Here is a 56,718-nt window from a genome sequence, read left to right on the forward strand (position 1 = left end):
AGGTGGAATCGTTACATAACCCGGCGGCACCATTCTCAGTGAGGCAATCATGCTGCGCGACGACATCAACAATGCGGTCAAGGACGCCATGAGGGCGAAGGACGAGCGCAAGCTCTCCACGCTGCGCATGGTCAATTCGACCATCAAGAACGCCGACATCGACGCGCGCGGGCAGGGCAAGCCACCGCTGTCGGATGCCGACGTGCTCGGCGTGCTGCAGAAGATGATCAAGCAGCGCCAGGAATCGGTCGAGCTCTACGACAAGGGTGGCCGCGCCGAGCTGGCCGCGCAGGAGCGCGAGGAGATCGCGGTGATCTCCGCCTATCTGCCGAAGCAGATGTCGGACGACGAGGTGAAGGCCGCGATCTCAGCTGCCATCGCCGAGACCGGCGCCGCCGGCATGAAGGACATGGGCAAGGTGATCGGCGTGCTGCGTGCGAAATTCGCCGGCCAGATGGATTTCGGCAAGGCCAGCGGTTTGGTGAAGGCGGCGCTGACTGGATAAATTTTTTTACGCTCGGGAACCTTCGCGCTGATGAAACATCGTTTGAGTCAAACTCGGAGTGATGACGTAGCGCAGCGAGAGCGGAGAAAGGCATGGCTGATCAGCAAGCGCCACCCGCCGGTCCCGATCTATCAAAGGGCATAGCCCCGTCGGAATTCGCAGGGGAGATGTTGCTCGGCCATGTCGGCGACGATGAAGTGCTGCTGGTGCGTTCGGGACCGGAGATCTTTGCGGTCGGCGCGCATTGCACCCATTATCACGGGCCGCTCGCGGAGGGCCTCGTCACAGGCGAGGGCATCCGTTGCCCCTGGCATCATGCCTGTTTTGACTTGCGCACCGGCGAAGCGATCCGGGCGCCGGCGCTCAGTCCGGTCGCGGTCTGGAAAGTCGAGCAGCAAGACGGTCGCATCTTCGTTCGGGAAAAGCGCGAACAGCCCAAGCCGCAGGTGAAGGGCGTCACCGACGCGCCCGGCCGGATCGTGATCATAGGCGGTGGCGCGGCGGGTTTTGCCGCCGCCGAGATGCTGCGGCGGCAGGATTATCGCGGCAGCATCGTGATGCTGAGCCATGAGGCCGCGGCGCCGGTAGATCGGCCGAACCTGTCAAAAGACTATCTCGCCGGCAGCGCGCCGGAGGACTGGGTGCCGCTGCGGCCGGATGATTTCTACGCCGAGGCGAAGATCGACCTGCGGCTCAACACCGAGGTCACATCAATCGATCCCAACGCGCGCCATGTCGTCACATCAGGCGGCGAGACCATCCCCTATGACCGCTTGCTGCTGGCGACCGGCGCGGAGCCGGTGCGCCTGTCGATCCCAGGTGCGGACCAGCCGCACGTCCACGTGCTGCGCTCGCTGGCCGATTCCCGCGCCATCATCGCGTCGGCCGGCGGCGCGCGACGCGCGGTCGTGATCGGCGCCAGCTTCATCGGGCTCGAAGTCGCGGCGTCGCTGCGCGCCAGAAATATCGAGGTTCATGTCGTAGGCCTCGAGCAGCGGCCGATGGAGCGCGTGCTGGGGTCTGAGATGGGCGACTTCGTTCGTGCCCTGCATGAAGAGCACGGCGTCATCTTCCATCTCGGCGACACCGTAACAGCGATCGACGGCAAACGCGCGACGCTGAAAAGCGGCGGCGCGATCGACGCCGATATCGTGGTGGTCGGCGTCGGCGTGCGTCCGCGCCTTGAATTGGCCGAGCAGGCCGGGCTGGCGGTCGATCGTGGCGTGACGGTCAATGCCTATCTGGAAACCAGCATCCCCGGGATCTATGCCGCGGGCGATATTGCGCGCTGGCCCGATCCGCATTCCCTTGAGACCATTCGTGTCGAACATTGGGTGGTAGCCGAGCGTCAGGGCCAGACCGCCGCGCGAAACATGCTCGGGCAGCGCGAGCCGTTCCATGCGGTGCCGTTTTTCTGGAGCCAGCACTACGATGTGCCGATCAATTATGTCGGTTACGCCGAGAAGTGGGACGAAATCACCGTCGACGGCGATGTCCCCGGCAAGGATTGCCTGCTGCAGTACAAGCGCAACGGCCGCGTGCTCGCCGTCGCCTCGATCTATCGGGACCTCGCAAGCCTTGAGGCAGAGCTTGCGATGGAGAAGGCGCGGGCGCCTTAAGTCAGGCCACAAAAGGTAGCCCCACGTCATGCCCGGGCTTGTCCCGGGCATCCACGTCTTTAAACTCGCGGCAAGCAAGAACGTGGATGGCCGGGACTTTTGATGCGAAGACGCGCTTCGCGCTTCTTGCCATGACGAGAGGAAACGACCAAGACCATGCTCACCGAAGCCTCCACCTACGACGAGCTCTACCGCAACTTCCGCTGGGACATTCCCGCTCGCTTCAACATGGCGACCGCGTGCTGTGACCGGCATGCGGATGGTTCAGGCCGGCTGGCGCTGATCTATGTCGACGAGGGCGGCGCCACGACGCGCACGTCCTTCGACGAGGTCGCGGAGCAGTCGCGCCGTTTTGCCAACGTGCTGAAAGCAGACGGCCTGTCGCGCGGCGACCGCGTCGCGGTGTTCCTGTCGCAATCGCTTGAACTGCCGATCGCGCATTTCGCCGCGTTTCGCTCCGGCATGATCTCGATCCCGCTGTTCGCGCTGTTCGGCGAGGACGCGCTGGAGTTTCGCCTGTCGAACTCCGAGGCCAAGGCTGTCGTTACCGACGAGGCCGGTTGGGAGAAGCTTGCGAAAATACGCGATCGTCTTCCTGAGCTAAAGAACGTTTATGTCATCGGCGACCGGGTGCCTGCCGGCACAAAGCCGTTCTGGTCGTCGCTGAAGGCCGCGTCGCCGGAGTTCGCCACCGTCGACACCGCAGCCGACGATCCCGCCTTGATCATCTACACCTCCGGCACCACAGGCAATCCGAAGGGCGCGCTGCATGCGCATCGCGTGGTGCTCGGCCATCTGCCGAATGTCGAGATGTGCCACAACTTCTTGCCGCGACCCGGCGACCTGATGTGGACACCGGCCGACTGGGCCTGGATCGGCGGATTGATCAACGGCCTGCTGGCGTTCTGGTATCACGGCATTCCCCTGGTCGGCCACCGCGCGCGCAAATTCGAGCCGCAGGCAGCGATGGCGATGATGGCGGACTTAAGCATCCGCAACACGTTCCTGCCGCCGACCGCGCTGAAACTGATGCGGCAGGCCGGCGTGAAAAATTCCGGCGTAAAACTGCGCAGCATTTTTACCGGCGGTGAATCGCTCGGCGGCGAATTGCTCGGTTGGGTGCGCGAAACCTTCGGCATCGACGCGCATGAAGTGTTCGGCCAGACCGAATGCAACCTCGTGATCGGCAGCAATTCGAACCTGTTTCCGATCCGCCCCGGCTCGATGGGCAAGGCGACACCCGGCTTCGACGTCCGCATCGTCAACGATCGCGGCGAGGAATTGCCGAGGGGGAGCGCGGCATCATCGGCGTGCGCCAACCCTGTCCCTGCACCATGATCGAATACTGGAAGAATCCGGAAGCTACCGCGAAGAAATATGCCGGCGAATTTTTGCTGACCGGCGATCTCGGCGTGCAGGATGAGGACGGCTATTTCTGGTACGTCAGCCGCGAGGACGACGTGATTACCACCGCCGGCTATCGCGTCGGCCCGTCGGAGATCGAACATACGCTGATGAAGCATCCGGCGGTGGCGATGTCGGCGGTGGTCGGCATTCCCGATCCGATCCGCACCGAATCCATCAAGGCCTGGATCGTACTGCGCCCGGGCTTTGCCGCGAGCGATGCGCTGGCGCGCGAAATCCGGGAGTTCGTGAAAGTGCAGCTCGCCGCCCACGAATACCCGCGCTTCGTGCAGTTCGCCGACACGCTGCCGATGACCGCAACGGGAAAGGTGCTGCGGCGCGAGTTAAGGGCGTTGGGGTAGTTTCGTCGTCCCTGCGAACGCAGGGACCCATAACCCAGCGGAAGCTGTTTTGTACGCCGGTCTCTGTCCTTTCCAGCAACAAAGGCCGCGGAGTATGGGTCCCTGCGTTCGCAGGGACGACGGTGAGGTCAACGCGCCCTCAGGACCGAACGCAGCATCGATGCCAGATCGTGCCGACGGTAGGGCTTGTTCAGAATCCTTACGTCGCGGCCGGCCCCATCGATCGCCTCGACGGGATGTTCGCTATGGCCGGAAGTCAGGAGGATCTTCAACTGAGGCCGCAGGCGGGCGGCTTGCTTCGCAAGCTCGGTTCCGAACATGCCGCCGGGCATCACGACATCCGTGAACAGGAGATGGATGTTGTCCGGGCCGCGCAATAGTTCGAGCGCCGTGGGCGCGTTGGGCGTGACGATGACGCGGTAGCCGAGCGCCTTCAATTCGCCTTCAACATAGCGGCGCACCATGTCGTCGTCCTCGACGACGAGAATGGTCTCGCTGCCGGTGGGCGCGGCCGGCTGACCGGCGGACGGCGCGGTGGTCGTCTGAATTGCCCCAATGCGGGGGAAGAACAGCTTGACGGCGGTGCCGTGCCCCGGTGCGGAGCGTATCTGCATCGACCCGCCGGATTGCTGCGCGAATCCGTAAACCATGCTCAGGCCGAGACCCGTGCCTTTGCCCACCTCCTTGGTGGTGAAGAACGGCTCGAAGGCGCGGCTGGCGACTTCGGGCGTCATGCCGGTGCCGGTATCCGTAACGGCGATCATCACATAATCGCCGTGACGCGCCTCACCGTTGACGTCCACGTCGGATTCACCGAGTGACGTATTTTGCACCTCGACCGTCAGCTTGCCGCCTGATGGCATGGCGTCGCGCGCATTCAGCACCAGATTGAGCAGTGCCGACGCCAGTTGGCCGGGATCGACACTGACCTGCCACAGGTCTTGATCAAGCCGGAATTCACATTCGATATGCTCTCCGAGCGTCCGGCGCAGCAACTGCTCCATGCCGACGATCTTCCGGCCGATGTCGATGTGCTTCGGCATCAAGGGCTGCTTGCGCGCGAACGCGAGCAGGCTGCGCGTCAGGTCCGAGCCGCGTTCGGCAGCGGTCGCGATGCTCTCGGCGATCCTTTGCAATTCCTTGTGTGTCGCAAGCTTCTCGGCAAGGTGCTCCGCATTGCCGAGAATGACGGTCAACAGGTTGTTGAAATCATGCGCCACGCCGCCGGTGAGCTGACCCATCGCCTCCATTTTCTGGGATTGGGTGAGTTTCTGGTTGAGCTCGTCGATGGCGGCGCGCTGATGCTGGAGCGATTCAGCGGTGCCGTTGAGCAATGTCATCAGCCCGCCGAGTTCGCCGCGCGGATGGGGTGGAGCAATCCGCGCGCTCAGATCGCCAACTCCAAGCTTCGTCGCCATCGCAGCCAGGCGTCCGACCTGACGACCGATGCTCATCGTCGCCAGAACCCATACGCCTGCAAGCAACAGCAGCGACGCCACCGCAAGCATCGCCAGGTCCTCGTAGAGGCGGCGATTGGCTGCGGCCACCAAACCGTCCTTGGCTCGCCCGACCATAAGGTAGAGTCCGGCATCGCGCACCGAGGGGAGCGCGCGGCGGTCCAGACATGGGTTCGGCCGTCCCGCCCGGTTACTTCGCGAAACGACTCATGATTCGGCGAGGCCGCAAACCGGAACAGCTCGGAAGTTGCGATTGATGTGCCGGGCGGTTCGGTCCAGTCCTTGCCCTCGGGCGCGACAAGGATCGTGCCTTTCCTGTCGACGAGCAGAATCTGGTTGTCGTTCGACAGCCGCTTGTCGTGGTCATCGGCGAACTTCTTCAGATTGAACGAGGCGAGCAGGATGAATTTCAGCTCTGCCGTTTCCGAGCGAACGGGATAGGCGATCTGCAACACGGAGGTCCCCGTCAACCGGCCGAACACAGGCTGGAGCGTGACGGTGCCGTGTGCAACCAGCGCCTGCTTGAAATATTCGCGATCCCTGAGATCGAGCGTCCGGTCGGTTCGCAACGAGTCGCAGAACAGGCTGCCGTCCGGATTGATGGTCAAGATGCCGGTGTAGCGCGGATATTCTTCGCGCACGGCGGACAGGAAGGCGGAGCAAGCCGCCTTGTCACGCGTATCGAGATCGCGGGCGCGGGCGAGACCGTAGTGAAGCTGGGCCGTGCCCTGAATTTTTTCGTCGAGGTCGCTTGAGATGTCGTTGGCGGTTGCCGACAGGCTGGCACGCGCGGCGTCGATGTCGCCTGCGCGATTCTGGACGAAGCGCAGTCCCACAAGGATGGCCGGCACCAGCATCGCGGCGATAACCAGTATCAATAGCCGTGTGCGCAGGCTCATCGGTGCGTCGTTCCGCGCTCAAATCAGCGTGTTGCGATAGAATAACGTCAAATCTGAATGCCGTCTTAGAACTCGTGCTGGAATATCCCTTAGGCGGGCGTGAGTCCACTCGCGGAGAACTGTATCCCCGTCACCGTCGTCCCTGCGAACGCAGGGACCCATAACCACTGGTGGCAATAACTTGCACGCTAGTAGTTCCAACTTTTCCAACAACAACGGCCGCGGAGTATGGGTCTCTGCGTTCGCAGGGACGACGATAAGCTAACGACGAGCCTACGGTGTCCCGATCCCCAGCTCCTTCAGCGCGGCCAGCATCCGCTCCGGCGGCTGCATCTTGATTGTCAGCGCGTTGCCGGTCTCCAGCAGGCTCTTCAGGCTCGACAGGATTGCAGGCCAGCCTGTACGTCCGCCGGACAGGATGTCGTCGCTGATCTCCCGGTCATGCGATTGCAGCATCGTCAGTTTGACTACATCGTCGGCCTGCTCGATCTCGTAGGTGACGAGCGTCGGCCCGAGCTTTTCGAGCAGCGCCGGCCAGTTGACGTTGAAGGTGACGGTGAGCTTCCTCAGCGGTTCGCACTCGATCACCTCGCCCGAGATGTGCAGGGCGCCGTCCGGCGTGCGCATGATGAAGGCGCCGCCGACCCTGAGATCGACCTCGACCGCATGGCCGGAGAAATACTGCCTGGAAAACTCCGCTTGCGTCAGCGCCTCCCATACCTTCTCCGGCGTCGAGGCGATGTAGATCGTGTAGACGATGGCCGGCTTGAAGTTCCTGACGTCAATTTCGTTACGCTTGCTCATCACGCTTCTCCAACCGTCGTTTCAACCCAGAGAGCGCGGCGAGTTTCCCGCGCTCGAACTTCTTGATCCACCGATCGCCGATCTGATGGATCGGAACCGGATTGAGGTAGTGCAGCTTCTCGCGGCCATGCCTCAGTGTCGTGACGAGGTTGGCCGCCTCGAGAATTCCAAGGTGTTTGGTCACGGCCTGCCGCGTCATGTCGAGGCCGTCGCAGAGTTCGTTCAGCGTCTGTCCGTTTTTGGCGTGAAGCCGGTCCAACAAAGAGCGCCGTGACGCGTCGGCAAGCGCTTTGAAGACCTCATCCATGACGGAGATAATAGGCAACCAAAAGGTTGCATGTCAAGGCCGTGTTTTGGGCGCAGCTCAAGGCTGTGTTACTGTTCCGTCAGCCAACGCAGATTGGTTTTGAACAGTCGGGGTGGAACATGAGCGATCGCCTCAAACTCGCAGTCTTCTTCGCGATCTGTTTCCTCGCATCGTCAGGCATCGCTTTCGCGCAGCAACAAGTGATTGGGGCGCCGCCTGAAGCGCTCAACATGAAGCTGGTTGGAACCAGCGACCTGCAGGCGCGCAGCGCCTACCAGCCCACCATCCATCATCAGAGCGACCGCTGGATTGCCTATATCGGCCATCACGGCGGCAGCGACGAGACTCCAACGCCGGTCAATCCACAGACCGGCAAGACTGAGCCGAACGGCACGTCGATCGTCGACGTCACCGATCCCTCACAGCCGAAGTATCTGCGCCACCTGCCGGGTCAGGAGGGCAAGTATGAAGGCGGCGGCGCGCAGATGGTGCGAATTTGCGACGGCAAGGCGCTGCCGAAGGGCGATCGCAACGCGGTCTACATGCTGCGCACCTTCGGCGGCGAGGCGCATGAAATCTGGAACGTTGCCGATCCCACTAGTCCCGTATTGATCACGCGGATTGCGGGATTGAAGGACACGCACAAGAGCTGGTGGGAATGCGACACCGGCATTGCCTTCCTGGTCTCGGGCGCGCCGGACTGGCGAACGCGCCGCATGACGCAGGTCTATGATCTCTCCGATCCCGCGCACCCGCAGAAGATCCGCGATTTTGGTCTGCCCGGTCAGGAGCCGGGCTCGACCGGTGCGGTGCCGACCGAATTGCACGGTCCGATCTCGACGGGACCTTCCGGCAACCGGGTCTATTTCGGTTACGGTACCAACAAGGGCGGGATTCTGCAGATCGTCGATCGCGAGAAATTGCTGGGCGGGCCCAAAGAGCCAACCCCGGACAATCTGCGCTCGCCGGAAATTGCGCGGCTGACGATGTCGCCGTTCAACGGCGCGCATACGACGTTTCCGATGCCGGGCATGCCGATTGCGGAATTCGCGCGCGACAAGGACGGCAAGACCCGCGACATCGTGATGATCGTCGATGAGGCGATTTTGAACGAATGCAACGAGCCGCGGCAAATGGTGTGGTTCGCCGATGTCACGGTCGAGAACCGGCCGATGATGATTTCGAGCTACACCGTGCCGGAGGCGAGCGGAACGTTCTGCGAGCGGGGCGGGCGGTTCGGCGCGCATTCTTCCAACGAGAGCATGGCGCAGGTCTTCTACAAGAAGATGGCCTTCATCGCCTTCTTCAATGCCGGCGTTCGCGCGCTCGACATTCGCGATCCCTATCATCCCAAGGAGGTCGGCTATTTCATCCCGTCGATCACGGCGGCGACCGACAAACGCTGCGTCAAGATCGACGGCAAGGATCGCTGCAAGGTCGCGATCCAGACCAACAATGTCGAAACCGACGAACGCGGCTACATCTACATCGTCGATCGTGCCAATACCGGTCTGCACATCCTGGAACTGACCGGCCCGGCGCGCGTCGTCGCCGGCCTGCCGTGATGAGGCGGTGATGCGTCGATGGCCGGTCATCGTTATTGCGGCCGCCGCGCTCGGTGCGTTGTCGGGCGCCGCGGCCTACCAGCACATCGTGCCGCGCCAAGGCGAGCAGAAAGGCTCGTGGCAGGAGATCGCCTGGTCGTTCCCGCGTGATGGCTGGCCCGCGGGACGCGCCTTTCGTTGCCGCGGCGCGTCGTGTGGCGATGGCATCGAGGTATACGTTCGGCCGAAAATCGGCTTCTGCAACTGCGACCGCGGCGTCGCGGACGACGACGAAGTCGACCGCGTCGCGGATGTTGATTTGATCAGCCAGTACTTCGTGCCGCTCGCGCCGGGCGAGGTCGTGCAGGTCGCCGACATGGCCGGGCGGACCAGAGCCTATGATCTCAAACCATCCGATGGTTCGCGGCGCGCCGCCATCGGCATCGCCGTCTCGCGCCGCTGCGACCTCCTCGTTGCCGTCGCGCACGGTAACGGTGACGCGTGGGAAACGCGGCGCGCGGCGCTGGCGTTGCTGGCGACCCGCGAAATGACGCGCTGGATGATGGCCGCGATGGAGGGGAGATGACGGTAAAGACGGGGAGAGGAAGCAGAAGCACGGCTTCCATCTGCCGCCCCCGCGTGCATAATGACGTAACCGCTCTCCTACCGAGTTCCCCCATGTCCCTTCAGGTCTATCTCGCCTTTGTCGCCGCTTGCATTGCGCTCGCGCTGCTGCCGGGTCCCGTCGTCACGCTGCTGATCGCGAACGGCCTGCGGCACGGCACGCGCGCGGCGCTGATCAATTGTGCCGGTGCGCAAACCGGCCTTGCCATCGTGATCGGCATCGTTGCGGTCGGCCTGACGTCGCTGATGGCGACGATGGGCTACTGGTTCGACTGGGTGCGCTTTGCCGGCGCCGCCTATCTGATATGGCTCGGCATCAAGCTGATCTGGCAGCCTGCGGAAGGCGTCAACGCCGACGAGCCGCCACCGCCGCCGCGCGGCGGATTTTTCCTGCAGGGCCTGCTGGTGCTGCTGTCCAATCCGAAGGTGCTGGTGTTCTTCGGCGCGTTCATTCCGCAGTTCATGGACATGGAGAAGGACCACTTCCCGCAGGTGGCAGTGCTCGGCGTCACCTTCATGGTGATCGCGGCATCGACCGACGCGGTCTATGCGCTGCTGGCCGGACGCGCGCGAATGTTCTTCTCCAAGCAGCGGACACGGCTAGTGTCGCGCGTCTCCGGCGGCTTCATGATCGGCGGCGGCATCTGGCTGGCACTGACGCGGGCGCGGTGAGCTCGCGATCTGTGTGACGTAGCTAGTCCCGATCGGCCGCGAGTTGCAAGGGAACGCGATCTTCGCCTTGGCGAGACGCGATCAATTGCTGCTTGCGCAACATCTCCTCGATCTCCCCAAGTATCCGTGCCAGCCGCTCCGCCCAGGCCTTCTCGCCGGCGGGATCGAGATCAAATCCTGACGGATTTCGATCCCCGTATTCATCAGCCCGCGCGCCTCGCCATGCACGGGGATCGTGTAGTCGGTGTCGTCGCTGACCGCATAGGGCTCGTTGTCGCCGACCACAAGATCGCCCTCGGCGCGCAACGCTTGCAGCAAGCGCGGCGGCAGATGCTTGTCGCGGTGGTAGAGCGTGCCGATGTGCCAGGGCCGTGCAATCCCGGCATAGACCGGCGTGAAACTGTGCAGCGACACCAGCACCGTCGGCATGGCAGCGTTGCCGCGCTGGTCGATAATCTCGTCGATGCGCCGGTGGTAGGGATCGAAGATCTGCGCCCGCCGTATCGCGGCTGCCTCGCGCGAAATGCCTTCATTGCCGGGAATCGTGGTCGCCTCGCTGATGCGCGGGATCGAGCTTGCGACGTGCGGCGGGCGGTTGCAGTCGATGACGAGCCGTGAGTAGCGCTGCACGATCAGATGGGCATCGAGATGTTTTGAAAGCGCTTCCGCGACGCCGGCAATGCCGATGTCCCAGGCGATATGGCGTGTCAGTTCGCTCTCGGGCAGGCCAAGGTCGCCGAGCACGCGCGGAATGAGCCTTCCATAGTGATCGCACGTGAGCAGAAACGGCGAGCGGCCTGCGGTGTTGTATTCGTGGACTGGAGGAACATCCTCGGCGCTGAGAAGCAGGGCGGTGCCGGCGGCGTCGTTCAACGTATCTTCCTTGAGCGTTGCTGGTCGAGGAGACGTATCCGAATCGATAATGGCTTAACGATGCCGCTCCGGGTGCTTCCCCACAAGACGGTTTTGGCGATAGACCGCCGGGCGGATTGCATCGCTTCGCGCGCAATGACATAGAAATTCCATGATTTCAGATCGACTGTTCGTCTACGGCACGCTGATGCGCGGCTTCGACCATCCGATGGCGCAGCTATTGTCGCGCAGTGCGGATTTTTGGGCACGGTCACCTGCCGCGGCCGACTCTATCTCATCAAGCATTATCCGGGGCTGGTGCTGTCGGATGACGCCAACGACGTCGTGTTCGGTGAACTCTATCGTTTGCGCGATCGCGACGCCTTGCTGGCCGAGTTCGACATGTATGAGGCCTGCGGCGCCGGGTTTCCGGAACCGACCGAATACATCCGCCGCATGCTGCCGCTGTCGCTGCAAGACGGCACCACCGGCGAGGCGTGGACCTATGTCTACAACTGGCCGGTCACCGGCCTGCCGCGCATCGCCTCGGGCAGGTTTCTGGAGAACTAACCCGCATCCAACCGCTCACGCTCGACGCGGATATCCACCTCGCGCTCGACATATTTCCATTCCTCGGTCGCGCGCAGCATGCGGACCAACTCCTCGAACGCGTCGGCATCCCCGGGCGCGTATTCGAACCAGGTCAGGAAGTCGAAGGGCTCGCCGAGGTCGCGGCTGTGATAGAGCTGGCGGGCGATCGCCGGCAGGTATTTCAGGCTGTCGGCGATGTGATGGGATCTATCCTCAAAGATCTGCCGCCGCTCCTCCTGCGTCAGCTCCCACCACGCCGCCGATTTCTTGATCGGGATCAGCGCCGCAAAAGTCGCCTCAGGTCGGCCGATCTCGGCCCGCACGGCGTCAAGCTGCGTCTTCTCGGCGCGCTCGGTATAGCGCAGATGGCTGGCGAAGCCGGCGAGCCGCCACGAGGTCGGCGAGGGCAGGATCGGCAGCGTGATTGACAGCGAATGCACGACCGACAGCGAAGGCGTCGGCGAAAGCGACGCGCCCTTGACCGGCGCAAACCGCGTCACCCGCCACGCCCCGCTCCTGCCACCCCGGAACACCGTGAACATGCGGACATGGAAGCGCGGAACTGGCGGCGATTCAAGCTTCCGCTGTCATTCCGGGGCGCGAAGCGAACTCTGGTGCGCAATTGCGCACCAGAGAATCTCGAGATTCTGCGTTCGATGCTTCGAATCCCCCGGAATGACAGAAGGGGCTGTGAATAGCGGCGAGAAACCGGCCAGCCCTCGCCTTTTAACGGCCCGTCCCTGTATCCCTAATCGGTTGGCACGGCCCCACGACTCTGGCAGCTACCTGATCCATGCGCTTCACGCCCCAATTTCTCGACGAACTGCGCGCCCGGCTTCCGGTTTCGGAAGTCGTGGGCCGGCGCGTGAAGCTGAAGAGGGCGGGGCGGGAGTTTAAGGGGCTGTCGCCGTTCCAGCAGGAGAAGACACCCTCTTTCACGGTCAACGACCAGAAGCAGTTTTATCACTGCTTCTCGACCGGAAAGCACGGCAACATTTTCGACTTCGTCATGGAGACGGAAGGCGTCTCGTTTCCGGAGGCTGTCGAGCGCCTCGCCGCCATGGCCGGCCTGCCGCTGCCGGCGGCAACGCCAGACGCCGCGCGCCACGAGCAGCGCCGCAAGACGCTGCATGACGTGATGGAACTCGCGGTAAAATTCTTTGCCGACACGCTGGCCTCGCGCCACGGCGCCAAGGCCCGCGGCTATCTCGCCGACCGCGGCATTTCGCCGGCGACGCAATTGCAGTTTCGCCTCGGCTATGCCCCGGCCGAGCGCTTTGCCCTGAAGGAGCATCTGGGCGCGCAGGGCATTTCCACCGAGGACATGGTGGAAGCGGGGTTGCTCGTCGGCGGCGACGATATTCCCGTTCCTTACGACCGTTTCCGCGACCGCGTGATGTTTCCGATCGCCGACGCCAGAGGCCGCGTCATCGCCTTCGGCGGTCGCGCGCTGGAAAAGGACGTTCCGGCAAAGTATTTGAACTCGCCGGAAACCCCGCTGTTTCACAAGGGCGACAATCTCTACAACCTTGGTCCCGCGCGACAGGCGGCGCATGACGGCTCGCCGCTGATCGTGGTCGAAGGCTATGTCGACGTCATCGCCATGGTCACCGCGGGCTTTGCTGGTGCGGTGGCGCCGCTTGGTACGGCCTTGACCGAAAACCAGCTCGCGCTGCTCTGGAAGATGGCGGACGAGCCGATCCTCTGCTTCGACGGCGACCGCGCCGGGCAAAAAGCAGCGTACCGCGCCGCCGACCTTGCGCTGCCCAATCTCGCGCCCGGCAAAAGCCTGCGCTTCGCGCTGCTGCCGGAGGGGCAGGACCCCGACGATCTCGCCCGCACCGGGGGCCGGGTCGCGATCGAGGAGGTGATCGGCGCCGCGCGTGGGCTCGCCGATATGATCTGGTCGCGCGAGATCGAGGGCGGCACGTTTGCCACTCCCGAACGGCGCGCCGCGCTGGAAGCGCGTATCAACGAACTCTCTAACGGCATCCGCGACGAGGTCGTGCGCCGCTACTACCGCCAGGATCTCGCCGAGCGCCTGCAGCGCACCTTTGCGCCCGATGCCGGCCGCGGCGGTTACGGCCGGGGTAATTTCCGGACCGGCCGCCCCGAATCACCCCGCACGTTTGCGCCGCGCGGAGCGGGCCCGGCCGGCCGGTTCGCCCCCCGCGGCGGCCGCCCGCCGGGGATAGCTTCAGGAATCGCCCCCGGCCCCTACCAGGCGGCGAGCCCCCAGCTTGCGACCAGCCCGATCATGCGCGGCCAGCGCAGCGCGATGTCCCGCCGCGAGGCCTTGATCCTGCAATCCCTGATTAACCACCCTTGGCTGTTGCACGACCATCTGGAGGAGGTCGCGATGCTGGAACTGGCGCATCCCGAGGCCACCAAGCTCCGCGCCGGTATTATTACGGCCTTCGCCAACGACCATCACCATTCTCCCGACGTAGAGGAGCAGGCCGAAAAAATGCGCGCCGATCTCGAGGCCCGCGGATTAGGCGAGGTTCTTCAACGGGTTGAGCGGGCGATCACGACGGTGGCGGTGTGGGCCGCGAGGCCCGGCGCGGCGCGCGAGGACGTTTTGGCCACTTGGCAGCAACTCGTTGTCTTGCATCAGAAAACGCACGCCCTACTTAGGGAGAAGAAAGATGCCGAACTGGCATTGGCCGAGGAGACCAGCGAGGCCAATCTGGCGTGGCTGAAGGATGTCGGCGCCCGGCTGGACTCCTCGACGGCACCGAGGCCCTGATTGAGGGTTTTGGCGAGCTTTCGGGCCGGTTCCGCAAAAGCGTTTGACGATTAAAAAATGATGCGGACGGCCTTGGCCGAGCCCGCGAAAAGACTCGCCAAATCCATGATTTGGCGGCAAAAACAGGGTTAAGCAAAGCTTAAGGGCCTTCGGGCTACGAAAGACAGAACCGGTGATGCGGAAGGCAGGGGTGGCGACGGTCTGCGCCGCCCTTTGCGCGTCGTAACCATGGTGCGGAAAAGCGGGTGCCGCTTTCGACCGATCATGCGAAGGCGAATGAACAGAGCGAGGTGACGATCGAACGACGTCATCTCGAACGAATTGAGTTGAAGAGCGCGGGCGGCGACGCACGCCCGCATGAAGCGCGTTTCGGGAGCTTGATGAATGGCCACCAAGGCAAAGACGCTGCAGGTTAAGGACAAGGAAAAAGACGACAAGGCAGCGGACGCCCCTGAGAAGGATAGCCCCGACGCGCCGTCGCCGTTGCTCGACCTGACGGATGCCGCGGTCAAGAAGATGATCAAGCAGGCCAAGAAGCGCGGCTTCGTGACCTTCGATCAGCTCAACGAAGTCTTGCCCTCCGACACCACCTCGCCCGAACAGATCGAGGACATCATGTCGATGCTCTCGGACATGGGCATCAACGTCTCCGAGGCCGAGGAGGCCGACGAGGAAGCCGAGAAGGAAGAGGCCGACGACGACACCGACAACGAGCTTGTCGAGGTCACGGCCAAGGCTGTCACCGAGGTCAAGAAGTCCGAGCCCGGCGAGCGCACCGACGATCCCGTCCGCATGTATCTGCGCGAGATGGGCACGGTGGAATTGCTGTCGCGCGAAGGCGAAATCGCGATTGCCAAGCGCATCGAGGCCGGCCGCGAGGCGATGATTGCGGGTCTCTGCGAGAGCCCCTTGACCTTCCAGGCCATCATCATCTGGCGCGACGAGCTCAACGAAGGAAAGATCTTCCTTCGCGACATCATCGATCTCGAAGCCACCTATGCTGGCCCCGACGCCAAGAACAACATGAACCCGGCGATGATCGCCGCCCCCGCAGGCGACGGCCAGGCCGCCAACGGCGAGGCCGCGCCCGCGCATGTCGCGCCGCCGGCAGCGCCCCCCGCGCCGACCCCTGTTCCGTACAGCCCCGGCGGGCGATGTGGAGACCGAGGAGAAGGATCCCGCGGAAGCCGCCGCCGAAGGCGACATGGATGACGACGAGTTCGAAAACCAGATGTCGCTGGCCGCGATCGAGGCCGAGCTGAAGCCGAAGGTGGTCGAGACCTTCGACAAGATCGCCTCCGAATACAAGAAGCTGCGCCGCCTGCAGGAGCAGGACATCGCCAACCAGCTTCAGAGCGAGTCGCTCTCGCCCTCGCAGGAGCGCAAGTACAAGAAGCTGAAGGACGAGATCATCGTCGAGGTGAAGTCGCTGCGGCTGAACCAGGCCCGCATCGACAGCCTCGTCGAGCAGCTCTACGACATCAACAAGAAGCTGGTTTCGTTCGAGGGGCGCCTGCTGCGCCTCGGGGACAGCCACGGCGTCGCGCGCGAAGACTTTTGCGCAACTACCAGGGCTCGGAGCTCGATCCGCGCTGGCTCAACCGCGTCTCGAAATTATCGGCCAAGGGCTGGAAGAATTTCGTCCATCACGAGAAGGACCGTATCAAGGAGCTGCGCCACGAGATTCAGTCGCTGGCGGCGCTGACGGGTCTTGAGATCGGCGAATTCCGCAAGATCGTGCACGGCGTGCAGAAGGGCGAGCGCGAGGCGCGCCAGGCCAAGAAGGAAATGGTCGAGGCCAACCTGCGTCTCGTGATCTCGATCGCCAAGAAGTACACCAACCGCGGCCTGCAGTTCCTCGACCTGATCCAGGAAGGCAACATCGGGTTGATGAAGGCGGTCGATAAGTTCGAGTACCGCCGCGGCTATAAGTTCTCGACCTACGCCACGTGGTGGATCCGGCAGGCGATCACGCGCTCGATCGCCGACCAGGCCCGCACCATCCGCATCCCCGTGCACATGATCGAGACCATCAACAAGATCGTGCGCACCAGCCGCCAGATGCTCAACGAGATCGGCCGCGAGCCGACGCCGGAAGAGCTCGCCGAAAAGCTCGGCATGCCCCTGGAGAAGGTCCGCAAGGTCCTGAAGATCGCGAAAGAGCCGCTCTCGCTCGAAACACCGGTCGGTGATGAAGAGGATTCACACCTCGGCGATTTCATCGAGGACAAGAACGCGATCCTGCCCATCGATGCGGCGATCCAGTCCAACCTGCGCGAAACCACCACGCGGGTCCTGGCCTCGCTGACCCCGCGCGAAGAACGCGTGCTCCGGATGCGCTTCGGCATCGGCATGAACACCGACCACACGCTGGAAGAAGTCGGCCAGCAGTTCTCGGTGACGCGAGAGCGCATCCGCCAGATCGAGGCGAAGGCGCTGCGCAAGCTGAAGCATCCGTCAAGAAGCCGGAAGCTGCGGAGCTTTTTGGATAACTAATCTCTCCGCCTCGTGTCCCGGACGCGGTGCGGCACGCAGTGACGCTCCGCAGAGCCGGGACCCACAGGTTCCAGCAAGTGGACCCCGGCTCAGCAGCGCACCGCTTCGCGCTGCGCTGCGTCCGGGAGAATGCAAACGGCCAGAGCATTCTACCCTGAGAAGCGAAAAAGGCCCCGTCTCGAAGGGCAAGGCGGCCGCACAGCAATCCATCGAGACAAAAGCGGCGGGCGAAAGCCCGCCGTTTTCGTTTACCGGAGAAAGACCCTCGGTGAACAAAGCGATCCGCCCCGACGCGGCGGCCTGTTCGTGTGGAATAAGTGGAGGGGACACTGGTAATGAGCGGTTCGGGACGCTGCTGCTGGTCGCAGATTTCGCGGCTCGTCACGGCTGTTTAACGGTCCGCCGAAAACATCGTTTACCATCAAAGGTTGCAACATTCTAGGTAATCAAAGTTTAGCCTGATCCCGCTATGTTCCGCCTGCATTTCCTGGCGCGGCCTCACAGCCGCTGGCCCGTCGGAACGACTGTAATGAAAAGCCGAACTCTGGCGATCATCCTTACGATCCTGATCGCATTTTCCTTCATCACCAGCGCGGCACCAGGCCTCCTCATCTACCTTGTGCTGTTCACGTTCGGCGCCGGTTTGCTGCTGCTGTATGCGAACACGGCCCTGATTTATCTCCTGGCGGCGACGCCAGCGCTGATTCTCCTGAAATGGACTCCGCGCAACTGGCGTCTGATTGCGCTCGCTGCCATTCCGCTTCCGGCCGTCGCGATCGGAGTGCCGCTATTGACCGAGACGCTCACCGCGCGCCACGTGCAGCACTATATATCCGGTGATGTCAGCGGGAGTTTTGCGGAGACGCCGAGGTCGGTCGAACTGGTCAGCGCCGCTCAATATTACGCGGGCCTATCGGATCCTCCGACGAGTGCGGGATGCGATACGCTGTGCCAGCGGCTGTTGTTGAGCAGGCGCGTGGACATCGTGCGCGTGACGCGAAAATCCACTGAGTGGTCCGGCGAGATTGATCATGTGATCGAACAGCGCAACACCTGTCCTGAAGCTTTCGGATCGAATGAGCCGATGTTGCCCGAGACCAAGGACGCGCTGGTATCCGGTAGCTGCTTCATCTCGCGTGTCGCGAGCGCTGAGCCGATGATGGCGCGGATCGAGATCGAGAACAGCAAGTTTCCAGCACCGCAAAATCTTGGCCAGGACTTCGCGCGGGCTGTCAATGACGTGAAACGTCTTCAAGTTTTGAAGATATCGGCGGCGTCCCCGGGCGGCTGGTCGCTTAAATTGCAGAAAACCCAGGTGACATTCTCGCACTGGATGATGCCGCTCAATCTGTCCTATTCGCCTTGCCATGGCGTCTTCTGCATCGGCCCGCCGGTCTTTATGCGCTCGGAACGCACCCTCAATGGCTTCGATCTCGTTGCCGTCGCGTTGCAGACGTTGGGGATCGATAACCAGAAGCCGAATGAGCTTTTCAGTCCTGCAGGCCGCGTCGCAACGATGCTCGATCGTGCCGGCGAGCGCTTGACGGATAATCAGAAGCAACTCGTGACGGACTGGGTGGTATCGCTGCAGTGCCGGAACGGGAAATGTCCGCCTGTCGCGGGCAAGGATGCGGAGGTTCTACTGCGGCTCGTTCAGGACCAGCGCTTCCAGGATTTTCGTCTCATGGACGGCCTGATCGGGCGTAGCTGGGATGTCGTGGCTGATCATCTGGACCTATTCCTGGATCAGATGGAAGCGCGCAATGATGGCAATTTTTCCGGCATGGTCGGATCGGTCATAGCGAGGCTGGACGGCAAGTATCTGCATCCGCGGGGAGACCGGATCCTCGCGCTCATCATGAACAGCGACTGGCGGTGGGTGGGAGGCATCGCTGCTGCATCCGGACGCCTCGGAATTGACACCGCCCAATTGATTTCGGAACGGCTCGGATGGCTCGAGGCATCCAAGACCGCAGCCCTGGCGGCTTGTACGGCGGACGTCGCCATCGGCGAGCGGCTTGTGCCGGCGATGCTGGATTATTTGCGCGCGCGGCCGATTTCGAACGATGCCCTGGATCAGGCCGCTCGCTACGTGACCAAAGGGTTGGCCCGCTTCGGGCATTCCGAAGAGGCGAAGCAAATTCTTCTCGATCGCTATCCAAAGCTGCAAGGCAGCGATTTGCCGCCGCGATCGCCGCCGGCGTTGTGCCCGACATCAGCGTTTGCGGCTTCTAATCAGACCGCGAGACATCCGCCTGGTGCTTCCGCTCACGCGCTTCGCCTATGACCGGATCGCCGATTTGTTATTCGCCTGGAACAAAGAGCGGCGGGCGCTGATGAGGGCGATTACGCCTGCATACGCCGAAAACCTACTTCTTCTTCGCCCCAACCCGGCTGATGCTCTTGATCTTGAGCGGCGCGCGGCCGGATTTCTCGGCGATTTCGCGGTCCTGCTCCATGATGTATCCGCGCGCCGGCTCGTCGCCGTCGAGCCCGCCGAGCAGCTCGGACGGCACGCGCCGGTTGGAGCGCTGGGAGTCGTCTTCATAGACGACATTGAAAAAGGCGAATTCGCCTTTGGGATTGGTCCCGGGTTTCTTGGCCATGCGGGCTTGTCCTCGATAGAGGCGGCGCTGTCAAAGCAAATCACCTCGCTGCGCGCCGATCTGCCCTGCGGCCACGCCGGTGAGGCGATTTGTCTATAACCGCCTTGCCGGCATACTGTTCGCCTGGAACAAGCGGAAGGGGCATTGGTGATGCCGGCAGCCTCCAACACCAAGAGCGACCTCGGACCGGTGCTGATAGCCTGCTGCCTTGCCATGCTGGCGGTGGGCGACAACAGCACGGCGATCATGGCCGGGCTGCCCGAAATGAGAGCCAGCCTGCAACTTGGTCCGGCGGAGGTCGAATGGGTGGTCAACGCCTATCTCCTGACCGCCGCGATATTCATCATCGTCGGCGGCGGCGCGGCGGATCGGCTCGGGGCACGAAGGTCCTCGGTTGCCGGCATTGTCTTGTTCGCTCTCGCCTCGCTGATCATTGCGCTTGCACCAGCCGGATTCGTGGTGGTCGGCGCACGTGCGCTGCAAGGGCTGGGAGCTGCGTTCGCCGTGGCCGGCACACTTGCCGCGGTGACCGAAGCCGCGCCTGACTCGCGGCGGGCGGAGGCGATCGGCGCCTGGACCGGCTTCCTGATGCTCGGCTTCAGCATCGGTCCGCTCGTCGGCGGGGCCGTGACGCATTACGCGGGCTGGCGCTTTATCTTCTGGTTGAACGTCGCCGCCATGGTGCCCGCGGCGCTGATGTTGCTGCGGCATCCCGGCGCGCAAGGCGGTCGCACGATTTCGATGGACTGGATGGGGCTTGGCATTCTCGCCGTCTTCATGGTGACGCTGATATCGGGGTTGCAGGCGTTGGCGCATGTCCGCGTCAACCCGCAAGCCGCAATGGTCCCGTTCGCGCTGGCGGTGATTGCGTTCGGTGGACTGATCTGGACGGAGACGCGGCGCCGTCAGCCGCTGGTCGACTTCGGCCTGTTCTCGAACCGCAGTTTTGCGATCGCCGCCGGCCTTCTGTTTCTCGTGATGTTCGACATCATGACGCTGCTGCTCTACTACAATCTCATTGCGCAATCTGCTGATGGGCTCGGCATGTCAGCCGTTGCGGCCGGCCTTTCTCTGCTGCCGCTCTCGGTTGCGCTGTTTGCCTTCGCGCGAGCGGCTCCCTCTATTGGAATGCGGATCGGCGTGCGGCGCATGCTGACGGGTGGATCGCTCCTGCTTGCGCTCGGCTGCGCGATCATCTGGTCGTCGTTTCAGATCGAAGCAAGATTCGCTCTTCTGATGCCCGGTCTCTTTGTCGCCGGCGCTGGAATCGCGCTCATTTACGCCTCGGCGCCGCGGCTCGGACTTGCAACGCTGCCCCAATCGCAGGCGGGGAAAGGCTCTGGGTTACTCAATTCCTGCAGCTTTCTCGGCGGCACGGTCGGGGTGACCTTCGGAGGTATCGTCTTCGCGCTGACCGGATTTCCCGGCGTGCTCGTGCTGCTGGGAATTTCGGCGCTGGCCAGCGCCGTGCTCTGCATTCGGCTGCACGCGGATTGAAAGTCTATTTGTACGGCCGGCATCCGCAAGAAATTCAAGCGCATGCCGGATTTTTGGCATCTCCGACGTTAAGAAAAGCAATCGTGGCCGGCGCGATCTCGATCAAACCCGGCGGCGATGTCACCGCGGCGAGCCGCGGAAGATCGTCATTTGGGCCGAGCTCCAAAACCGTTCCATTCAGCTTCACGCTGGCGCTTTGCAGATGATCCGCCGACAGCGTGTAACGCTCGCTGGCCGCGGGCAATCGCAGCTTTGCGGCGCTCGTCCTGTCCGTATTGATGGCGAGCAGCGTGACGGCGCCACGCACGCCTCGCCGGCAATGCGCGTAGAGGTGCACGCCAGCGTGCACGCCGGCGTCGAGAACCGTCGTGCCCATCAGCCTGCGCCAAAGCAGCGCCGCCCAGTAGTTTGGCCGCGGCCGCAACGTCGTCTCGTCAAGCAGGCCGTAATCGCTGGCAGCCAGCGTGTTGTGCGCCACCATCTGGACGCCCGCCCTGGCAAGCCGGCCGAGCTGATCGAGATATCGGAACGTATCGAGGAATGTGGATGCCCAGGGATTGCCGCCGCAGGCGGCCTCGGCGGTTTCGGTCAGCCACATCGGCTTGTCGGGCGCAAACTCGTCCCTCAGCGATCGGTAGAACGCGAGCGTTCGGTCGGTGCTCGCCAGCCAGCTTTCCGAAAGCGCGGCCTCTGGTGTGGTTTGACCCGGAGCGCATCGCTGCGAGAGAGCGCCGTAGTGATGATAGGAAAAGGCGTCGATGCCGGGGCCGGATGCGGCAAGCAGATCCCGCGTACGGAGAAAATCGGAGCTGGATTGCGGGGGTGATTGCGACGCTGTTGTCTCGCCGATCGAACCGGGGCCCAGAACAATCACATCCGGTTGGTTGTTCCTGATGAACGCAACAAATGCCTTGAAGTCCCGTCCATAAGCTGCCGCGTCGTATCCTTTCGGTGCGCCGCCCATCGCCGCCAGCGTCGGCTCGTTCATGAACTCGGCGGCAGCAATTCTGCCGCCGATGGATTTGGTGTAGACAAACAAGCGACGCGCCTGATCGCTCTGCCATCGGCCTGCTGCGTCGCGGACGCCGGGGCTTATCGCCATCGACGTCACGATCTCTGCGCCGGCCGCGCGGGCAAAGTCGATGACGCGCTTCCAGCGCTCGCGGCTTAGCACCGCACGGAAGCCGTTGGGCGGCGTCGAGGGCTCATCGCTTTCTGCAAAGTAAGTGCTATTGGCCCAGGTGCCGCTAACGCGCAGATAGGCTGGGGCCAGCGCCGCAGCCAATATACGCAGCCTGCGGGTCGACAGGTCGATCGGCGCCCGATACGCGTAGAGGTCGGGGTTCGCACTCGCCGGCATATTTCCGGCGTTATCGGCGCCGTGCGCCGATGGCGCTGAGGCACTCGACCTGTAGGGTTTCCAGAAGCGTCCGCCCGTGACCTTGACCATCTCCACATTGTACGATTGAAAGCGCTCGTCGATGGTGCCGAGACGGGGCAATCGTGAAGGGTCGACGGAAAGCGTTGGCTCCTGGGCGGCCGTCTTCGGGATTGCCGCGAGCGCGGCGATCGTAATGCCCATTCCGACTTTGAAACCACTGGACCTGGTCATGGCATTGTCCCTGGAGGAGCGCCCGCCGAGCAACCCGTAAGGCACGCGCCGGTGGGCGATGCCGACCCCGCAGCATTCTTTTCCGCGGAGCGAAGGGGAACAATTGCAGTTGGCTCATTGCCAAAGAAACTGGAAGCCACTTGCGAAATGATCGAATAATAGCCATGTATAGTCAATCGAGTTTCGGCCGAACGACTTGGCCTTGCCGCTCATAGCGCGCCTGACTGACGACCCTCCCCAGATCTCGAAATTAGCCTGCTGCGTTCTCGAGCGCGGTTCCAAACATACATCTATCTTGAAGGACGATCTCCCATGAATACGGGAACTGTGAAGTGGTTTAACAGCCAAAAGGGTTTCGGCTTCATTCAGCCGGACCAGGGAGGCCCGGATGTTTTCGTTCATATCAGCGCTGTCGAACGCGCCGGCATGAGTGCCCTCAACGAGGGACAGAAGGTTTCCTTTGACGTCGTTGCAGATCGCCGGACCGGCAAATCTGCCGCGGAAAATCTGCGCGCCGCGTAAGCTGCCGCAATCGACGCCATGCTGCTTTGACCACGGATGTACTGGCAGAGCCTTTGGCTTTCGCGACTCCGCGCCGGGTTCACCGGCCGCGGAGTTCTTTTGAGTATCGCGGGCAATGCCGCCAAGGCTCGGCCTTCAAGACTCGGCCTTCAAGGCTCGGCCTTCAAGACTTGGCCTTGAGCAGTCTGTTGGCGGTGGCCTGCCCGTTGAAACAACTGAGGTTGGGAACGTGCCTACCAATATCAATCCAGATCAGGAACATGATGACATCATGTACCCGCAGGTCCTCCCGTTTCTTTTGGTCCACGCAGGGTGTGTCGCGGCGTTCTGGTCGGGCATCACATGGCAAGCGACTGCAATTTGCGTCGTTTTATATTGGCTGCGTATGTTTGCGATCGGTGCCGGGTATCATCGGTATTTCTCACACCGAGCTTACTCGACAAGCCGGGTGTTTCAATTCGTCCTTGCATTCCTTGCCCAAAGCAGCGCTCAGAAAAGCGTCCTTTGGTGGGCTGCGAAACACCGACATCACCATCTTCATTCAGATTCCGAGCTAGATGTGCATTCACCCCGGCACAAGGGCTTCGTGCACAGTCATGTCGGGTGGATCTTCTATCGACAGCACGATGCAACCGATCTGGTAAAGGTTTCGGATTTTGCATCGTATCCTGAGTTGATGTGGCTGCATAAATTCGAGGTATTGCCAGCGGTCATGATCGCTGGTCTCTGCTTCCTCATTGCCGGATGGCCGGGCCTCGTGGTCGGCTTCCTCTGGAGCACCGTCGTTCTGTATCATGCGACGTTTTGCATCAATTCCCTGGCACATGTTCACGGACGCAAGCGGTATGTTACGGGCGATGATTCCCGCAACAATTGGCTGCTGGCTCTCGTTACGATGGGTGAGGGCTGGCACAACAATCATCACGCCTACCAGAGCAGCGCTCGGCAGGGCTTCCGTTGGTGGGAGATTGATGTGACCTACTATGTTCTGGTGGGCTTGTCCTGGCTCGGGATTGTCTGGGATCTAAAGAGACCGCCGGAGCCGGTTCTGCGCAATGAGCAGCGATTGGGATCACGAATTCTGAGCCGAACGGCTGAGCAGCTCGCTAGACGCTTCAACCCCGAACACATCGCGCAGGCCATCAAGTCATCAGTCCACGAGACCGAATTGTCGTCGGTACGGGACGCGCTGCTTCTATTGCAGCAGCGGGCCGATTTGCGTTGGAATCTGCATCCGCCTCACATGCCAACTCGTGACCAGCTACTCGCTGCAGCCCAGGAGATGTTCGCGAAGACTAGATCTTTGGACGACATCGTCGAGCGTGCATATGGGGTCCTGATCAAATCTGTCGGATCTCTATTGATCAGTCCATCTCGGTTGGCAGTGGCAAATCCGAAATCGCAAACGAGCATGGATAGTCAAGCTTACCATGACTAAACAGCCTATGCGGACCGGAGCAGGCACCGTTACGCCGCTATCATGATCGATCTTGATTCATAACTGGCCTCGTGGGTAAAAACCGACATGTGGCCGCACGCGCCATACCGGGATTTATGAGTAGACGCCCTAGACCGCCGCCAACCTTCCGTTAAGCTGGCCGCGCGAGCGAAGGTCGGTAAAGCCGAGGAACTCCGGATGTCCAAGAGCAAGAGACTTACGACGGCCACTTTCCTGACCTTGGCTATCTTCGCATCTGCAGGACCCTACGCTCACGCCGCCCAATGCGGCACCTCCGCCGCCGGCTATGAGTCCTGGAAGCAACAATTCGCCGGCGAGGCCCGTGCCAAGGGCATCAGCGCCTCGACCATCCAGGCCCTGATGGCGACGAACTATGCGCAGGCGACAATCAATGCCGACCGTGGCCAGCGCAGTTTCAAACTCTCGCTCGATCAGTTTCTCGCCAAGCGCGGCGCCACAACCATCGTCGCCAGGGGGCGTCAGCTCAAGCAATCGCAGGCCGCGCTGTTTGCATCCATTCAGAGCCGCTATGGCGTGCCGCCGGGGCCGCTGCTCGCGATCTGGGGCATGGAGACCGGGTTCGGCAGCCAACGCGGCAATCAGAACATGCTCGCCTCGATCGCGACGCTCGCCTATGACTGCCGGCGCTCGGAATATTTTACGGAGCACCTCTACGCGGCGCTGCAATTGATCGATCGCGGCGCGCTCTCTGCCAGCCAGCGCGGCTCGATGCATGGCGAAGTCGGCCAGACGCAGTTCATGCCAAAAGCCATTTTGGCCTACGGTACCGGCAATCTCGAAAACTCGGCCAACGCGCTGATGTCGACCGCGAACTTTTTGAAGGCGCATGGCTGGCGCGCCGGCGCGGGCTATCAGCCGGGCGAGCCGAATTTCGCCGCCATCCAGGCCTGGAATGCCGCCGGCGTCTATCAGAAGGCAATCGCGCTGATGGGCCGCCAGATTGATGGTGGGGAGTAGGGGCTTCCACGAAGCCATTCGTCGTCGTCTCTGCGAACGCAGGGACCCATAACCACAGGAATCAATTGTTGAAGCGAGATCATCAACCGGTCCGCTTTAACAAGATCGGCCGCGGCGTATGGGTCCCTGCGTTCGCAGGGACGACGAAGTTCGAGCCAAAAACAAGAAGCACCTGCCGCGCGGCATCTTCCCATGGCATAACGGACGCGGAAATGAACAAGGGATTCGCATGCGCATATTTCGTTGGGCCATTTTTGTCGGCGCCGTCATCTTCTCCACCCCCACTTACGCCGCCCGCTGTGGCGGCGATTTCAACACCTTCGTTTCGGCGATGGCGGTGGAGGCGCAGGCGGCCGGCGTGTCGCAAGCGGTGATCGGCCAGGCCTTTGCCGGCATCACGCAGGATCCGGCGGTGCTCGCGTTCGACCGCCGCCAGCGCGGCACCTTCAACAAGACGTTCGAGCAATATGTCTCGACCCGCGTCGGCCCCGGACGCATCAACATCGGGCGGCAGATGCTGCTGAGGCACGCGTCACTGCTGGCGCGCATCGAGCAGAAGTTCGGTGTGCCGCCGCAAATCATCGTCGCGATCTGGGGGCTGGAGAGCGATTACGGCAAGGGCGACATCGGCAAGATGCCGGTGATCCGCACGCTGATGACCATGGCCCATGATTGCCGCCGCACCGAATTGTTTCAGGGCGAACTCTTGGCCGCGCTGAAGATCGTGCAGCGCGGCGATCTCCCGCTGCGCGACCTGATCGGCGCCTTCGCCGGCGAGCTCGGCCAGACGCAATTTTTGCCCTCGTCCTACATCAAATACGGCGTCGATTTCGACGGCAACGGCCATGTCGACCTGCGCCACAGCGTGCCCGACGTGCTCGCCTCCACCGCGAACCTGCTGCACGTATCAGGCTTCAAGGCCGGCGCGCCATACGGCGAAGGCACTGCGAATTTCGAAGCCATGCGGGAGTGGAACAGGGCGACGATCTACCGCAAGACGATTGGGTATTTTGCGGACCGGCTGGTGGCGCGCTAGCTCCCGTCATTCCGGGCTCGATGCGACAAATCCACTTGTCGGGCAAATCACTTCGTCGTCCCTGCGAACGCAGGGACCCATACGCCGCGGCGGCTATGAGAGAGGCAGTATGTGTTGCATTCCCGCTCCAGCAACAGCACCGGTGGTTATGGGTCCCTGCGTTCGCAGGGACGACGGCTGTTGTGCCATCACTCACTTCGCCTGCGCGCCCATCTTCTCGATCCGCTTCGCCAACACCGCCCAATAGGTCGCCGGGCGAAACCGCTGCAAGAGGTCCATGAACTTTGCGTCGTTGCCGATCAGAATGCGCGGCTGGTTTTTCTCGATGCCGAGAATGATGCGTTGCGCCGCGGCCGGCGGCGTGATCCTGGCGATCGCGTCGAAACGCTCGATCGATTCGGCGCGGCGCGCATTGTCGGCGATGCCGTTTCCGGTGCGGGAGTTGCGCACGATGTTGGTCAGGACCCCGCCGGGATGCACCACCGAGAGCTTCACCGGGCTGTTCGCCATCGCGAGCTCATGCCGCAGGCTTTCCGAAAATCCGCGCACCGCGAACTTGGCGGCGCAATAGGCGGTCTGGCCGGGCGGGGCGACGATGCCGAAGATCGAGGAGAGGTTGACGATATGCGCCTCCGGCTTCGTCGACAGATGCGGCAGGAAGGCGCGCGTGCCGTGCACCACGCCCCAGAAGTTGATGTTGATCAGCCATTCCATCTGCGCCTGGTCGACCTCGTTGAAGGCGCCGAGCAGGGCGACGCCGGCATTGTTGATGACGATGTTCAGCTCCGGATGCGCGGCGATTGCCGCGTTGGCAAACTCCTGGATCTGGGCGGGCTCGCCGACGTCGACGCCGTGTATCGTTACCTTGCGCTTGTTCGCTTTTCCGATCTCGGCGGCCACCTGCTGCAGCCCGGCCTCGTCGCGGTCGGCGAGCGCGAGATCGCAGCCGCGCGCGGCCAGTTCCAGCGCCAGCGCGCGGCCGATGCCGCTGGCGGCGCCGGTCACGGCGGCCGCGCTTCCAGATATCGCAGTCATGTCGGATCGAACTCCTTGCAGGTCGAAAACAGGTGGGTTCCCGCAAACTTTCGCAAATTGGAACTGAACCATAAAGCGGTTTCCGCGCTTAGTGTCGAATACCCGACAGAGGCGGCGACGCGATTCTGAGAGGAGGCTCATATGGGACAATCCAAACCTCATCGCGCAACGGCCCTCATTGTCGAGGACGACCCGATGCAGCGGAACATGATCTGCCTGCTGCTGGAGGAGAGTGAGGTCGATGTCATCGAATGCGAGAGCGCCGAGGCCGCTGAGCTGGTGCTGGAGCGCGCTGCCGGCAGTCTGGTCTTGATGATGACCGACGTGCAGCTTGCCGGCAACATGGATGGCGTCGAACTCGCGCACATCGCAAGGAAGTACAATCCCGAGATGGGCGTGATCGTCACCTCGGGCAAGCCGCTGCATCAGGAATTGCCTGACGGTGTGCAGTTCTGGGCCAAGCCTTGGGCGCCGCTCGACGTGATCCGCGAGGCGGAGCGCATGGTCTATGCACGAGAGCACGGCGGCGAACCGCGCCCGTGAGCGCCGCCGCCCTGCTGCTTTCGCGCCAAATGTCGTCGTGTTATTAGCAGGGCATGACCCTGTCGTTCCTGTTGGCCTCGCTGATCGTGGTCGCTTCCCCCGGCACCGGCGTGCTGTACACGCTGGCGGTGGCGCTGACACTGGGCGCACGGCCCGGTATCGCGGCAGCCTTCGGCTGCACCCTCGGCATTGTGCCGCATATGCTGGCCGCCATGCTCGGGCTCGCCGCCGTGCTGCACACCAGTGCTCTGGCTTTTGCCGCGCTGAAATGGTGCGGCGTGGCGTATCTGCTTTACATGGCCTGGCAGGCGTTGCGCGAGACGGGCGCGCTTGCCATCGACACGCGCCCGGCCGCGAAGGCGCGCTCCAGCCGGCGCGTCATCGTGACCGGCGTCCTGGTCAACATCCTCAATCCAAAGCTCTCGATCTTCTTCCTGGCCTTCCTGCCGCAATTCGTCGCGGTCGACGAGCCGCATCCGGTGGCGCGGATGCTGGAATTGAGCGCAGCCTTCATGGCGATGACGTTTGCGGTGTTCGCACTCTACGGCCTCTTCGCGGCCGCGATGCGCGACCGCGTCATCACGCGGCCGAAGGTGATGGCCTGGCTGCGCCGCAGCTTTGCGGCGGGATTTGCCGCGCTCGGGGCCAAGCTGGCGCTTGCGGAGCGGTGATTGCTTCGCAATGTGCGGTGAAAATGTTGAGCGTCGTCCTTTCCACGCGTCGTCCCTGCGCACGCAGGGACCCATACGCCGCGGCTCCTCTCTGGGCACTGAGGCGGACGTCTTTTGCTATCACAGCGGACGGTGGTTATGGCTCCCTGCGTTCGCAGGGACGACGGGAGGATAGATACAGAATCAAAAAGGCGGACCCGCGGCCCGCCATTCTCCAAAATTCACCCGGAGTTGGGAGCCCGGGCGGAGCTGAGCACTCCACCCGGGCCAAAATTCACTTCTTCTTCGACTTCTTGGCCTTCTTGGCCTTCGCCTTTTTCGCCTTCTTCGCTTTCTTAGCCATAGTATCCTCTCAAGGTTTTCATGGATTGAAACGCGACACCGAGGCATGCTTGGCGGAGGGCCAGCCTCGCAACATCCTCACATACGATCCCAGCAGATTCGCAGGCCGCTGCCGCGTGCCGTCATGGCGGTGTCATCACGTTATCCACAGTTGTTATGCATTTTGATGCGATTTTTCGCCGAAACGAGCATCGCCGCTGCCGCTCGCATGCGCGCGCATCATGCTTAACGATGTCCGAACGCACGTGATCTTCATCAATTCAAAACCACGGTTTGGATTGGCCGGCGGCCATCAGGGTCCGTTAAGCGGCGCAGATGCATTTTGTCCCGTAAGACGACGGGGATTGTCGTGGGAGAAGGTTCTGGGCGCGGAAGTCCCAGGCGGTCGTTAGACAACAGGGGAGACGGGACGCGTGCGTGTCCTGAGTTCGCGATGCTGAGCGTTCCGACGCTGTGGACGGTGTTCGTCATCAATTTTCTCGCGCTGGGCCTGATCTGGGCCTACGTCATGCGATGCTATCCGTCGTTCGAGGCCGCGCGGTTCTGGACCGGCTCGGCATTCACAGCGGCGGCCGGTGCTGCGATGGCGATGCTGCGCGTGGTGATGCCGGATACGCTGGTGCCGCTGTTGTTTGCCGGCACCGCGCTGATCCTGGCGATCTGCCTTGCCGCGATGGGGATTCAAAAAATTCTTCGACCGCCCGGTTTCGTGGCGCGACACGGTGCTCACCACTGGGCTCGGCTTTGCCGGCCTGTCCTTCTTTATCTTCGTCTACGACAGCGTGCCGGCGCGCATGACCATCTTCACGATCGCCCAGGCGCTGCCGATGGTGCGGAGCCTGAAGTTGTTGCTGTCGCCGCATGAGGGCCGCGTCAATCCGGGCGCCCGGCTGGCCGGTATCGTCACCATCGTTATCCTCGCCATTTTCACAGCCAGGTGGATTGGCGCGCTGACCAGCACGGGCGGCGGCTTCTCCTACATGCATTTCAGCCCGGCGCAGTCGGTAGTCATCCTGGTGCTGGTGTTCCTGTCGATGTCGCTGAATTTCGGCTTCCTGCTGATGGCGATGGACCGGTTGCGCAACGAGGTCGCGGATCTGGCGCTGCTCGACGACCTTACCGGCGTCGGCAATCGCCGTTGTCTGGTGCAGCGGCTCACGGAAGAATGCGCGCGCTCCGAACGCAGCGGTCAGCCCTTCGCGCTGTTGGTAATCGATCTCGACGGCTTCAAGGGCATCAACGATACCTACGGTCACGCTGCGGGCGACGCCTGCCTGCAGCACTTCACCTTGATGGCGCAAACCCGGCTGCGGCCCGGCGACATGCTGGCACGCACCGGCGGCGACGAATTCTGCATCGTGTTGCCGTCCTCGACGCTGCGCGAGGGCGCGATGATCGCGCGCCGCGTGCTGGAGGTCTGCCGCGCGGACGCCGAACAATGCACCGGCAACGACATTCCGATCGCCGTCTCGATCGGCGTCGCACAATGGACCCGCGAGATGGGCGGCTTCCCCGATCGCCTGATCGCCGCCGCCGACCACGCGCTGTACGACGTCAAGAAGGCCGGCCGCAACGGCTTTGCTGTCTACGATCCGGCGCCGCCGCTGGTGCCCGAGACTGAGGCGGCAGCGGACGTGGCCCTCCGCAAGCGGGCCTGAGGCGTGCTACTAGAGCGTTTTCCAGCGAAGTGGACACCGGTTCGCGTCAAGAAAACGCGTCAAACAAAAGTCTAGAGCCCGGTTCTGATTCAATCAGAACCGAAAAGGCTCTAGGGTTCGCCACTGGACCTCGGTCATGAATTTTCGGGTCATGAATTTTCGCCTCGTCGCGGCGGTACTGTTCGCTCTCTCGCTTCCTGCTTGCGCCTCCGCGCAATCGCCCGACCTCGCCGCGATCGCGCGTTCGTCGGGCACGCCGGATATTCCCGGCTTGAAGATGGTCTGGCTGGCGCCATGGGGTGATCTCGCAAAGGCCCATCCCTGGCGCAACATCATCGTGCATCAGACGGAGGGACCGGCGGGCTCGGCGCGCGGCGGCGCGCTGGCGCAATCGAAGAACCCGACGCGGCGCGGCGTCATGGTCTGGGTCGAAACCGACGGCACGGTGTACTGGGCGGTCGGCGAACATCTCGTTCCGACGCATGGCGACGGCGCCAACCGCAACGACAACAAGTATATCGACAACGGCTCGACCTATCGTCAGGTGATCGGCAGCAATTCGGTCGGCGTCGAATTCGCCGGCAATTATCCTGATGTGACGCGGGGCCCGACGGATGCGCAAGTAGCGGCGTGGCGTATTCTGGTAAAGGTGCTGCGTGCGCGTTACGGCATTCCGCTCGATCGCGTCTATGCGCACAACTGGATCGATTACAAGGATGCGCGTTATTGCGAAGGCTGCGCGTTGGCAAAGATGGCGCGGGAGTGGGGGAGTAGGCATCGGGCATCGCCTGTCTCACATCCGCCGCGGCGTATGGGTCCCTGCGTGCCGCCTTCGCTAAAGCTTCGGCGAGCCCAACGTCAAACCCCGGCGAAGCCTTGGCGAAGACGGGTCGCAGGAACGACAGCGATGTTGGTGAAGCAGCACGCGTCCACAAAACAAAAAGCCGGCGTTGCCGCCGGCTTTCGTTACTTGATACCTCTGCCGCGATTAGTGTGCGGCTTCGAGTTCGGCTTCCTGCCGGGCAATCGTGCCCTTGACGGCCGACTGCACCTTTTCGAAAGCGCGGACCTCGATCTGCCGCACGCGTTCGCGCGAGACGCCGAATTCGGCGGCGAGGTCTTCCAGTGTCATCGGCTCTTCCGCCAGGCGCCGCGCCTCGAAGATGCGACGTTCGCGCGGGTTGAGCACGCCGATGGCGCCGTTCAACGCCTGACGGCGATGATCGAACTCCTCGTGCTCGGCCATCACGGCTTCCTGGTTGGGCGAGTTGTCGACCAGCCAGTCCTGCCATTCGCCGGCTTCGCCGTCGTCGCGGATCGGCGCGTTGAGCGACGCGTCGCCGCCGAGACGGCGGTTCATGTCGATCACGTCCTGATCCGTCACGCCGAGACGCTTGGCAATCAGCTTTACCTGATCGGGGCGGAGATCACCTTCGTCCAGCGCGGAGATCTTGCTCTTCGCCTTGCGCAGGTTGAAGAAGAGCTTCTTCTGGTTCGCGGTGGTTCCCATTTTCACGAGCGACCATGAACGCAGAATGTACTCTTGAATCGAGGCCTTGATCCACCACATGGCGTAGGTGGCGAGACGAAAACCCTTCTCGGGCTCGAACCGCTTGACCGCCTGCATCAGGCCGACATTGCCCTCTGAAACGACTTCAGAGATTGGCAAGCCGTAGCCGCGATAGCCCATGGCGATCTTGGCCACGAGCCGGAGATGGCTGGTGACAAGATGATGCGCCGCGTCGCGATCGTCATGCTCGCGCCAGCGTTTGGCGAGCATGTATTCCTGCTGGGGTTCCAGCATCGGAAATTTGCGGATCTCGGCGAGGTATCTAGAGAGACCGGATTCTTCCATTGAGAACCGGTAACGTAGCTGTACGGGCCATTTGAGCGCCCTCCAGTGGTTCAGGCCCCCGATAGCGGCGGGCCCGGCAGGTGACCGCTGTGTTAAAGCCAATCACGCTGCGATGTTCCGCGTTGGATATTCAACGCATATGCAACATAGCAAAAAACGAACAAATAGGGAAGGAATGCTGACGTCACGTCCCCGTGTGGCAGCTATAACCTATTGGTATAGCTTCAGTTTCCTGAAAAGCCTGCGTCATAGGGCCGCTTCCAGGGCGCTTTGCAGAAGGATGAGATCCTCCGGCAGCGGCGCCTCCCAATGCAAAAGTTCTCCCGTTCGGGGGTGTTCCAGGGCAAGCAGATAAGCGTGCAAGGCCTGCCGGCCGAGAGCGGCTAGCGCCGCCTGGCCCTCGGGGCCGAGGTGGCGGGCCTTGGTCTTGAAGTGCGGGCCATAGACGGCATCGCCCATCAGGGGGTGGCCGATATGGGCAAGATGCACCCGGATCTGATGGGTCCGCCCGGTCTCGAGCTGGCAGGCGAGGAGGGAAGCGACCGGCTTGCCGTCGCGCCCCTGATAGGCCGCCTGCAATTCCCAATGGGTGACGGCCTCGCGTCCGCCCGGACGCACCGCCATCTTCTCACGGGCGTAGGGATGTCGGTCGATTGGGGCTGCGACCGTGCCGCGCTGGCGGTTGGGTACGCCCCAGATGAAAGCCATATAGCCGCGCTGCATCGGACCGGTGCGGCCGTGATCGGCGAATTGCGCGGTCAGCGATTGATGGGCGCGGTCGTTCTTGGCGACCACCATCAGGCCCGTCGTGTCCTTATCTAGCCGGTGCACGATGCCGGGTCGGCGGACGCCGCCGATGCCGGAAAGGCTGGCGCCGCAGTGCGCGATCAGCGCGTTGACCAGCGTGCCGCTCATGGCCGGCGGCCGGATGCACGACCAGCCCCTTCGGTTTGTCGATGACGATGATGTCGTCGTCCTCATAGACGATATCGAGCGCGATATCTTCGCCCAAAGGCTCGGGCGGAGCGGCTTCGGGGACATCGATTGTGATCGTATCGCCAGCCGCGACATGATAAGCGGGGTCGCGGATGAGGGTGCCCCTGGCGGTGACGGAACCGGCCAGGATCAGCGCCTTCAGCCGCGAGCGCGACAGTTCCGGGCGTAGCACCGCGAGCACGCGGTCGAGGCGGGGCGATCCCTCGTCGCCGCCGACGGTGACCTCCAGCCTTTGACCGCCGTTCGATAATCCCTGTTCCAAGCTAGAGCCTTGCATGACCGATACCGTTGCGCCCGAACCGACCCCCGAGCAGGCCGCGCTGATCGCGCGGGTGCGGCGGATGATGCTGATCGCGGGCCTGACCTCGGCGCTCGCGGTGGCCGTGGTCCTGATCGCCGTCGGGTACCGTCTTTACCGCGGCGAGGGAAGCCCCACGCCTAGCACGACAGACATGATTGAGACCCTGCCCAAGGGCGCCCGCATCGTCTCGGCGGCGGTGGCTGGCGAGCGGCTGGTGCTGACGTTGGATATAAGCGGGGTGACCGAAATCCGCACTTTCGATGCCAAGACGCTGAAACCCGCCGGAAAGCTCAGATTCGTCAACGAGCCGTGAGGCCCGGGCATCGGCCAAATGGCCCAGGTCCGGCCCCGGGGACGCAAGGCAACAAGTTTAACCGAACCGCGACCCGACCGGCAGACTTGCCTTGCCGATTGCGCATTTCGCGGCTATTCCCTCTGACACACGCTCCCTTCGTCTAGCGGTTAGGACGCGGCCCTCTCAAGGCTGAAACAGGGGTTCGATTCCCCTAGGGAGCGCCAAATTTTTTCAAGTACTTAGCCTAGATCGGGAACGCCCCCGTAGCCTTCCAACAATCGACCAATAATCGAGGGCTGTGAGCGCTTGGATGCCAGGCGTGTGGATTGGTCGAGCGAACTCCTCAACCACAGCGGAGCCGATCTTGATCCCGGACTGCTAGAGCGGACGAGATCGCGCGGAAGATTTCCTGTGGTGACGCGTCGGCTTCGACACGTCCACTCAACGAGGATTGGAACTAAACTAACTGCAACCTTTTCCCGATCACGTGCTTCTCCTCCTCGCGTAATGGAGGACTACGATGAACACTGTGGTGGATCTGGTTTCTCTTCGTGAGCTGGTCGCGGATAAAGAATGCCGCAGCCCCAATTACGATGGTGCGAGCGGCAAACCTTTAGGGGACGTGCGCTGGCGGAATCGCGCACAGGCCGAAAGCTCTTTCAGCGATAATCAAAACGCTTTAACTCAGGAGCTTCCAGAAAAATCTCGCAAGTTCCTTGAAAACTTTTTAGCTGACAGGGGATCGCTCCTCTGAGCGAATAATTTGGAACTTTCGAGACCGGTAAGAACTATGAAGTGAAATACTCCGAGTTTTAAATGCTGTTCTAACATCGTTTCAAACTAGCACTGGAACGTCTCAAGGATGATCGCGAGCAACGTGAAACCGACGCAATTTTCTGAAGTCAGCCGGCAGGTTTGCGGCGGTGACACCTCCGGCCATTACGCTGTTGTTGTCAACTTCGCTGACATCCGATGCGATCGCCCGTTCTGGCGAGCGGCACCAACGGTTACGGCAATGGCGGCGGGGACGGCAGCCCGAACGGCAGGGATGACAAAGACCGCTAATAACGCGCGTAACCATCAGGACCCCGACGCACGCGCGTCGGAGCCGATGCTGATGACCGCGACGATGAACGGCGCGGTCGCCGACAATCAGGCGGGGGTAGTAGCGTTCGCAGCGATTTTCTTCTTGAGGTCTTCGCAGACCGTGCGAACTTCGGAAGTCATGAGCGAGCACTCCTCGATCTTCAGGAAGTAGCGCTTTCCTTCGTCGCGGTAGTTTGCCGCCAGCTCCTTGATCTCGGCTACTGTGGCATGCACGCCACTGACCATCATTTCACACCTTCGTGCAGCCTCGGACAGTTCGGTACCGAGCGCCTCGATCTCTTTCACCGCCGCATCATATTCACGGATTACGACTTCGGCCGAGAGCTTCCCGGCCTGATTTACACCGTCTCTGTGCTCGACGTAATCGGGCATCGGGCCTTTCGGCAGCGGATGGTCGTCGCTGGGAACGATGCGCATTGGAGGCAGTGCGCGATGGCTGATTTGGTCGCCAATATCGCGTTCAATATCGTCAAATTTACGGGCAAGAAGTTCTTCTGAAAAACTCATCTAGCAATGCTCCAAACTGTTGCAGGGCTATCGAGGCTCCCAACAGTCAAGGAAAACATTCTGGTTGTCCACGGCTTTTGTCAGTGACTATGTATTGTGAAAGACATTGGAACTTTCGCTCGTGCTGATCGCGAGATGGTTCTCACGCCGCTCAGTACCGTCGTCGCTAACACGTCACTTGTCGAGAAGCCGAAAAATCTACCTTTGATTTCATGTTGCTTTCTGCAGGCTTTTGGCAAACCGGCGGTCAGGTTTTTCCATGCGCCGAAGGCTTCGGTCAGGATGCGCGGTTTTTCCTGATAAGATGTATCCAGTTAGATACGTTGAGCCATGAACACGCTCATTCGGTCATCCGTCTTTTCCGATTGGCTGGATGGGTTGAAAGATCAGAAGGCCAAGGCGCGGATACTCCACCGGCTGTCGCACGCCTCCCTGGGCAATTTCGGGGATTGCGAGCCGGTGGGCGAAGGCGTCTCGGAAATGCGTATCCACCATGGTCCGGGATTCTGTGTCTAATTCGTGCATCATGGTGCCGCCGTCTAGGTGCTGCTTTGCGGTGGCGACAAGTCCAGCCAGCGCCGCGACATCGCCAGGGCAAAGCTCATGGCGATGGAATTGAAGGAAAGCGGGCGATGAAAAAGGCCAAAGCCAGGGCAAAGGCAAAAGTCACTTACGCGCCATTCGAGGTCGCTGACTATCTCGACAGTGAGGAAGCGATTGCGGAATATCTTTCGCTCGCGGCCCGCGACGAAAACCCCGGCGTATTGCTCAAGGCGCTTGGTGACGTGGCCAAAGCGCGGGGCATGGCGGAGGTCGCGAAGGCGTCCGGTCTTGGCCGGGAAAGCCTCTACAAGACACTTGCGCCGGGTGCCAAGCCGCGTTTCGAAACGATTGCCACCATCATGCGGGCGCTGAATGTCGGGTTTTCAGTCGAAAGCAGGTTGCCAGCGCGAGCGAAGAAGGCTCGCCGTATGACGGCGGCCTAGCTCACCGCTGTTTGCTTCTTGAAGATGTTGCCAGTCAAGGAACACGAGCACGGCCTGATTGAGGCGCAAGACATCCTCATCATCCAGGCGCCCGACGCGCGTCCCGATCTTGGATTTCGGAACGGTGGTTATCTTGTCCACCATGAGACGGCAAGGCGCGCGCAATCCGTTGCGCTCATTCGGCGCGACAGGGAGCCGGAACAGTGGTGCATCGGTCTCGTCCGTCGTGAACGCGCAGATCGTGATGGAGGCGGTTGCGTCGAAACTGTCGTCCTGAACGATGATGACGAGCCTCGCCTTGCCTGCATACCCCTTGCCGCCCGCGACGGTCCAGATGTCGCCGCGCTTCATTCATCTCCATCCACGTCATCATTGAATGCAGAGGCGGAATCGATGAACGCCTGATCGTCGCGGCCATGAGAACTGGCGCCAACGGCAAGCGACTGACGATGCGCAGCCGACCGGAACGCCGGGGCACTTACGTCCGGGACCCAAATCTGGATCGGGCGCAGTCCTTGCCTGCGCAGCCTTTCGCGATGCTCCCGTCCCTTCACGCGGGAAGGCTTCGCCCGGGAAGACCTTGGCTTCGATGCCGACGCCATGACAAATTCCCTGAATGGTTGCATGTAATCCATACGTGATTGCGCGGAATCTGCGAAGCCATCTTTTGCGAAAAGCCAATCACTTCATCTCCCCCAGCAGCTTCCGCGCGTCCCCCAACAACGCCCGAATCTGCCTTCGCTCGGCGATCGCATCCCTGGTGAACAGGCCGTGCTTGCGCGCGTTCTGGTTTGCCCTTGGCGCGCCGGATCCCTGTGCACCGCCGTGCATGCGGCAGCGCTTTTTGCCGTTCACCGACGGCGAGCGGCACGAACCGCCGCAACGGGTCTTGGCGCCACACCGTGCGCTCGCCAGCATCGGGCGGGTGTTTCTGATGTGATCGCTCATGCCTGTGCTTCCCGCTTGGCATCAGCGGAATCGTGCTTTCGCCTGGAGCCCGAGGCCTTCGGCGCATGCCGCGCCGCGGATGCCGGGTTTTTGTCCGATACGATCACGTTCGCATGCTGCGTAACGTTGCCGACAATGGCCTTGCCGCCATCGCCCACCGACACGTTCTGCACGGTGATGGCGGGCTCGCCATGGCTCCGGTAGCGGTTGAGCGCCTCGATCTGGGCGGGAAACGTGCGGGCGAGCCTGCCCAATGCGCGCGCGGCGCTGTCGTGCTGAGCGAGATCGTCCGCATTCGCAAGGTGATGGGCGCACCGCATCGCCATCACATGAACCGAAACCATCTGCGCCACCAGCATGGCCTCGACGGAATCCCGGGGGCGAATGCTATTCACCATCGAAATCATGAAGGAGACGTTGACCTCGTCGGGACTCCCGCCGGTCACGCTGGCCCTGACCAATTGCCGGAGAATGCCATCCATCGATTCGCGGTCGGCTGCCCCCAGCGCGTTCGCCATGAGCTGTTCGCCGAGCTCCGGATCTGGATGGTCGATGGAGAATCCGTGCGACAGAAGCTTTATTCGCGGGACCGCTTTGGTCTGGTCATTTGCGGCGATCGCCGCTGGCACAGTGAGGTCTGGAGCGGTGTTCATGTCGAGATTCCCTGGCACGCGCGCTTGCCGCGCGCGATCCGGCCACGCGCAGGCGATCGCTCGCCGCGGTGATCCCTGCAATTTCAATGGTGGGTGAGGATCTTTCGGCTGCAATCGCGACGGACGCGCCCGCTATTGCGGGGCGACGGGCGCGTACAGGATTTCGGAATAATCGAAAAATGCCGCTGATTTGCCCGACGTGTCAAGTTACTTTGTCAAATGCCGGCGGGCCGCCTGCTACTTTGCATGGGGTTGTTGTCGATATTTTCGGGAGCACGCACCTTCGAAGGGGAGTTCTCCAACGTCACCCGCAGTTATCCGCACACGCTCTGCTCATTCCCGCTCCATGATCTCGGCGATCGCCTTGATGCGGCTTTTGGCGTATTTCGGCAAGCCGGCGCTCAGCGAATCGCCGCTGTTGAAGGAGCTGTTGCCCATGAGCAGTTGCGCGGGCACGAGGTTTCGCAGCATGGGCGTATTGCTGTATTCCTTTTGCTTGTTCAGCACGTCGTTCCTGACCGCAATCAGGATGTAGACCGTCGCGATGGCGGATTCCCGCTCGGTCGGATGCTGTTGCAGAACCGCAAGCAGCTTGCCGAACTGGATGACCTGATTGACCCAAAAGATGTTCTGCTCGAGCCCGCTGGTGACTGTGGAGTCGAGCCCGGTCAGGCTCGGCAGCTCGGCAAGGTGCGGCTGCGTGACCAGCATGATCTCACTCTGGAACTCGATGAAGTCCGGAATGGGCTTTTTGCTCTCCTCGCGCAGCTTGTTGGCAAGCTGAATGCCCGCCGGAATTTTTCCTTCGAACATGTAGCGGGACTGCACGCAAACCGCCTTCGCGTCTTCGCACCAGCGGCGATCCGGCGGACGGTTGTGCGCGGCACCCGCGTCCTTGTTTGGAACAGCATCGCTCGCCGTGATCGGCCGGTGCTTGACTGCCGGATCGATCTGCTCGAGGAACGCGACATTCGCATACCGCGACAGATCCAATGCCGCTGCCGGTTTTGGAAGTCGAAACCGCGCCTCGGCCTGATAGACCGAGAGCTTCAGCTTCGTTTGTTGCTTGAGCGTGGGCTCAACGAAGCCAGGGAAGAGCGAGAGGAAGCGCCGCTGAACCGGACGTGAGCGGGCCCAATCGTCGAAAGGAATGAGCCCGGTCGAGGAATCGGCGAGCTTGTCGCTGCGTTGGTCGGCGAAGATGACCGTGCGCGGTTTGATCTGTGCGATCGGAACGCTGGCGGCTGCGGGCACGTCCTCCACCTGGAATTCCTGCGCTGCCGCGCTCGTGCAAGTGGCCACGCAGGCGGCGATGAGGACAGCGGCGCGGTGGAGGTTCATGGCAATGCTCAATTCAGCCGCCGCCAGAAATAATCGGGATCGACTCGGAGCGGCGGTCGCGGGAGGCGGTCCTCGTCATCGGGATATTCGCGCCAGGAGGGATATCCGCGCGGACCAAGACGCCAGGTTGGGAATGGAAAGGGCAGCCGGTTATCGCCGTAAAGGCGATTGCCGTAGGACCACTGCTGGAGTGGCCCGTCGTCTTCGTCACGACCGCCACGATAGGTGTAGCTTTCTGCACGTGAGACAATGCGAAATTGCGAATCATCGATTCTGCCCGCCGGATCCCTCTTGAAGTACTCGGTGAAAGCGCGCCCGGAGCCGGCCGGTACAGGATCGCCGGTATAAGGATCGATCGACAGAGTAGCGAGCTGGCGCATGGCTTCGCGTGAAGGGCCGTTCAACGCCGTCTTGGGAGCGTGCAGCTCCCAAGCTGCCTGCACGATCGGCTCGAACATCGGCAGCGCCACTTTCCCTCCGGTCTGGCCGGGCCCAAGAGTCCGGCGCCCGCCGTCGCTGTTGTCGTAGCCGACCCAGATGGCGACGGTGACGTCGTTTGTGAAACCGACGAACCAGGCATCGGCCGAATTATCAGTGGTACCAGTCTTGCCGCCGACATAGGGCGAGAGATGCTTCGCCGCGCGCGCGGTTCCGCGCGCGAGCACGCCCTGCAGCATTGATTTCAACTGGTAAAACGATGCGCGGTCGGCGGAGCCGATCCAGTCCACCGCATGCGGATCGTGCCGGTAGATCGCGCGGCCGTCCTGTTCGATCGTTTCGATCGCGTGGGGCTGGGGCCGTGCACCTTCGTTGGCGATCGCTGCATAGAACGCCGCAAGATCGATGAGCCGCACAGTTTGGGCACCGAGCACGAACGGGTAGTAGCGCATGCAGTCCTTGTAGAGCTGCGCTTCCATCGCGAGCTCGCAGACCCGGTCGAGACCTCGCTCGGCGCTGTCGTCGAGGCCGGTCGCGAGCAGTTGCGCGGTGGCGAGATTCCGGGAGTTTTCCAGCGCACGCCGCAGCGTAATGGCGCCCGAAGCGCCGCCCTCGTAGTTCTTCGGCGACCAGAAACCGCGCTGGCGCGCGTGGACCGTCGTCGCGCCGATCGGTGCCAGCGTAATAGGTTCGTCCATCACCAGCGTGTTCGGCTGCAATCCCTTCCGAAGGGCGGCGAGGTAGGTCAGCGGCTTCAGGGTCGAGCCGGGTTGCCGCAGGCTCTGGACGACGCGGTTGAGCTGGCTTGCCGGATACGAAAAGCCGCCCGCCATCGCGAGAATGCGGCCGCTTTCGTTCCCGAGTACGAGCGCCGCTCCCTGTACGGTCGGTCGAATGCGCAGATCGGCACGCGCCGCCTGCTTACCCTTGGCTTCGCGCACCTGCACATAGACCACATCGTACGGCTTGAGACCGCGCCCGATCGCGGTGCTCCAGGTGTTCAGCGGCAGGATGCTGCCGTCGATCAGACCGACGTTGATCGCATGGCCGCGCTTGCCACGTGTGTTTTCCAGGACGACCGCCGATTGCCAGTGAACGTCATAGAGAGGCAGCCGCGTCGTCTTCAACGCCATGAGCCAAGCCGGTTCCGTGGCCCTCTGGTCAGCCGCTCTCAGACGGACAGCATCGGAAATGTTCGCCTCGGGTCCCTCAAATTTGTAACGATTGGTGTTCAGCTCGTATCGCGCGAGGCCCTCCTGCAATGTCGCTTCGACGACGCGCTGCAAGGCAGAGTTGACGGTCGAGCGCACCGTGTAGGAGGAATTGGTGAGATTATCGAGGCCCGCGACCGCCTTTGCCTCGCGTGCGATGTGATCGACGAAATGAAAGCCGAAGTCCCGCCGCGTCGGCCGGTACTCGACGAGCTGCGGCAATACTGCTTGAGCCGCGGCGGCGTCGATCATGGCGTCGTCCTGCATGCGGCCCAGCACGTAGGCAAGCCGCTCGCGCGCGCGCTCAGGGTGGTGGTCGGGATTGAAATAGTTCGGTCCCTTGGCGAGCCCGGCGAGCAGCGCGCCCTCGACTGAGGAGAGCGCCTTGGCCGGCTTGCCGAAATAGCTGCGCGCCGCCATCTCGATGCCCCAGGCTCCGCGACCGAGATAAATCGAGTTGAGATAGAGCTCGAGGATTTCCGCCTTGGTCAGGGTGCGCTCCATCCGCGAGGCAACGATCATTTCGCGCAATTTTCTTTCGTAGGTGACGTCGTTGCCCACCAGCAGGTTCTTGGCGACCTGCTGCGTAATGGTCGAGCCGCCCTGCGGCCGGCCCGGCTTCGTGAAGTTGCCGATGAAGGCTCGGACCAGTCCGCGCTCGTCAAGGCCGCTGTGTTGGAAGAAGCGCTTGTCCTCGGCGGCGACGAATGCGTTGCGCACCGCTTCCGGGATATCCGCAAGCTTGACCCAGATGCGGCGATTGTTCGGCGCGTAAATCTCGGCAACACGCTCGCTCTTGCTATCGAGGATTACGCTGGTGCCGGGAAGCCTGAGCTGTTTAAGCTGCTCGGCGTCGGGCAGATCCCTGGCCGCGCTGTTGTAGAAAGCGATGACCTGACCGAGATCGACCGGAGATCCTTCCACTTTTTCGACTTTGCAGAACTCCCGGTAGGCCACGTGGAGGTCGGCCAGATTGAGTCCTTTGAGCGCCTTGATCTCGCCGCTCAACGCCTCCTTGTCATCCATGGCAGTGGCAATCAGATCGTCCAGCTTGATGTCCTCGATGTCGAAAGCCTTGCGCATGTGGGCGCAGCCGGCACTCAAAAGCTGCGCCACCTCGGAGCGGTCGCGCACCGCATCGAACTCCGTCTTGACCCCATCCGGCCGGGTAGTGACCTGACTGAAGGCAAGCGCCGTGGCGAAGATCTTGATGAGAATCGAGTCCATGACCTGCCGACGGTCAAAAACACCGCCTCCGTAAGGTCCCGTTTTTCTAGAACACTAAACAAGGCTGTACTGAGGAAAAAGTTCCCTAGCCCCGGAACCAACGCTGCAGCCAATGCGTTTTAGAAGCTCAGCATTTGGCAGCATACTCATGAATGCCTTTTTTCCGGTCGTGCTTGCCGCGGCGCTCCTCAGCGCCGCCATCGCAACGATGCCTGCGGATGCTGCTCCTCGAAAAAAGAAGACCACGGTCCCCCCTGCAGCTAGCGTCGCTCAGCCACCTACGGACAGATTTTTGGCCTGCGACGTTCGGGTGCGAGACTATCTTCGCGAAGGCGGAGCCGTGCTACGGGTCACCAAGATCGAAGTGGATGATGCCCGACTGCAGTTGAACATTCATCATGAGTACGGGGAGGCGGGAAAGTCGTCTCGAAAATACCTGCGCGGGGACAGTGAAGAAGAAATGCGCAAAAACCTGCGCGGAATATTGGATGAGTTCGCGGCGGCGGCGAAGGCCGCAGCGGCCGGTCGCGCGTGGTATGTAATCGCTGCTCGCAAGGTCATGCCGGACCTCCGCAACGGTTCGGGCGAGAACACGAGCCCGTGGACGGCCATTGTCCTCGCGGATTTCGAGGGAAAATGCAGACCCATCACGTTCTATCAGTCGGTCGATCGGAGCAAGCTCGATCCTGAAGTGAGCAAGAGATTGGATGAGTGAAGTCGCGATCCTCCGCCGCCTAAGGTCGTCTGCAGGTCGCGAGATGCGCCGATATGCCGAAAGCAAGCCCATCGGCCCTGAGATAGCGAGCGAAGATTGTTTCCGCCTCTGCCAGGATGCGATCGATCTGCGGCTCCGGCAGCACAACTCCCATGACGGGCAGCCACCCCCTTAGTTCCGCCTCTACGAATTCGCGTATGTTGGGGAACCGTGCTGTGCCGCTACAGGTCGTGAGATCTACCACGCCGGCTCCGGCGCCCTTGAACAACACGGCGAGCTCCTGCCTGTCACCCAGCACAAACGGTGCGCGAAGCGCGTCACCGGCGGGCTTTCCGGCGACGTGATCCAGCAGGTCCACGAGGGCAGCGAATGCGGAGGCGTGCTCGATGACATCCCAAACTGCGACCGCGCACCTGCCGCCAGGCACCAACACGCGCAGCATCTCCCGGACCGCTTTGTCGCGATCCGAAAAGAACATCAGCCCAAATTGACACACAACGACATCAAACGAACGGTCCGGAAACGGCAGCGCCTCGGCCGCTCCATCGCGCCAGTCGATGCCGGGCGCGAGGCCTCGCGCCACGGCCAGCATTCCTGCGTTTGGATCTAGTCCGGCGACACGACCTGAGTTTTCGGTCCGCCTTGCCGCCTCGCGCGCCAGAACTCCGGTGCCGCAGGCAATGTCCAGAACGCGATCGCCGCTCTCAATCCTGGCGGCATCTGCCACCATCGGCGCCCATTGCTGAAAGAGTGCCGGAACGAACAGTGCCTCGTAGGCCCTCGCGGCGTCGATCAAGGTTTGCGAAACAGGTGAGGTCATCGTGCCACCTCGCGCAAAAGCAACCTGGTGAAACGCTCGGGGAAGCTGATGCCTTGATCCGGGAGGTCTTTCACAAGCCGGTATCGGGTTCGCTTGCCGACCAAGCTTTGACATCCTCGCGGAAGTCGAAGGGATCGGCAAGCACGATGGTGTGATCGAGCCCCGGAGGGTTCCGCTCCCCGGCTTCGATGGGCTGCGCGCCACATGGTCACGGGAATAGGTGGACGAGCCCGATACTCATGCCCAGCAGGAGGAGCAGCGACAGCGTGACGGCGGCGGTGACCCTTCCGCCCACGGTCGAGAGCACGCGCACGTCTACGCCAAGGCCAAGCGCAGCCATCGAGAGGACGGTCAGGACAGCCGCCGTCTTCGTCACCGGTGCGACCACAAGATCCGGCACGAGCTGGAGCGAGCGCAGGGCCGCGAGCACCAGAAAGCCGATGATAAACCAGGGCACCAGCTTGAATGGGCTGACGGCGGCGACCTTCGTTTGATCGGCGTGGAGCTTGCGGCGGCGCGCCGCGACCAGCGAGAGGGTAACCACGATCGGCCCCAGCATCAGCACGCGCACAAGCTTGACCAGCGTGCCAATTTGCGTGCTGACGATGCCCGCGGGCACGGTCGCCGCCAAAACCTGCGGAACGGCATAGACGGTAAGGCCCGCCAGAATGCCGTATTGTGTCGCTGAAAGGCCCAGCAACGGAATCAGGAGCGGCAGGCCCAGCACCATCAACACGCCGAGGATGGCGGTGAATGAGATCGACGAAGCGACATCGTCGCTATTGGCTCCGATCACCGGCGCGACCGCGGCGATTGCCGAGTTGCCGCAGATCGAATTGCCGCAGGCGATCAGGATCGACATTTTTGTGGGAAGCCCGAGCATGCGGCTGAGGCCGAAGCTCACCGCGAGCATCACCGCGACGGTGGCGACGATTGCGCTAATCAAGAGATAGCCGGAGGCTGCGATCGCGCCAAAGCTGACGGACGCGCCGAGCAGCATGACGGCGACCTCGAGCAGTTGCTTGGCGCTAAAGGCTATGCCGGAACGCCAGCGTTGGGATGGTTGCCAGACGATGCAGATCGCCATTCCGAGCAGGATCGCGATGACCAGTGCCTCGACGTAAGGATGGACGAAGACGTGCTCTTCGAGGCGTTGCGCGCCCAGCGAAACGGCGGTGATGATGCCGCAGAGCGCGACCCCTGGAATGAGGGCCATGCCGCGGCCGAGCATGCCGGGTCGTGGCTTTGCGTCGTCAGAACTGCTTTGGGGTGGCGGCACTTATCCTCCTTGGAGAATAATTTATGCGCCGGACCGCGCGGGCTCGCTAGTACATTTTCGGATTGTGCCCATACAGAGAAGTTATATCCCTGCAACCTGCATTTGCAGGCGTCGGCGCGGCCGTCGTCCCGGTGGCGACCAACGACGATCAGATCAACTCGCAGTTCAAGGTAATCCTGCCGCGGTCGCGTTCGAACGACTCATTGGATCGGGACGTCGGGGCAACCCAACCCGTACGGCACATGCCGGCAAGATATTAAAGCGAGGCGAGCAAGCCCTGCGCCCACGCGACGGCGCGCTCGAAGCTGAGATCGCCCGGTTCGAAATAAACCGCGCGCGCCAGCACGATGACGCCGACAAGCCCCCAGAACAGGCCGATGCCGGCCGACTTCAGCCATTTGGACGCGTCGACCGGCGCAGTCGAATGATCGACCGCCGGGACCGGCTCTCCAAAGGGATCAAATGCGGGCTGGCTCATGGTAGCTTCCGTTTCGCTAAGGCTAATGTCGCCAATAGCTGCGCGGAAGCAAGGGTAGGGGAATGCTTTTTGTGGCAGCGGCGTGGAAGCTCGTTTTCCGCTGCGGCCCCGGGCTAGGGTTTTCTTCTATCGACCGGAATATCAGCGCAGCTCAAGACTGCTCGAATCCACATCTCTTCGTAGTCACTATCCCAGCAATGACTTACGCCGGTAACTTCGCTGCCCACTTCTTCGCCCAAACACCAAGAGGAACAAGAAGGGCATAAAGTTCATGTCCGGTCGGTGTAGCGCGATAACCCTCGTGCGAATGCTCGACCAAGCCTGCTTCACGCAGTTCTTTTAGGCGCGAATTAAGAACCGTAGGCGAGATCGATTCGCAGCGTTCTTGCAGTTCCCGGAATGTACAAGGTCCGCCTTTGCTGAGATCCCACAAGATGCCCATTGTCCAGCGTCGCCCCAACAGGTCCAAGAGCGCCATGACAGGGACGCCTGTCCGCGAGCCTCGGACAGGTCTCCCGGGTTTTGGTGTTTGGCTCATAGGCATCCTCGCTACTAAATAGGTAGCGTCCGCTCTGTCAAGCGTTCGGGATGTCATTACTCTATCGCGAGTACACTGCATCATTGCGGTCGCCGCAGCACTCTGCGCTTCCTTGTGTTGGCGGTCGGCTCCGCGGCGCTCATCTGCCTCTACTCCTGCAACGACGAGACACTTGCGGCAATATTGTCCGCCAGGGCTTTCACCAGCGGCACGTAGCGCCCGACGACGTCTGCGCGGTCGAGCGCTGATGTGAAATAGGTCATGCCGACGGTGGCGAGCACGCGGCGGTTGACGATGACGGGGAGCGCGATCGTGTTCGACGAGCGCGGTTCGACCATCGGGTCGCGTTCGGCAAAACCCTGCTTGCGGATCGTGGCCAGCAAAGCCAATGCCCGCTTTCTTTCGGTGGCGAGCTTGTCTTCGGCCTCCTGCGACCGGGCCAGCATGTCGAGCAGCATCGATCGCTCGCTGACCGGACAGAACGCCAGGTAGGCGCGCCCGAGCGCCCGCCCGAGCAGGCTGAGTTGCATGTTGAGCGTACCGTGAAAGGGCGAAACAGGGCTGTCGGGAATGGTGCTGAAGCGGACCACGACTGAGCTCCGGTCGAGGACGGCGATGGCGATCGGCCAGTGATATTGCCGCGTGAAGGCGAGCGCCCATGGGCGCGCAGCCTCCACCACCAGCGGATCGCCGTGAAAGCCGTTGCTCAGCGACTTGACCCGCGAGGCGACCGCGTAGCCGCCCTGCCGCCGGTCGTTGGCGGCATAGCCCAGCGCGCATAGCGACTTCATCAACCGCACCACAGTCGATTTCGGCAGCCCCGTCGCCTTGTGCAGGCGATCGATCGAGGTGACGCGGTGGCGGTTGAGCTCCTCCAGCAGCAGGAGCGTGCGCGAGGCGGCTTCGACGGTATCGGATTTGAGCGGCATCCTGAATTCCACCTGGTGGAACGCGGCGGAATAGCTATGGCCGACCGGCGTCGTCCCTGCAATGGTTTTCGCCAAGCGCCACGCCGGGCCTGCCTTCTGAAGGCAGCCTGTGCAGATGGCCGGGGAGGAGCACCGTGTTCGGAGACGTCGTCAGGCCGCATTTTTCGTCATTCCGCCGCCGGCTCGTAGCGCGGCAGGTAGTCGTTGGCTCGTTCATCAAGACGCCGACCACGCATGCGACCGAGATATTCGGCGCGCTCGGCTACGATTTCGTCGTCATCGACGAGGAGCACGCGCCGATCGATCGCGCGATGACCGATGTCATGCTGCTGGCCGCGCGCGCCAGCAACCTCGCCGGAATCGTGCGGGTGTCGTCGGATGATCCGGCCAAGATCCTGTCCTGCCTGGATTGCGGCGCAGCCGGTGTGCTGGTGCCGCATGTCGCGACAGTCGAGAAGGCACGCGCAATTGCGGCTGCCGCCCGCTATCGCAGTGGACGGCGCGGCTATTCCGGCTCGTCCCGCGCCGGTGCCTATGGCGGCACGCCGATGTGGTCTCTCGTCGATGAACAGGATGAATCGGTTTGCGCGATTGCGATGATCGAGGACCCGGAAGCGCTGGATCACATCGACGCCATCGCCGCGGTCGACGGAATCCACGGGTTCTTCATCGGCCGCGGCGATCTCACGGTTGCCCTTGGCGCCAAATCGTCGGCCGACGCGTCCGTCAAGGACGCGGTGATCAGGATCATTGCAGCAGCGAAGAAAGTTGCCAAACCGGTCTGCGTGATGGTCGCGACGTCCGCGGAAGCCAAGGATTTCGCCGAGCTCGGGGCCAGCGCCTTCATCATCTCGTCGGATCAGGGGCTGATGCGCCGGGCCGCGGCGCAAACGCTCACCGATTTCAAAACGCTCGTTCGAACTACGGATGGCTCACATGTATCACAGCACTGATCCGCGCGCTGCGCTCGCAGCCACGCCCGTCGGCACAAAGTCGGCAGCTACCCATTTTGCAGGCGCCGAGTATGCGAAGTTCTACGAAACGCCGCCGGCCGAAAATCAGAACGGCGCGCGCACCTGGTACGCTCGCGGCCAGAACTTCATCATTGCCTATAGCGAGACCGACACGGGGGCGGTGCTGAGCCGGACCAACCAGCCCGACGAATATGTCGTGCTGCTTCCGGATCCCGGCGCCGGCGCCGAGATCGTCTGGGGCAACGAGCTCAGGGTCGTCAACGGTCATTCCATCAGTTTCGTGCCGGCGGGTGCAAGCTCCGTCACGCTGCTGGGTGCCGCCAAGGTGATACGCATGGTGACGACGCGATCGGAAGACCTCGCAAAACTCTGCTCGAACGCCGCGTCCTACGCGACGCCGCATCCCAATCTGCCGCCGTTCGAGCCTTGGCCGGAGGCAACCGCAGGCGCGAAGATCCGCACCTACAGTCTCGACGTCACGGCGACGCCGGGCCGGTTCGGGCGCATCTTCCGCTGCTCGACCTTCATGGTGAATTTCCTCGAGCCGCGAAACGGCCCGCGCGATCCGAGCAAGATGTCGCCGCATCACCATGACGATTTCGAGCAATGCTCGCTGGCGCTGGCCGGCACCTTTGTTCATCACCTGCGCTGGCCGTGGACGACCGATATGGCCCAGTGGCGCGACGACGATCATGAACGCTGCGGATCGCCTTCCATTGCCGTGATTCCACCGCCGGCCATTCACACATCGCAAGCCGTCGATCCCAAGCTCAACGTTCTCGTCGACATCTTCTGCCCGCCGCGCCTGGATTTCTCGACCAAGCCGGGCTGGGTGTTGAACGAGGACGATTATCCGATGCCCGCGCAAACCGTCGCCGGACAATCCGCGGCCTGACACATCTCTATCTGAAAGGGCCCTGACCATGGCCGACAAGCAAGTGTCCTACCCGCACACCGTGCCGCTGCCGCCGCTGTCGCGGGCGGCGGAAGTCGCCGAACTTCTGGTCGGCGCGATCGATCTGCACTGCCATAGCGGCCCGGCGGCCATGCCGCGCATCCTCGATCATCACGAGGAGCTGCTCGATGCGGCGGAAGCGAAGTTCCGTGCCGTGCTCTACAAGGATCACTTCTATGCCGGCATGGCGCATGCGATCCTGCTGGAGAAGCTGTTTCCCGAAACCAATGTGAGGCTGTTCTCCGGCATCGTGCTGAACAATGCCTCAGGCGGTATCAACCCGCATGCGGTCGACCATACGATCAAGCTCGGCGGCAAGATCGTCTGGATGCCGACGCTCTCGGCCGCGAACCACATCAAGGCGATGGCGGCTGGAAACTCGACGTTTCCGAAGACCTCGCAAAAAATGCTCGAACCGATCCCGCTTTCCGCGCTCGACGCCAATGGCAAGCTCACGGACGACACCAAAAAGGTCATCGATCTCATCGCCGAGGCGGACATCATCCTGGCCGGCGGCCACCTGCCAGCCAGCGAATTGCACATCCTGTTCGATGAGGCGGCGCGACGCGGCGTCAAGAAGATGATGGTCAACCATCCGACCTACATCGTCGGCTGCAATGACACCGATATCCGCCAGCTCGTCGCGCGCGGTGTCAAGATGGAGCATTCGATCTGCATGTTCATCGAAGGCAAATCCTTAAAGTACAGCGCGGACGATCTCGCGCACCTGATCGAAGTGGCTGGCGTCGACAACACGATTCTGTCGTCCGATCTCGGACTGCAGGGGTCGCAGCGTCCGGTCGACGGCTTCCGCAGCATCACCCAGATCCTGCTCGACCTGCAGATGCCGCGGCCTGCGATTAGAAAACTCATCAGCGACAACGCGGCACGGTTTCTGAACCTTCCGGTGATGCAGTCGACCGCGCAAGACGCCGCTTAGCGGGACAAGCGCAAAGACCGCGAAGAGCGGCGTGCGCTAAGGGGGAGGAAGTCAGCATGGAACGGGTAGATCGCGATGATGACGCGCTGACAGACCGCATCGTGGCGCGAGCCATGCCGTTGGTGGCGGCATTGCTGTTCATGGGGGCAAGCCATACCGCAGTCGCGGAAGAGCAGCGCCAGCCGTCGAAGCCGCCGATCATCCTGGAATCGACGGGCGCGTATGAAGTGGGCGGCAAGGTCGTTGCCAAGCCGGGCGATCCCGGCCAGACGCTCTCCTGCGACCATGGTTACGTCGAATACTTCATCCCCGCGAAAAGGCGCAGCGTCGGCCTGATCATGTGGCACAGCTCCAGCACCAAGGTGTGGGAGAACCGCTGGGACGGCGGCGAAGGCTACAAGAGTATCTTCCTGCGCAAGGGCTATCCTGTTTACCTCTGGGACGGCCCGCGCGTCGGCCGCGCGAACTGGAGTTGCGAGCCGATCACCTACACGCCGGATTATTTCGATCAGCGCAACTTTGCCGCCTGGCGTTTCGGCCTGACCTATCTCAATTGGCATCCGGGCCTGCAGTTTCCGACGGCCGACAAGGAAGCCTGGAATCAGGCAACGCGTGCCCGTTACGACGAGTTCGATACGCTCGAGAATGCACTGTTGCAGGCGGAGGCCGGCGGCCAGGCGATCGACAAGATCGGTCCCGTGATTGCCGTCACCAATTCCGCGGGCGGCTGGCGCGCGCTGTTGTCGGCGCTCAAGGCAAAGAGCGACAACATGAAGGGCATCGTCGCCTACGAAACGCCCGGCTTCGTCTTCCCGGTGGGCGAGGGGCCCGAGCCCAAGCCGGATGCGCCGTACGGTCCCAATTCCGTGCCGCTCGTCGAGTTCAAGAAGCTGACCAAGTTTCCGATCCAGATGGTATTCGGCGACTACACCGAGACGCGTCTGATCTGGGCCGCCTCGGTCAAGGTGGCGCGGATCTTCTGCGATACCGTCAATCGTCACGGCGGAGATTGCGAAGTTCTGCTGCTTCCCGATGCGGGTCTGCGCGGCAACACGCACATCGCCTTTGCCGATCTCAACAATGAAGCCGTTGCGGACGAACTGTCCAAATGGCTGGGCCGCAAGGGCCTGGACAAGTTTGCCGAAGAATAAGCGGGGTGCCCACGCAGGACCTGCGCACAGCTCGGGAGGAAACATGCGTCTGCTCTCATTCGGCCTCATAGGCCTTGCACTTGCCATTGCGCCATGTCAGCCCGCTGCCGCGCAGGAGTGGCCGAGCCGGCCGGTCACCATGATCGTACCGTTCCCGGCTGGCGCCGCCGTTGACACGTTGGCGCGCGCCGTTGCCCATGCGCTGAGCGAAGACTTCGGCAAGCAGTTCATCGTCGAAAACCGCGCAGGGGCGGGCGGCAATCTCGGTGGGGCGGCTGTCGCCAAAGCGGCTGCAGATGGCCATACCTGGTTGTTCGGGACGCCAGCGCCGATCGCACTCAACAAGTTCATGTACAAGGGCCTGGCTTACGACTCCGAGCGAGATTTCACGCCGGTTGTGCTCGTCGCCAAGTCTCCAATGATCATCACGGCGACGTCAGACTTTCCAGCGAAGACGCTTCCCGACCTGATCGCCTATGCCAAACAGAACCCGGGCAAGGTCAATGTCGGCCATCCCGGTAACGGCACGCTCGGACACATTACCTCGGCGTTGATCCAGCAGTTTGCCGGCGTCGAGATGACACATGTACCCTATCGCGGGTCAGCGCCGCTGATCACGGACCTGCTGGGCGGGCAAGTCAATGTCGCCATGGATTTCATGCCGACCTATCTGCCGCTGCTAGCCGACCGCAAGATCCGCGCGCTTGCAGTGACGACGAGCCAGCGCGTCGCGCAACTGCCCGATGTACCGACGGTGCAGGAAGCGGGATTCAAGGGATTTGAGGCGACCGCATGGTACGCGATCGTGGCTCCAACCGGTACACCGCCTGAGATCGTGATGAAGGTCAATAAGGCGGTGAATGCCTTTCTGAAGAGCGAGAAGGGCAAGACCATCCTCGAACAAAATTCGCTGCAAGGCGTTGGAGGCGCGCCGCAAGATCTCAAGGCGTTTATCGATGGCGAACGCGACAAATGGCGGCCGGTGATCGAGGCTGCAAAGATCGCGATGCAGTAGAGCGAGATCGCCATAGATGACTGCTATTGAAATTCCTGCGCTGTCGATCCCGAAGGTTGTCCTCGTCACAGGCGGTAACAGCGGCATCGGCAAGGCGACGGCGGCGCGCCTCGCCGCCATGGGTTCTATTGTCGTGGTCGGCTACAACAGCCGCCGTTCACTGGCCGAAGAGGTGATCGATGGGCTGCAAGGCAGCCGGCACGTCGCCATGCGGATCGCGATCGACGATCCGACTTCCATCTCAGAGGCCACGGCGGCCGTGGACAAGCAGTACGGGCGGCTCGATGCGCTGATCAATTGTGGAGGCGCCACGACGCCCGTGCCCGCCGCTGATCTGGAAGCGTTGACGAACGATATCTTCGACCGGACCGTTACGATCAATCTGCGCGGGCCATTCGCCATGATCTGCGCCTTCCGTCCCTTGCTAGAGCGCGGCAGCGGGTCGGCGATCGTGAACATCTCGTCCATCGCTGCTCGCACGGGTCTGGGCAGCAGCCTGGCCTATCTGGCTGCAAAGGCGGGTGTCGACGCGCTGACGATCGCGCTCGCGAAAGTGCTTGCGCCGCGGATCCGCGTCTTCTCCGTCTCGCCCGCCGGCGTGGACACGGATTTTGTCGCCGGCCGGACCCGTGAACAGTTGCAGAAGACCGCCGAGAAACTGCCGTTGGCTCACCTCACCACGCCTGACGATGTCGCAAGGGCGGTAGTTGCCTGCATCGCCAACCTCACCAGTTCGACGGGAATTGTGGTGCCGGTGGATGAGGGCAGGCACCTCTGACGGAGCAATTCCGCTGCTGTGCGGACATCATGAAAAGAGAACAATGGAAAAACTGAAATTCTATATCGACGGCGCCTGGGTGGATCCGGCCGCATCGTCAACGCTTGGAATCGTCAATCCTGCAACCGAAGAGATCTTCGCGCGGATCAGCCTGGGCTCCCCTCCGGATGTGGATCGGGCCGCCAAGGCAGCCCGCCGCGCTTTTGCCACCTATTCCGAAACCAGCGTCGAAGAGCGTCTGTTCTGGCTTCAGAAGATCATCGAGGGCTTTAGAGCGCGCCTGCCGGAACTGGCGCGGATGATGACCCTCGAAATAGGCGCGCCGATCACGTTTGCGACGGAGCGTCAGGCAACCGTCGCGCTGTTTCATTTCGAGGAAGCGGCGCGCGTGCTTGCGAACTACAAGTTCGAGGAGCGGATGGGGAACGGGATCATCCGCCGCGAGCCGATCGGCGTCTGTGGACTGATCACACCGTGGAATTGGCCGCTGAACCAGGTTGCTTCCAAGGTTGCGCCGGCGCTCGCAACCGGCTGCACGGTCGTCCTGAAACCCAGCGAGATCGCGCCGCTCAGCGCGATGCTGTTCGCCGAGATCGTCGACGCCGCTGGCGTGCCGGCGGGCGTCTTCAATCTCGTCAACGGCGACGGTCCCGCAGTGGGCGAGGCGATCGCCGCCCATCCCGAAATCGACATGGTGTCGTTCACCGGTTCGACGGCGGCCGGCGTCAGAGTGGCCAAGCTTGCGGCGGATACGGTCAAGCGTGTCGCGCAGGAGCTGGGCGGCAAGTCCGCCAACATCATCCTTGCCGATGCCGATCTGAAAGCGGCTGTGATCCAGGGCGTTCACGCCTGTTACACGAACGCCGGCCAGAACTGCCAATCTCCCACGCGCATGCTGATTCCTCGCGCGCAGCGGGATGCGGCCTTCGAGGCGGCGCGCGAGGCGGTCGACGGCATTCGCCTGGGAGACCCGCTCGATCCGGCATCCACGATGGGGCCGCTGGTGAGCCAGGCGCAGTTTCAGAAAGTTCAGGATCTTATTCAGTCCGGCGTTGATGAGGGGGCGACGCTGGTGGCGGGCGGAACGGGTCGGCCTGCCGAAATCAACCGCGGATACTATGTTCGTCCGACCGTCTTCGGCGACGTGACGCCGCAGATGAAGATTGCACGTGAGGAGATCTTCGGCCCGGTGCTGTCGATCATGAGTTACGACAGCGAGGAGGAGGCGATCGAAATCGCCAATGACACGCCGTTCGGCTTGGCGGGCTTCGTGCAGTCCGGGGACGTGGACCGCGCTCGCACCGTCGCCAACCGCATCCGCGCAGGGCGCGTCTACCTCAACGGTGCTCCGTTCGACCGCAGCCTGCCGTTTGGCGGCTACAAGCAGTCGGGCAATGGGCGCGAATTCGGAATCTTCGGATTTGAGGAATATCTCGAGGTAAAGGCGATACTGGGCTCCTGAGATCGGCGGGAGCGCCGTACAATGGTCAAGGGACATTGTCATATCACTTGGCGGATCGCCGCCCGACATCCGCGTCAGGTGTGCTTGTCGAGGCGGCGCTTGAGCAGGGTCAAATGTTGCAGCAGGTCCGACTGCGCGACCGGCGACAACTCGCCGATCAGGGCGATCACCCATTCCTCGTGCCGGCGTGCCATCCGGCCGAATTCCTTTGCGCCTTCGTGTGACAGGCGCAGGCGGAAAGTGCGGCGGTCTTCGGAATCGACTTCTCGATGGATAAAGCCGTCGGCTTCCAGTTTCTGCACGAGCGCGGTAATGGCGCCGTTCGAGACCATCAAGAGCTCGGAAACTTCGGACATGGTCGCGCCTGCCGGCTTGCGCGCGAGCTGCGCCAAAAGGTCGAAGCGGGCCAGCGTGGTGTTGAACTCCTTGCGCAGCCGTGCGTTCAGCGCCTTCTCGATCCGGGTGGCACAGGAAAGCAGCCGCAGCCAGATGCGCAATTCGAGATGCGCACCGTCGGATTCATGCGCCGGCTCGATCGGCCGCGACGAGGGCACGCGCGCGCCCTTGGGGGATCGAGCCTTTCGTTTGACCGTGGCATCCATGGCAGGCGTCTCACCCAAGCTAGATGGAAATCGACCCGATGCTGGCTCCGCCGCAGACATAAAGGGTCTGGCCGGTGATGAAGTCGGCATCCGGTGAACTGAAGAAACTGACCGCGCGGGCGACGTCGGTGGACTTGCCGAGACGGCCGAGCGGAATCGACTGTGCCAGCTTCTTGGCGCGTTCGGATTCCGGCGACATCACGCTCTCGAACATCTCGGTGTCGCCGATCGGGCCCGGCGCGACGACATTGACGGTGATCCCGAACGGGGCGAGCTCAGGTGCCCAGGTTCGTGCCATGCCGATGATGCCGGCCTTGGTGGCCGAATAGACCGTGCGTGTGGCGGCGCCGAGCGCGGCGCGGGAGGACAATAGCACGATGCGGCCGAAGCGGGCTTGCTTCATGTTGGGTAACGCTGCTTGCGCCAGCGCAATCCCGGCGCCGAAATGGAGTTGCGCCAAGGCGCCGACGTCCTCGTCGTCCACCTCTTCCAGAAGCTTAGGCCGAATAGCGCCGGCATTGTGCACGACATGGGTGATCGCAGAACTCGCGGAGATTTCCGCCGCCGCCTGGCGCGTTGCCGTCGCATCGAGCAGGTCGACCTCGCGCGAGGAGAGTTTTGATGGCTCCAGTCCGGCTTGCGCCGCGACAGCGAGATCACGTCATAGCCCTCGGCGAGCAGGCCGCGCGCGATCGCAGCGCCGATGCCGGTATTACCGCCGCTCACGATCGCCGTGTGGTGGACCACGTTCATCCTCCCTCACATGAAGAGCTGGATGTTGCCGAAGGCAGCATCGCAATTGATCAGGTCGACACGCTTGAGCTTGATCTTCAGTCTGCCGTTCTCGACGCTGAGATGATGCGTGGCCCAGGCCGCATAGAGCGTCTGCTCGTCCATGCGGGTCTCGATGTAATGCATCGGGGTCCAGGTGACATAGTTGTTGGCGGCAGGATCGCGCGAATCCACCTGCGGCGTCTGCAGCACGTGATGGCAGCGGCTTTTCGGCTTCTGGCTGAATGTCCGCGCGCCCTTGAGCCGTTCGACCCGGATCGAGAGCAAGAGCTTGTCCTCATACATCAGCGAACAGGTCAGCCGCGGATCGGTTTGATTCCATTCCAGCGGCATCCAGTAGAAAGCGTCGTCGGCGTAGAGATCGAGCCATTCGTCGAAACGCTGCTGATCGATCAGCCGCGCCTCGCGAACCACGAAATCGATCATTTCCTGATCGGTGGGCACCGCATTTTTCAGTTGAGCCTCAGCGACCATGCTCATGTTACATCCCCATCGTCATGAACTTGGTCCAGGCCCGGAACTGGTGGCGCATTGGCCACTCGCTGGTGCCGTTGACCGCGACGTTAATCTGCCCGGCTTCG

Annotated in this window: 46 protein-coding genes, 1 tRNA gene and 12 pseudogenes (1 of these 59 running past the window's edge); 33 read left to right on the forward strand and 26 right to left on the reverse strand. The window is 62.3% G+C overall.

All coding sequences use genetic code 11. The features are described 5' to 3' along the window. Positions 1-49 precede the first annotated feature (49 nt). From ACFXS9_RS38985 to ACFXS9_RS38995, 3 genes and pseudogenes are all read left to right on the forward strand, one after another. Complete coding sequence (locus ACFXS9_RS38985; RefSeq protein WP_213288810.1) at positions 50-505, forward strand: GatB/YqeY domain-containing protein; 456 nt, start codon at positions 50-52, stop codon at positions 503-505. A 92-nt stretch (positions 506-597) separates the two neighbouring features. Beyond that, a complete protein-coding gene (locus ACFXS9_RS38990; RefSeq protein ID WP_392698625.1) occupies positions 598-2,124 on the forward strand; it encodes an FAD-dependent oxidoreductase in 1,527 nt (508 codons plus the stop codon). Positions 2,125-2,280: 156 nt separating this feature from the next. Further along, positions 2,281-3,890, forward strand: a pseudogene (locus ACFXS9_RS38995) (acyl-CoA synthetase). Positions 3,891-4,018: 128 nt separating this feature from the next. Here the strand turns inward: ACFXS9_RS38995 and ACFXS9_RS39000 are convergent. The 3 genes and pseudogenes from ACFXS9_RS39000 to ACFXS9_RS39010 all read right to left on the reverse strand — a co-directional run bounded on the left by ACFXS9_RS39000 (position 4,019) and on the right by ACFXS9_RS39010 (position 7,357). Then, a pseudogene (locus ACFXS9_RS39000) lies at positions 4,019-6,246 on the reverse strand (ATP-binding protein). 273 nt (positions 6,247-6,519) lie between these two features. Next, the gene (locus tag ACFXS9_RS39005) at positions 6,520-7,050 is read right to left on the reverse strand and encodes an SRPBCC family protein (RefSeq protein WP_392698626.1); all 531 of its coding nucleotides are present in this window, start codon (positions 7,048-7,050) and stop codon (positions 6,520-6,522) included. Continuing rightward, positions 7,037-7,357: an ArsR/SmtB family transcription factor gene (locus tag ACFXS9_RS39010; RefSeq protein WP_392698628.1), complete on the reverse strand. Its 321-nt coding sequence runs from the start codon at positions 7,355-7,357 to the stop codon at positions 7,037-7,039. Before ACFXS9_RS39010 ends, ACFXS9_RS39005 begins: the two co-directional genes overlap by 14 nt. Before the next feature lie 119 nt (positions 7,358-7,476). Here ACFXS9_RS39010 and ACFXS9_RS39015 point away from each other — a divergent pair, with 119 nt between their 5' ends. The 3 genes from ACFXS9_RS39015 to ACFXS9_RS39025 all read left to right on the forward strand — a co-directional run bounded on the left by ACFXS9_RS39015 (position 7,477) and on the right by ACFXS9_RS39025 (position 10,197). Next, a complete protein-coding gene (locus ACFXS9_RS39015; protein ID WP_392698630.1) occupies positions 7,477-8,922 on the forward strand; it encodes an LVIVD repeat-containing protein in 1,446 nt (481 codons plus the stop codon). A gap of 10 nt (positions 8,923-8,932) precedes the next feature. Next, on the forward strand, positions 8,933-9,487 hold the full coding sequence (locus ACFXS9_RS39020; protein WP_392698632.1) for a hypothetical protein: 555 nt from the start codon (positions 8,933-8,935) through the stop codon (positions 9,485-9,487). Positions 9,488-9,579: 92 nt separating this feature from the next. Continuing rightward, positions 9,580-10,197, forward strand: a complete 618-nt coding sequence (locus tag ACFXS9_RS39025) for a LysE family translocator (protein WP_065743208.1) — start codon at positions 9,580-9,582, stop codon at positions 10,195-10,197. 22 nt (positions 10,198-10,219) lie between these two features. On the opposite strand, the pseudogene ACFXS9_RS39030 reads toward ACFXS9_RS39025, so the two are convergent. Continuing rightward, positions 10,220-11,070, reverse strand: a pseudogene (locus ACFXS9_RS39030) (N-formylglutamate amidohydrolase). A gap of 151 nt (positions 11,071-11,221) precedes the next feature. Here ACFXS9_RS39030 and ACFXS9_RS39035 point away from each other — a divergent pair. Further along, a pseudogene (locus ACFXS9_RS39035) lies at positions 11,222-11,619 on the forward strand (gamma-glutamylcyclotransferase). Here the strand turns inward: ACFXS9_RS39035 and ACFXS9_RS39040 are convergent. Beyond that, positions 11,616-12,182 carry a chlorite dismutase family protein gene (locus ACFXS9_RS39040; protein ID WP_392698633.1) on the reverse strand — a complete coding sequence of 189 codons (567 nt, stop codon included), beginning with the start codon at positions 12,180-12,182 and terminating at the stop codon, positions 11,616-11,618. The pseudogene ACFXS9_RS39035 and the gene ACFXS9_RS39040 overlap by 4 nt on opposite strands. A gap of 251 nt (positions 12,183-12,433) precedes the next feature. On the opposite strand from ACFXS9_RS39040, the pseudogene dnaG reads away from it, so the two are divergent. The 4 genes and pseudogenes from dnaG (at position 12,434) to ACFXS9_RS39060 (ending at position 19,172) form a co-directional block, all read left to right on the forward strand. Next, a pseudogene (gene dnaG, locus ACFXS9_RS39045) lies at positions 12,434-14,436 on the forward strand (DNA primase). Positions 14,437-14,634: 198 nt separating this feature from the next. Then, entirely contained in the window at positions 14,635-14,805 is a 171-nt protein-coding gene (locus ACFXS9_RS39050) for a hypothetical protein (protein ID WP_392698635.1), read from the forward strand. Further along, positions 14,774-16,885, forward strand: a pseudogene (rpoD, locus tag ACFXS9_RS39055) (RNA polymerase sigma factor RpoD). Before ACFXS9_RS39050 ends, rpoD begins: the two are co-directional and overlap by 32 nt. Before the next feature lie 529 nt (positions 16,886-17,414). After that, positions 17,415-19,172: a hypothetical protein gene (locus ACFXS9_RS39060; RefSeq protein WP_392698636.1), complete on the forward strand. Its 1,758-nt coding sequence runs from the start codon at positions 17,415-17,417 to the stop codon at positions 19,170-19,172. Positions 19,173-19,254: 82 nt separating this feature from the next. Here the strand turns inward: ACFXS9_RS39060 and ACFXS9_RS39065 are convergent, their stop codons facing one another. Beyond that, positions 19,255-19,491: a hypothetical protein gene (locus ACFXS9_RS39065; protein ID WP_275185697.1), complete on the reverse strand. Its 237-nt coding sequence runs from the start codon at positions 19,489-19,491 to the stop codon at positions 19,255-19,257. Between the two features lie 150 nt (positions 19,492-19,641). Here ACFXS9_RS39065 and ACFXS9_RS39070 point away from each other — a divergent pair, with 150 nt between their 5' ends. After that, positions 19,642-20,988 carry an MFS transporter gene (locus ACFXS9_RS39070; RefSeq protein WP_392698638.1) on the forward strand — a complete coding sequence of 449 codons (1,347 nt, stop codon included), beginning with the start codon at positions 19,642-19,644 and terminating at the stop codon, positions 20,986-20,988. Between the two features lie 34 nt (positions 20,989-21,022). Here ACFXS9_RS39070 and ACFXS9_RS39075 read toward each other — a convergent pair whose 3' ends face one another. Further along, a complete protein-coding gene (locus tag ACFXS9_RS39075) occupies positions 21,023-22,600 on the reverse strand; it encodes a hypothetical protein (RefSeq protein WP_392698640.1) in 1,578 nt (525 codons plus the stop codon). Positions 22,601-22,912: 312 nt separating this feature from the next. On the opposite strand from ACFXS9_RS39075, the gene ACFXS9_RS39080 reads away from it, so the two are divergent. From ACFXS9_RS39080 to ACFXS9_RS39095, 4 genes are all read left to right on the forward strand, one after another. After that, positions 22,913-23,122, forward strand: coding sequence for a cold-shock protein (locus ACFXS9_RS39080; protein WP_057847389.1), 210 nt, complete (start codon positions 22,913-22,915; stop codon positions 23,120-23,122). A 271-nt stretch (positions 23,123-23,393) separates the two neighbouring features. Beyond that, on the forward strand, positions 23,394-24,560 hold the full coding sequence (locus ACFXS9_RS39085) for an acyl-CoA desaturase (protein ID WP_392700247.1): 1,167 nt from the start codon (positions 23,394-23,396) through the stop codon (positions 24,558-24,560). A 198-nt stretch (positions 24,561-24,758) separates the two neighbouring features. After that, the gene (locus tag ACFXS9_RS39090; RefSeq protein WP_392698641.1) at positions 24,759-25,559 is read left to right on the forward strand and encodes a lytic transglycosylase domain-containing protein; all 801 of its coding nucleotides are present in this window, start codon (positions 24,759-24,761) and stop codon (positions 25,557-25,559) included. A 229-nt stretch (positions 25,560-25,788) separates the two neighbouring features. Continuing rightward, positions 25,789-26,595, forward strand: a complete 807-nt coding sequence (locus ACFXS9_RS39095) for a lytic transglycosylase domain-containing protein (protein ID WP_392698643.1) — start codon at positions 25,789-25,791, stop codon at positions 26,593-26,595. 192 nt (positions 26,596-26,787) lie between these two features. Here ACFXS9_RS39095 and ACFXS9_RS39100 read toward each other — a convergent pair whose 3' ends face one another. Continuing rightward, the gene (locus ACFXS9_RS39100; protein WP_392698644.1) at positions 26,788-27,630 is read right to left on the reverse strand and encodes an SDR family NAD(P)-dependent oxidoreductase; all 843 of its coding nucleotides are present in this window, start codon (positions 27,628-27,630) and stop codon (positions 26,788-26,790) included. A 141-nt stretch (positions 27,631-27,771) separates the two neighbouring features. Between ACFXS9_RS39100 and ACFXS9_RS39105 the strand changes: the two genes are divergently transcribed. The 4 genes and pseudogenes from ACFXS9_RS39105 to ACFXS9_RS39120 all read left to right on the forward strand — a co-directional run. Further along, a complete protein-coding gene (locus ACFXS9_RS39105; protein WP_028350228.1) occupies positions 27,772-28,173 on the forward strand; it encodes a response regulator in 402 nt (133 codons plus the stop codon). A gap of 53 nt (positions 28,174-28,226) precedes the next feature. Further along, positions 28,227-28,844 (forward strand): LysE family translocator, encoded by a 618-nt coding sequence (locus tag ACFXS9_RS39110; protein ID WP_392698646.1) that lies wholly within the window; start codon positions 28,227-28,229, stop codon positions 28,842-28,844. A 775-nt stretch (positions 28,845-29,619) separates the two neighbouring features. Further along, positions 29,620-30,844, forward strand: a pseudogene (locus tag ACFXS9_RS39115) (GGDEF domain-containing protein). Between the two features lie 151 nt (positions 30,845-30,995). Further along, a pseudogene (locus ACFXS9_RS39120) lies at positions 30,996-31,613 on the forward strand (N-acetylmuramoyl-L-alanine amidase); the annotation flags it as partial. Positions 31,614-31,832: 219 nt separating this feature from the next. Here ACFXS9_RS39120 and rpoH read toward each other — a convergent pair. Next, positions 31,833-32,730, reverse strand: a pseudogene (gene rpoH / locus ACFXS9_RS39125) (RNA polymerase sigma factor RpoH). 215 nt (positions 32,731-32,945) lie between these two features. After that, a pseudogene (locus ACFXS9_RS39130) lies at positions 32,946-33,972 on the reverse strand (RluA family pseudouridine synthase). Between ACFXS9_RS39130 and ACFXS9_RS39135 the strand changes: the two are divergent. From ACFXS9_RS39135 to ACFXS9_RS39145, 3 genes are all read left to right on the forward strand, one after another. Then, the gene (locus ACFXS9_RS39135; RefSeq protein ID WP_392698648.1) at positions 33,971-34,309 is read left to right on the forward strand and encodes a hypothetical protein; all 339 of its coding nucleotides are present in this window, start codon (positions 33,971-33,973) and stop codon (positions 34,307-34,309) included. The pseudogene ACFXS9_RS39130 and the gene ACFXS9_RS39135 overlap by 2 nt on opposite strands. A gap of 131 nt (positions 34,310-34,440) precedes the next feature. Then, a tRNA-Glu gene (locus ACFXS9_RS39140) sits at positions 34,441-34,515 on the forward strand. A 296-nt stretch (positions 34,516-34,811) separates the two neighbouring features. Next, positions 34,812-35,045: a hypothetical protein gene (locus tag ACFXS9_RS39145; protein WP_392698650.1), complete on the forward strand. Its 234-nt coding sequence runs from the start codon at positions 34,812-34,814 to the stop codon at positions 35,043-35,045. Positions 35,046-35,443: 398 nt separating this feature from the next. Here ACFXS9_RS39145 and ACFXS9_RS39150 read toward each other — a convergent pair whose 3' ends face one another. Continuing rightward, positions 35,444-35,905, reverse strand: a complete 462-nt coding sequence (locus ACFXS9_RS39150) for a hypothetical protein (RefSeq protein ID WP_392698652.1) — start codon at positions 35,903-35,905, stop codon at positions 35,444-35,446. Positions 35,906-36,235: 330 nt separating this feature from the next. Here ACFXS9_RS39150 and ACFXS9_RS39155 point away from each other — a divergent pair, with 330 nt between their 5' ends. Then, positions 36,236-36,421: a type II toxin-antitoxin system RelE/ParE family toxin gene (locus tag ACFXS9_RS39155; RefSeq protein ID WP_392698654.1), complete on the forward strand. Its 186-nt coding sequence runs from the start codon at positions 36,236-36,238 to the stop codon at positions 36,419-36,421. A 116-nt stretch (positions 36,422-36,537) separates the two neighbouring features. Beyond that, the gene (locus ACFXS9_RS39160) at positions 36,538-36,891 is read left to right on the forward strand and encodes an addiction module antidote protein (protein WP_392698656.1); all 354 of its coding nucleotides are present in this window, start codon (positions 36,538-36,540) and stop codon (positions 36,889-36,891) included. Positions 36,892-36,978: 87 nt separating this feature from the next. On the opposite strand, the pseudogene ACFXS9_RS39165 reads toward ACFXS9_RS39160, so the two are convergent. From ACFXS9_RS39165 to ACFXS9_RS39190, 6 genes and pseudogenes are all read right to left on the reverse strand, one after another. Further along, a pseudogene (locus ACFXS9_RS39165) lies at positions 36,979-37,242 on the reverse strand (type II toxin-antitoxin system PemK/MazF family toxin); the annotation flags it as partial. Between the two features lie 80 nt (positions 37,243-37,322). After that, a pseudogene (locus ACFXS9_RS39170) lies at positions 37,323-37,526 on the reverse strand (antitoxin MazE family protein); the annotation flags it as partial. 46 nt (positions 37,527-37,572) lie between these two features. Then, the gene (locus ACFXS9_RS39175; protein WP_392698658.1) at positions 37,573-37,839 is read right to left on the reverse strand and encodes an HGGxSTG domain-containing protein; all 267 of its coding nucleotides are present in this window, start codon (positions 37,837-37,839) and stop codon (positions 37,573-37,575) included. Further along, positions 37,836-38,492, reverse strand: coding sequence for a hypothetical protein (locus ACFXS9_RS39180; RefSeq protein ID WP_392698660.1), 657 nt, complete (start codon positions 38,490-38,492; stop codon positions 37,836-37,838). The genes ACFXS9_RS39175 and ACFXS9_RS39180 overlap by 4 nt, the downstream gene beginning before the upstream one ends. 333 nt (positions 38,493-38,825) lie before the next feature. Further along, the gene (locus ACFXS9_RS39185; RefSeq protein ID WP_392698662.1) at positions 38,826-39,833 is read right to left on the reverse strand and encodes a hypothetical protein; all 1,008 of its coding nucleotides are present in this window, start codon (positions 39,831-39,833) and stop codon (positions 38,826-38,828) included. Positions 39,834-39,841: 8 nt separating this feature from the next. Continuing rightward, positions 39,842-42,709, reverse strand: coding sequence for a penicillin-binding protein 1A (locus ACFXS9_RS39190; protein WP_392698664.1), 2,868 nt, complete (start codon positions 42,707-42,709; stop codon positions 39,842-39,844). Positions 42,710-42,857: 148 nt separating this feature from the next. Between ACFXS9_RS39190 and ACFXS9_RS39195 the strand changes: the two genes are divergently transcribed. Further along, positions 42,858-43,424 (forward strand): hypothetical protein, encoded by a 567-nt coding sequence (locus ACFXS9_RS39195; protein ID WP_392698665.1) that lies wholly within the window; start codon positions 42,858-42,860, stop codon positions 43,422-43,424. Positions 43,425-43,443: 19 nt separating this feature from the next. Here the strand turns inward: ACFXS9_RS39195 and ACFXS9_RS39200 are convergent, their stop codons facing one another. The 5 genes from ACFXS9_RS39200 to ACFXS9_RS39220 all read right to left on the reverse strand — a co-directional run bounded on the left by ACFXS9_RS39200 (position 43,444) and on the right by ACFXS9_RS39220 (position 47,543). Continuing rightward, positions 43,444-44,244, reverse strand: coding sequence for a methyltransferase domain-containing protein (locus ACFXS9_RS39200; protein WP_392698666.1), 801 nt, complete (start codon positions 44,242-44,244; stop codon positions 43,444-43,446). A gap of 208 nt (positions 44,245-44,452) precedes the next feature. Further along, positions 44,453-45,475 carry a YeiH family protein gene (locus ACFXS9_RS39205; protein WP_392700249.1) on the reverse strand — a complete coding sequence of 341 codons (1,023 nt, stop codon included), beginning with the start codon at positions 45,473-45,475 and terminating at the stop codon, positions 44,453-44,455. Positions 45,476-45,779: 304 nt separating this feature from the next. Continuing rightward, positions 45,780-46,001, reverse strand: a complete 222-nt coding sequence (locus ACFXS9_RS39210; protein ID WP_392698667.1) for a hypothetical protein — start codon at positions 45,999-46,001, stop codon at positions 45,780-45,782. Between the two features lie 202 nt (positions 46,002-46,203). Further along, complete coding sequence (locus tag ACFXS9_RS39215; RefSeq protein WP_392698669.1) at positions 46,204-46,479, reverse strand: winged helix-turn-helix transcriptional regulator; 276 nt, start codon at positions 46,477-46,479, stop codon at positions 46,204-46,206. Between the two features lie 209 nt (positions 46,480-46,688). Then, positions 46,689-47,543, reverse strand: a complete 855-nt coding sequence (locus ACFXS9_RS39220; RefSeq protein WP_392698671.1) for a DNA-binding transcriptional regulator — start codon at positions 47,541-47,543, stop codon at positions 46,689-46,691. A gap of 59 nt (positions 47,544-47,602) precedes the next feature. Here ACFXS9_RS39220 and ACFXS9_RS39225 point away from each other — a divergent pair, with 59 nt between their 5' ends. The 7 genes from ACFXS9_RS39225 to ACFXS9_RS39255 are packed head-to-tail and all read left to right on the forward strand — an operon-like array spanning position 47,603 to position 54,743. Beyond that, entirely contained in the window at positions 47,603-48,421 is an 819-nt protein-coding gene (locus ACFXS9_RS39225; RefSeq protein ID WP_392698672.1) for an HpcH/HpaI aldolase/citrate lyase family protein, read from the forward strand. Next, positions 48,405-49,337, forward strand: a complete 933-nt coding sequence (locus ACFXS9_RS39230; protein WP_392698674.1) for a hypothetical protein — start codon at positions 48,405-48,407, stop codon at positions 49,335-49,337. The genes ACFXS9_RS39225 and ACFXS9_RS39230 overlap by 17 nt, the downstream gene beginning before the upstream one ends. 28 nt (positions 49,338-49,365) lie before the next feature. Beyond that, positions 49,366-50,337, forward strand: a complete 972-nt coding sequence (locus ACFXS9_RS39235) for a DUF6282 family protein (RefSeq protein WP_392698676.1) — start codon at positions 49,366-49,368, stop codon at positions 50,335-50,337. 56 nt (positions 50,338-50,393) lie between these two features. Continuing rightward, the gene (locus tag ACFXS9_RS39240; protein ID WP_392698677.1) at positions 50,394-51,488 is read left to right on the forward strand and encodes an alpha/beta fold hydrolase; all 1,095 of its coding nucleotides are present in this window, start codon (positions 50,394-50,396) and stop codon (positions 51,486-51,488) included. 43 nt (positions 51,489-51,531) lie between these two features. Beyond that, the gene (locus ACFXS9_RS39245; RefSeq protein ID WP_392698679.1) at positions 51,532-52,503 is read left to right on the forward strand and encodes a Bug family tripartite tricarboxylate transporter substrate binding protein; all 972 of its coding nucleotides are present in this window, start codon (positions 51,532-51,534) and stop codon (positions 52,501-52,503) included. A 16-nt stretch (positions 52,504-52,519) separates the two neighbouring features. Further along, positions 52,520-53,281, forward strand: coding sequence for an SDR family NAD(P)-dependent oxidoreductase (locus ACFXS9_RS39250; protein ID WP_392698681.1), 762 nt, complete (start codon positions 52,520-52,522; stop codon positions 53,279-53,281). Between the two features lie 43 nt (positions 53,282-53,324). After that, positions 53,325-54,743 (forward strand): aldehyde dehydrogenase family protein, encoded by a 1,419-nt coding sequence (locus ACFXS9_RS39255; RefSeq protein WP_392698683.1) that lies wholly within the window; start codon positions 53,325-53,327, stop codon positions 54,741-54,743. Positions 54,744-54,817: 74 nt separating this feature from the next. On the opposite strand, the gene ACFXS9_RS39260 is transcribed toward ACFXS9_RS39255, so the two are convergent. From ACFXS9_RS39260 to ACFXS9_RS39275, 4 genes are all read right to left on the reverse strand, one after another. After that, positions 54,818-55,345, reverse strand: coding sequence for a MarR family winged helix-turn-helix transcriptional regulator (locus tag ACFXS9_RS39260; protein WP_392698684.1), 528 nt, complete (start codon positions 55,343-55,345; stop codon positions 54,818-54,820). A gap of 19 nt (positions 55,346-55,364) precedes the next feature. Then, positions 55,365-55,976 carry an SDR family NAD(P)-dependent oxidoreductase gene (locus ACFXS9_RS39265; protein WP_392700251.1) on the reverse strand — a complete coding sequence of 204 codons (612 nt, stop codon included), beginning with the start codon at positions 55,974-55,976 and terminating at the stop codon, positions 55,365-55,367. Between the two features lie 128 nt (positions 55,977-56,104). Next, positions 56,105-56,617, reverse strand: coding sequence for an aromatic-ring-hydroxylating dioxygenase subunit beta (locus tag ACFXS9_RS39270; protein WP_392698686.1), 513 nt, complete (start codon positions 56,615-56,617; stop codon positions 56,105-56,107). 1 nt (position 56,618) lies between these two features. Then, positions 56,619-56,718: the 3' end of an aromatic ring-hydroxylating dioxygenase subunit alpha gene (locus ACFXS9_RS39275; RefSeq protein ID WP_392698688.1), read on the reverse strand. 1,214 nt of this gene lie beyond the right edge of the window; only the last 100 of its 1,314 coding nucleotides appear in the window; the start codon falls outside the window, past its right edge; its stop codon occupies positions 56,619-56,621.

Origin of the sequence: Bradyrhizobium sp. RDI18 (assembly GCF_043203335.1) — a bacterium.
GTDB lineage: Bacteria > Pseudomonadota > Alphaproteobacteria > Rhizobiales > Xanthobacteraceae > Bradyrhizobium > Bradyrhizobium retamae.

Coding starts and splice junctions, on each gene's coding strand:
- ACFXS9_RS38985 (WP_213288810.1), top strand. CDS start 50: ATGCTGCGCGACGACATCAACAATGCGGTCAAGGACGCCATGAGGGCG.
- ACFXS9_RS38990 (WP_392698625.1), top strand. CDS start 598: ATGGCTGATCAGCAAGCGCCACCCGCCGGTCCCGATCTATCAAAGGGC.
- ACFXS9_RS39005 (WP_392698626.1), bottom strand. CDS start 7,050: ATGAGCAAGCGTAACGAAATTGACGTCAGGAACTTCAAGCCGGCCATC.
- ACFXS9_RS39010 (WP_392698628.1), bottom strand. CDS start 7,357: ATGGATGAGGTCTTCAAAGCGCTTGCCGACGCGTCACGGCGCTCTTTG.
- ACFXS9_RS39015 (WP_392698630.1), top strand. CDS start 7,477: ATGAGCGATCGCCTCAAACTCGCAGTCTTCTTCGCGATCTGTTTCCTC.
- ACFXS9_RS39020 (WP_392698632.1), top strand. CDS start 8,933: ATGCGTCGATGGCCGGTCATCGTTATTGCGGCCGCCGCGCTCGGTGCG.
- ACFXS9_RS39025 (WP_065743208.1), top strand. CDS start 9,580: ATGTCCCTTCAGGTCTATCTCGCCTTTGTCGCCGCTTGCATTGCGCTC.
- ACFXS9_RS39040 (WP_392698633.1), bottom strand. CDS start 12,182: ATGTTCACGGTGTTCCGGGGTGGCAGGAGCGGGGCGTGGCGGGTGACG.
- ACFXS9_RS39060 (WP_392698636.1), top strand. CDS start 17,415: ATGAAAAGCCGAACTCTGGCGATCATCCTTACGATCCTGATCGCATTT.
- ACFXS9_RS39065 (WP_275185697.1), bottom strand. CDS start 19,491: ATGGCCAAGAAACCCGGGACCAATCCCAAAGGCGAATTCGCCTTTTTC.
- ACFXS9_RS39070 (WP_392698638.1), top strand. CDS start 19,642: ATGCCGGCAGCCTCCAACACCAAGAGCGACCTCGGACCGGTGCTGATA.
- ACFXS9_RS39075 (WP_392698640.1), bottom strand. CDS start 22,600: ATGACCAGGTCCAGTGGTTTCAAAGTCGGAATGGGCATTACGATCGCC.
- ACFXS9_RS39080 (WP_057847389.1), top strand. CDS start 22,913: ATGAATACGGGAACTGTGAAGTGGTTTAACAGCCAAAAGGGTTTCGGC.
- ACFXS9_RS39085 (WP_392700247.1), top strand. CDS start 23,394: ATGTACCCGCAGGTCCTCCCGTTTCTTTTGGTCCACGCAGGGTGTGTC.
- ACFXS9_RS39090 (WP_392698641.1), top strand. CDS start 24,759: ATGTCCAAGAGCAAGAGACTTACGACGGCCACTTTCCTGACCTTGGCT.
- ACFXS9_RS39095 (WP_392698643.1), top strand. CDS start 25,789: ATGCGCATATTTCGTTGGGCCATTTTTGTCGGCGCCGTCATCTTCTCC.
- ACFXS9_RS39100 (WP_392698644.1), bottom strand. CDS start 27,630: ATGACTGCGATATCTGGAAGCGCGGCCGCCGTGACCGGCGCCGCCAGC.
- ACFXS9_RS39105 (WP_028350228.1), top strand. CDS start 27,772: ATGGGACAATCCAAACCTCATCGCGCAACGGCCCTCATTGTCGAGGAC.
- ACFXS9_RS39110 (WP_392698646.1), top strand. CDS start 28,227: ATGACCCTGTCGTTCCTGTTGGCCTCGCTGATCGTGGTCGCTTCCCCC.
- ACFXS9_RS39135 (WP_392698648.1), top strand. CDS start 33,971: ATGACCGATACCGTTGCGCCCGAACCGACCCCCGAGCAGGCCGCGCTG.
- ACFXS9_RS39145 (WP_392698650.1), top strand. CDS start 34,812: ATGAACACTGTGGTGGATCTGGTTTCTCTTCGTGAGCTGGTCGCGGAT.
- ACFXS9_RS39150 (WP_392698652.1), bottom strand. CDS start 35,905: ATGAGTTTTTCAGAAGAACTTCTTGCCCGTAAATTTGACGATATTGAA.
- ACFXS9_RS39155 (WP_392698654.1), top strand. CDS start 36,236: ATGAACACGCTCATTCGGTCATCCGTCTTTTCCGATTGGCTGGATGGG.
- ACFXS9_RS39160 (WP_392698656.1), top strand. CDS start 36,538: ATGAAAAAGGCCAAAGCCAGGGCAAAGGCAAAAGTCACTTACGCGCCA.
- ACFXS9_RS39175 (WP_392698658.1), bottom strand. CDS start 37,839: ATGAGCGATCACATCAGAAACACCCGCCCGATGCTGGCGAGCGCACGG.
- ACFXS9_RS39180 (WP_392698660.1), bottom strand. CDS start 38,492: ATGAACACCGCTCCAGACCTCACTGTGCCAGCGGCGATCGCCGCAAAT.
- ACFXS9_RS39185 (WP_392698662.1), bottom strand. CDS start 39,833: ATGAACCTCCACCGCGCCGCTGTCCTCATCGCCGCCTGCGTGGCCACT.
- ACFXS9_RS39190 (WP_392698664.1), bottom strand. CDS start 42,709: ATGGACTCGATTCTCATCAAGATCTTCGCCACGGCGCTTGCCTTCAGT.
- ACFXS9_RS39195 (WP_392698665.1), top strand. CDS start 42,858: ATGAATGCCTTTTTTCCGGTCGTGCTTGCCGCGGCGCTCCTCAGCGCC.
- ACFXS9_RS39200 (WP_392698666.1), bottom strand. CDS start 44,244: ATGACCTCACCTGTTTCGCAAACCTTGATCGACGCCGCGAGGGCCTAC.
- ACFXS9_RS39205 (WP_392700249.1), bottom strand. CDS start 45,475: ATGCTCGGCCGCGGCATGGCCCTCATTCCAGGGGTCGCGCTCTGCGGC.
- ACFXS9_RS39210 (WP_392698667.1), bottom strand. CDS start 46,001: ATGAGCCAGCCCGCATTTGATCCCTTTGGAGAGCCGGTCCCGGCGGTC.
- ACFXS9_RS39215 (WP_392698669.1), bottom strand. CDS start 46,479: ATGGCGCTCTTGGACCTGTTGGGGCGACGCTGGACAATGGGCATCTTG.
- ACFXS9_RS39230 (WP_392698674.1), top strand. CDS start 48,405: ATGTATCACAGCACTGATCCGCGCGCTGCGCTCGCAGCCACGCCCGTC.
- ACFXS9_RS39235 (WP_392698676.1), top strand. CDS start 49,366: ATGGCCGACAAGCAAGTGTCCTACCCGCACACCGTGCCGCTGCCGCCG.
- ACFXS9_RS39240 (WP_392698677.1), top strand. CDS start 50,394: ATGGAACGGGTAGATCGCGATGATGACGCGCTGACAGACCGCATCGTG.
- ACFXS9_RS39245 (WP_392698679.1), top strand. CDS start 51,532: ATGCGTCTGCTCTCATTCGGCCTCATAGGCCTTGCACTTGCCATTGCG.
- ACFXS9_RS39250 (WP_392698681.1), top strand. CDS start 52,520: ATGACTGCTATTGAAATTCCTGCGCTGTCGATCCCGAAGGTTGTCCTC.
- ACFXS9_RS39255 (WP_392698683.1), top strand. CDS start 53,325: ATGGAAAAACTGAAATTCTATATCGACGGCGCCTGGGTGGATCCGGCC.
- ACFXS9_RS39260 (WP_392698684.1), bottom strand. CDS start 55,345: ATGGATGCCACGGTCAAACGAAAGGCTCGATCCCCCAAGGGCGCGCGC.
- ACFXS9_RS39270 (WP_392698686.1), bottom strand. CDS start 56,617: ATGAGCATGGTCGCTGAGGCTCAACTGAAAAATGCGGTGCCCACCGAT.